Source organism: Kitasatospora sp. NPDC049258, from assembly GCF_040678895.1.
Classification (GTDB): domain Bacteria; phylum Actinomycetota; class Actinomycetes; order Streptomycetales; family Streptomycetaceae; genus Kitasatospora.
Map to the genome: position 1 here is coordinate 170,082 of NZ_JBFAQT010000006.1, position 56,406 is coordinate 226,487.

At 73.8% G+C, this 56,406-nt stretch carries 49 protein-coding genes and 2 pseudogenes (1 of these 51 cut by a window edge); 28 read left to right on the plus strand and 23 right to left on the minus strand.

Annotated elements, in window-relative coordinates:
• Window positions 1–4: 4 nt before the first annotated feature.
• Window positions 5–100, plus strand: a pseudogene (locus AB0K43_RS08070) (IS5/IS1182 family transposase); the annotation flags it as partial.
• Between the two features lie 99 nt (window positions 101–199).
• Entirely contained in the window at window positions 200–385 is a 186-nt protein-coding gene (locus tag AB0K43_RS08075; RefSeq protein WP_363637015.1) for a hypothetical protein, read from the plus strand.
• A 27-nt stretch (window positions 386–412) separates the two neighbouring features.
• Here AB0K43_RS08075 and AB0K43_RS08080 read toward each other — a convergent pair whose 3' ends face one another.
• Together AB0K43_RS08080 and AB0K43_RS08085 are read right to left on the minus strand one after the other, a co-directional pair.
• Complete coding sequence (locus AB0K43_RS08080; protein WP_363637017.1) at window positions 413–865, minus strand: hypothetical protein; 453 nt, start codon at window positions 863–865, stop codon at window positions 413–415.
• Window positions 866–1,013: 148 nt separating this feature from the next.
• Window positions 1,014–1,490, minus strand: coding sequence for a MarR family transcriptional regulator (locus AB0K43_RS08085; RefSeq protein ID WP_363637019.1), 477 nt, complete (start codon window positions 1,488–1,490; stop codon window positions 1,014–1,016).
• Between the two features lie 43 nt (window positions 1,491–1,533).
• Here AB0K43_RS08085 and AB0K43_RS08090 point away from each other — a divergent pair, with 43 nt between their 5' ends.
• The 3 genes from AB0K43_RS08090 to AB0K43_RS08100 all read left to right on the plus strand — a co-directional run bounded on the left by AB0K43_RS08090 (window position 1,534) and on the right by AB0K43_RS08100 (window position 3,383).
• The gene (locus AB0K43_RS08090) at window positions 1,534–2,439 is read left to right on the plus strand and encodes an alpha/beta hydrolase (protein WP_363637021.1); all 906 of its coding nucleotides are present in this window, start codon (window positions 1,534–1,536) and stop codon (window positions 2,437–2,439) included.
• Between the two features lie 172 nt (window positions 2,440–2,611).
• Window positions 2,612–2,791, plus strand: a complete 180-nt coding sequence (locus tag AB0K43_RS08095) for a TetR/AcrR family transcriptional regulator C-terminal domain-containing protein (RefSeq protein ID WP_363637023.1) — start codon at window positions 2,612–2,614, stop codon at window positions 2,789–2,791.
• Window positions 2,792–2,960: 169 nt separating this feature from the next.
• Window positions 2,961–3,383, plus strand: coding sequence for a PPOX class F420-dependent oxidoreductase (locus AB0K43_RS08100; RefSeq protein WP_363637025.1), 423 nt, complete (start codon window positions 2,961–2,963; stop codon window positions 3,381–3,383).
• Here the strand turns inward: AB0K43_RS08100 and AB0K43_RS08105 are convergent.
• Together AB0K43_RS08105 and AB0K43_RS08110 are read right to left on the minus strand one after the other, a co-directional pair.
• Entirely contained in the window at window positions 3,370–5,298 is a 1,929-nt protein-coding gene (locus AB0K43_RS08105; protein WP_363637027.1) for an RICIN domain-containing protein, read from the minus strand. The genes AB0K43_RS08100 and AB0K43_RS08105 overlap by 14 nt on opposite strands.
• A gap of 125 nt (window positions 5,299–5,423) precedes the next feature.
• Window positions 5,424–6,425 (minus strand): Lrp/AsnC family transcriptional regulator, encoded by a 1,002-nt coding sequence (locus AB0K43_RS08110; RefSeq protein WP_363637029.1) that lies wholly within the window; start codon window positions 6,423–6,425, stop codon window positions 5,424–5,426.
• 142 nt (window positions 6,426–6,567) lie between these two features.
• Between AB0K43_RS08110 and AB0K43_RS08115 the strand changes: the two genes are divergently transcribed.
• Both AB0K43_RS08115 and AB0K43_RS08120 read left to right on the plus strand, forming a co-directional pair.
• A complete protein-coding gene (locus AB0K43_RS08115) occupies window positions 6,568–8,130 on the plus strand; it encodes an MFS transporter (protein ID WP_363637031.1) in 1,563 nt (520 codons plus the stop codon).
• Between the two features lie 24 nt (window positions 8,131–8,154).
• Window positions 8,155–9,243 (plus strand): PP2C family protein-serine/threonine phosphatase, encoded by a 1,089-nt coding sequence (locus AB0K43_RS08120; RefSeq protein ID WP_363637033.1) that lies wholly within the window; start codon window positions 8,155–8,157, stop codon window positions 9,241–9,243.
• Between the two features lie 18 nt (window positions 9,244–9,261).
• Here AB0K43_RS08120 and AB0K43_RS08125 read toward each other — a convergent pair whose 3' ends face one another.
• Together AB0K43_RS08125 and AB0K43_RS08130 are read right to left on the minus strand one after the other, a co-directional pair.
• Window positions 9,262–10,278, minus strand: a complete 1,017-nt coding sequence (locus tag AB0K43_RS08125; protein ID WP_363637035.1) for a phosphatase PAP2 family protein — start codon at window positions 10,276–10,278, stop codon at window positions 9,262–9,264.
• A gap of 278 nt (window positions 10,279–10,556) precedes the next feature.
• On the minus strand, window positions 10,557–11,492 hold the full coding sequence (locus AB0K43_RS08130) for a Gfo/Idh/MocA family oxidoreductase (RefSeq protein WP_363637037.1): 936 nt from the start codon (window positions 11,490–11,492) through the stop codon (window positions 10,557–10,559).
• Between the two features lie 153 nt (window positions 11,493–11,645).
• Between AB0K43_RS08130 and AB0K43_RS08135 the strand changes: the two genes are divergently transcribed.
• A complete protein-coding gene (locus AB0K43_RS08135) occupies window positions 11,646–11,930 on the plus strand; it encodes a DUF427 domain-containing protein (protein WP_363637039.1) in 285 nt (94 codons plus the stop codon).
• A gap of 10 nt (window positions 11,931–11,940) precedes the next feature.
• On the opposite strand, the gene AB0K43_RS08140 is transcribed toward AB0K43_RS08135, so the two are convergent.
• The 3 genes from AB0K43_RS08140 to AB0K43_RS08150 form a co-directional block, all read right to left on the minus strand.
• Window positions 11,941–12,858, minus strand: coding sequence for a LysR family transcriptional regulator (locus tag AB0K43_RS08140; RefSeq protein ID WP_363637041.1), 918 nt, complete (start codon window positions 12,856–12,858; stop codon window positions 11,941–11,943).
• A gap of 76 nt (window positions 12,859–12,934) precedes the next feature.
• Window positions 12,935–14,533, minus strand: a complete 1,599-nt coding sequence (locus AB0K43_RS08145; protein ID WP_363637043.1) for an alpha/beta hydrolase — start codon at window positions 14,531–14,533, stop codon at window positions 12,935–12,937.
• Window positions 14,530–14,835, minus strand: coding sequence for a hypothetical protein (locus tag AB0K43_RS08150; RefSeq protein WP_363637045.1), 306 nt, complete (start codon window positions 14,833–14,835; stop codon window positions 14,530–14,532). The genes AB0K43_RS08145 and AB0K43_RS08150 overlap by 4 nt, the downstream gene beginning before the upstream one ends.
• 141 nt (window positions 14,836–14,976) lie before the next feature.
• On the opposite strand from AB0K43_RS08150, the gene AB0K43_RS08155 reads away from it, so the two are divergent.
• Complete coding sequence (locus AB0K43_RS08155) at window positions 14,977–16,389, plus strand: serine/threonine-protein kinase (RefSeq protein ID WP_363637047.1); 1,413 nt, start codon at window positions 14,977–14,979, stop codon at window positions 16,387–16,389.
• Window positions 16,390–16,455: 66 nt separating this feature from the next.
• Here AB0K43_RS08155 and AB0K43_RS08160 read toward each other — a convergent pair whose 3' ends face one another.
• Window positions 16,456–17,643, minus strand: a complete 1,188-nt coding sequence (locus AB0K43_RS08160; protein WP_363637049.1) for a glycine C-acetyltransferase — start codon at window positions 17,641–17,643, stop codon at window positions 16,456–16,458.
• Between the two features lie 42 nt (window positions 17,644–17,685).
• The gene (gene tdh / locus AB0K43_RS08165; protein WP_363637051.1) at window positions 17,686–18,714 is read right to left on the minus strand and encodes an L-threonine 3-dehydrogenase; all 1,029 of its coding nucleotides are present in this window, start codon (window positions 18,712–18,714) and stop codon (window positions 17,686–17,688) included.
• A 355-nt stretch (window positions 18,715–19,069) separates the two neighbouring features.
• Here tdh and AB0K43_RS08170 point away from each other — a divergent pair, with 355 nt between their 5' ends.
• Entirely contained in the window at window positions 19,070–19,828 is a 759-nt protein-coding gene (locus tag AB0K43_RS08170; RefSeq protein ID WP_363637053.1) for a metallophosphoesterase, read from the plus strand.
• 21 nt (window positions 19,829–19,849) lie between these two features.
• On the opposite strand, the gene AB0K43_RS08175 is transcribed toward AB0K43_RS08170, so the two are convergent.
• The 3 genes from AB0K43_RS08175 to AB0K43_RS08185 all read right to left on the minus strand — a co-directional run bounded on the left by AB0K43_RS08175 (window position 19,850) and on the right by AB0K43_RS08185 (window position 22,945).
• Entirely contained in the window at window positions 19,850–20,707 is an 858-nt protein-coding gene (locus AB0K43_RS08175) for a carbohydrate ABC transporter permease (RefSeq protein ID WP_363637055.1), read from the minus strand.
• On the minus strand, window positions 20,707–21,603 hold the full coding sequence (locus AB0K43_RS08180) for a sugar ABC transporter permease (protein ID WP_363637057.1): 897 nt from the start codon (window positions 21,601–21,603) through the stop codon (window positions 20,707–20,709). Before AB0K43_RS08180 ends, AB0K43_RS08175 begins: the two co-directional genes overlap by 1 nt.
• Window positions 21,604–21,664: 61 nt before the next feature.
• Entirely contained in the window at window positions 21,665–22,945 is a 1,281-nt protein-coding gene (locus AB0K43_RS08185) for an extracellular solute-binding protein (RefSeq protein WP_363637059.1), read from the minus strand.
• Window positions 22,946–23,361: 416 nt separating this feature from the next.
• Here AB0K43_RS08185 and AB0K43_RS08190 point away from each other — a divergent pair, with 416 nt between their 5' ends.
• The 9 genes from AB0K43_RS08190 to AB0K43_RS08230 all read left to right on the plus strand — a co-directional run bounded on the left by AB0K43_RS08190 (window position 23,362) and on the right by AB0K43_RS08230 (window position 36,487).
• On the plus strand, window positions 23,362–24,402 hold the full coding sequence (locus tag AB0K43_RS08190) for a LacI family DNA-binding transcriptional regulator (RefSeq protein WP_363637061.1): 1,041 nt from the start codon (window positions 23,362–23,364) through the stop codon (window positions 24,400–24,402).
• A gap of 102 nt (window positions 24,403–24,504) precedes the next feature.
• Entirely contained in the window at window positions 24,505–25,755 is a 1,251-nt protein-coding gene (locus AB0K43_RS08195; RefSeq protein WP_363637063.1) for a glycosyl hydrolase, read from the plus strand.
• Between the two features lie 133 nt (window positions 25,756–25,888).
• Window positions 25,889–28,330: a discoidin domain-containing protein gene (locus AB0K43_RS08200; protein WP_363637065.1), complete on the plus strand. Its 2,442-nt coding sequence runs from the start codon at window positions 25,889–25,891 to the stop codon at window positions 28,328–28,330.
• A 32-nt stretch (window positions 28,331–28,362) separates the two neighbouring features.
• Window positions 28,363–32,556: a glycoside hydrolase family 38 C-terminal domain-containing protein gene (locus AB0K43_RS08205; RefSeq protein ID WP_363637067.1), complete on the plus strand. Its 4,194-nt coding sequence runs from the start codon at window positions 28,363–28,365 to the stop codon at window positions 32,554–32,556.
• Window positions 32,553–33,311, plus strand: a complete 759-nt coding sequence (locus AB0K43_RS08210; protein WP_363637069.1) for a hypothetical protein — start codon at window positions 32,553–32,555, stop codon at window positions 33,309–33,311. The genes AB0K43_RS08205 and AB0K43_RS08210 overlap by 4 nt, the downstream gene beginning before the upstream one ends.
• 203 nt (window positions 33,312–33,514) lie before the next feature.
• On the plus strand, window positions 33,515–33,874 hold the full coding sequence (locus AB0K43_RS08215; RefSeq protein ID WP_363637071.1) for a DUF805 domain-containing protein: 360 nt from the start codon (window positions 33,515–33,517) through the stop codon (window positions 33,872–33,874).
• 218 nt (window positions 33,875–34,092) lie between these two features.
• The gene (locus AB0K43_RS08220) at window positions 34,093–34,380 is read left to right on the plus strand and encodes a hypothetical protein (protein ID WP_363637073.1); all 288 of its coding nucleotides are present in this window, start codon (window positions 34,093–34,095) and stop codon (window positions 34,378–34,380) included.
• 563 nt (window positions 34,381–34,943) lie between these two features.
• Complete coding sequence (locus tag AB0K43_RS08225; RefSeq protein WP_363637075.1) at window positions 34,944–36,317, plus strand: NUDIX domain-containing protein; 1,374 nt, start codon at window positions 34,944–34,946, stop codon at window positions 36,315–36,317.
• Window positions 36,314–36,487 carry a hypothetical protein gene (locus tag AB0K43_RS08230; protein WP_363637077.1) on the plus strand — a complete coding sequence of 58 codons (174 nt, stop codon included), beginning with the start codon at window positions 36,314–36,316 and terminating at the stop codon, window positions 36,485–36,487. The genes AB0K43_RS08225 and AB0K43_RS08230 overlap by 4 nt, the downstream gene beginning before the upstream one ends.
• A gap of 790 nt (window positions 36,488–37,277) precedes the next feature.
• Here AB0K43_RS08230 and AB0K43_RS08235 read toward each other — a convergent pair.
• On the minus strand, window positions 37,278–38,660 hold the full coding sequence (locus AB0K43_RS08235; RefSeq protein WP_363637079.1) for an FAD-dependent oxidoreductase: 1,383 nt from the start codon (window positions 38,658–38,660) through the stop codon (window positions 37,278–37,280).
• 121 nt (window positions 38,661–38,781) lie between these two features.
• Between AB0K43_RS08235 and AB0K43_RS08240 the strand changes: the two genes are divergently transcribed.
• On the plus strand, window positions 38,782–39,138 hold the full coding sequence (locus tag AB0K43_RS08240) for a metalloregulator ArsR/SmtB family transcription factor (protein WP_363637081.1): 357 nt from the start codon (window positions 38,782–38,784) through the stop codon (window positions 39,136–39,138).
• Window positions 39,139–39,188: 50 nt separating this feature from the next.
• A complete protein-coding gene (locus tag AB0K43_RS08245) occupies window positions 39,189–39,662 on the plus strand; it encodes an N-acetyltransferase family protein (RefSeq protein ID WP_363637156.1) in 474 nt (157 codons plus the stop codon).
• A gap of 64 nt (window positions 39,663–39,726) precedes the next feature.
• Here AB0K43_RS08245 and AB0K43_RS08250 read toward each other — a convergent pair whose 3' ends face one another.
• Together AB0K43_RS08250 and AB0K43_RS08255 are read right to left on the minus strand one after the other, a co-directional pair.
• Complete coding sequence (locus tag AB0K43_RS08250; protein WP_363637083.1) at window positions 39,727–40,488, minus strand: MIP/aquaporin family protein; 762 nt, start codon at window positions 40,486–40,488, stop codon at window positions 39,727–39,729.
• Window positions 40,489–40,543: 55 nt separating this feature from the next.
• Window positions 40,544–40,855: a metalloregulator ArsR/SmtB family transcription factor gene (locus AB0K43_RS08255; RefSeq protein WP_363637085.1), complete on the minus strand. Its 312-nt coding sequence runs from the start codon at window positions 40,853–40,855 to the stop codon at window positions 40,544–40,546.
• Window positions 40,856–40,951: 96 nt separating this feature from the next.
• On the opposite strand from AB0K43_RS08255, the gene AB0K43_RS08260 reads away from it, so the two are divergent.
• The 3 genes and pseudogenes from AB0K43_RS08260 (at window position 40,952) to AB0K43_RS08270 (ending at window position 43,744) form a co-directional block, all read left to right on the plus strand.
• Window positions 40,952–41,374, plus strand: a complete 423-nt coding sequence (locus AB0K43_RS08260) for an arsenate reductase ArsC (RefSeq protein WP_363637087.1) — start codon at window positions 40,952–40,954, stop codon at window positions 41,372–41,374.
• A 7-nt stretch (window positions 41,375–41,381) separates the two neighbouring features.
• Window positions 41,382–42,061 (plus strand): annotated as a pseudogene (locus tag AB0K43_RS08265) (FAD-dependent oxidoreductase); the annotation flags it as partial.
• 438 nt (window positions 42,062–42,499) lie between these two features.
• Window positions 42,500–43,744 (plus strand): XRE family transcriptional regulator, encoded by a 1,245-nt coding sequence (locus AB0K43_RS08270; RefSeq protein WP_363637089.1) that lies wholly within the window; start codon window positions 42,500–42,502, stop codon window positions 43,742–43,744.
• Between the two features lie 422 nt (window positions 43,745–44,166).
• Here AB0K43_RS08270 and AB0K43_RS08275 read toward each other — a convergent pair whose 3' ends face one another.
• The gene (locus AB0K43_RS08275; protein WP_363637091.1) at window positions 44,167–44,541 is read right to left on the minus strand and encodes a hypothetical protein; all 375 of its coding nucleotides are present in this window, start codon (window positions 44,539–44,541) and stop codon (window positions 44,167–44,169) included.
• 134 nt (window positions 44,542–44,675) lie between these two features.
• Here AB0K43_RS08275 and AB0K43_RS08280 point away from each other — a divergent pair, with 134 nt between their 5' ends.
• On the plus strand, window positions 44,676–45,188 hold the full coding sequence (locus AB0K43_RS08280) for a response regulator transcription factor (protein WP_363637158.1): 513 nt from the start codon (window positions 44,676–44,678) through the stop codon (window positions 45,186–45,188).
• On the opposite strand, the gene AB0K43_RS08285 is transcribed toward AB0K43_RS08280, so the two are convergent.
• Window positions 45,164–46,372, minus strand: a complete 1,209-nt coding sequence (locus tag AB0K43_RS08285; protein ID WP_363637093.1) for an FAD-dependent monooxygenase — start codon at window positions 46,370–46,372, stop codon at window positions 45,164–45,166. The genes AB0K43_RS08280 and AB0K43_RS08285 overlap by 25 nt on opposite strands.
• A 189-nt stretch (window positions 46,373–46,561) precedes the next feature.
• On the opposite strand from AB0K43_RS08285, the gene AB0K43_RS08290 reads away from it, so the two are divergent.
• Together AB0K43_RS08290 and AB0K43_RS08295 are read left to right on the plus strand one after the other, a co-directional pair.
• Window positions 46,562–47,530 carry a TetR/AcrR family transcriptional regulator C-terminal domain-containing protein gene (locus AB0K43_RS08290; RefSeq protein WP_363637095.1) on the plus strand — a complete coding sequence of 323 codons (969 nt, stop codon included), beginning with the start codon at window positions 46,562–46,564 and terminating at the stop codon, window positions 47,528–47,530.
• Window positions 47,531–47,634: 104 nt separating this feature from the next.
• Window positions 47,635–47,856 carry a hypothetical protein gene (locus AB0K43_RS08295; protein ID WP_363637097.1) on the plus strand — a complete coding sequence of 74 codons (222 nt, stop codon included), beginning with the start codon at window positions 47,635–47,637 and terminating at the stop codon, window positions 47,854–47,856.
• A gap of 65 nt (window positions 47,857–47,921) precedes the next feature.
• Here the strand turns inward: AB0K43_RS08295 and AB0K43_RS08300 are convergent, their stop codons facing one another.
• Window positions 47,922–48,983: an ATP-dependent DNA ligase gene (locus AB0K43_RS08300; protein ID WP_363637099.1), complete on the minus strand. Its 1,062-nt coding sequence runs from the start codon at window positions 48,981–48,983 to the stop codon at window positions 47,922–47,924.
• Between the two features lie 289 nt (window positions 48,984–49,272).
• Here AB0K43_RS08300 and AB0K43_RS08305 point away from each other — a divergent pair, with 289 nt between their 5' ends.
• Window positions 49,273–50,046: a maleylpyruvate isomerase family mycothiol-dependent enzyme gene (locus tag AB0K43_RS08305; protein WP_363637101.1), complete on the plus strand. Its 774-nt coding sequence runs from the start codon at window positions 49,273–49,275 to the stop codon at window positions 50,044–50,046.
• Window positions 50,047–50,166: 120 nt separating this feature from the next.
• On the opposite strand, the gene AB0K43_RS08310 is transcribed toward AB0K43_RS08305, so the two are convergent.
• The 3 genes in view from AB0K43_RS08310 to AB0K43_RS08320 are tightly spaced (each overlapping or abutting the next) and all read right to left on the minus strand, a layout consistent with a single transcriptional unit that may run on beyond the window.
• On the minus strand, window positions 50,167–51,159 hold the full coding sequence (locus AB0K43_RS08310) for a hypothetical protein (RefSeq protein WP_363637103.1): 993 nt from the start codon (window positions 51,157–51,159) through the stop codon (window positions 50,167–50,169).
• Entirely contained in the window at window positions 51,159–54,425 is a 3,267-nt protein-coding gene (locus AB0K43_RS08315) for a hypothetical protein (protein WP_363637105.1), read from the minus strand. Before AB0K43_RS08315 ends, AB0K43_RS08310 begins: the two co-directional genes overlap by 1 nt.
• A protein-coding gene (locus AB0K43_RS08320; RefSeq protein ID WP_363637107.1) for a GTPase domain-containing protein crosses the window boundary here: on the minus strand, window positions 54,422–56,406 show its 3' portion. Its footprint extends 643 nt past the window's final position; the window shows 1,985 of its 2,628 coding nt (coding positions 644–2,628); its start codon lies beyond the right edge, outside the window — the gene reads right to left on this strand; the stop codon is at window positions 54,422–54,424. Before AB0K43_RS08320 ends, AB0K43_RS08315 begins: the two co-directional genes overlap by 4 nt.

The following is a 56,406-nucleotide window of genomic DNA, read 5'->3' on the forward strand; positions in this document are numbered from 1 at the left end:
ACTCCGATCCAGGGGCGGGCGGACCAGCAGGATTCACGTCGCCGGTGACCTGAAGTCTCGCCCGCTGCCGTTCCTCCTACCGGCCGGGCAGGCCACCGACAGCCCGCAGTTCAGCCCCGTGAACTGAGTAGGAGTACTCATGCCCGGTGGCCCGGGCGGCGATCAGACTGGCGGCCGAAGAAGGAACAAGGGGGAAGTCATGAGCAGCCTGTGGTCACCGCCCGAACCGCGCCGTCGCCGGCCGCCCGCGTCTTCGGCGCGGCCGACCTCGTGCGGGGATGTGGTGGGCTTTGTCGTCGGGGGTGGTCTCGTGCTGATCGCGCTGGCGGGTCTCGCCGTGTGGGTCCTGCTGGCCACCAGCGACGTGCCGATCGTCCAGTTCTGAGCGCCACGGTGGCGCTCGCGGCCGGCCTCAGCTCACGGCCTGCTTCACGAGCGCCACGATCCGCGCCTCCACCTCGGGTGTCACCGCGGTGAGTGCGAACGCGGCCGCCCACATCTCGCCCTCGTCCAGCTGCGCCTGGTCGCTGAAGCCGAGCGTGGCATAGCGGGACTTGAACTTCTCCGCGCTCTGGAAGAAGCAGACGACCTTGCCGTCCAAGGCGTACGCGGGCATCCCGTACCAGAGCTTCGGGGCGAGGGTCGGGGCGTTGGCCGTGACGACGGCGTGGATGCGCTCGGCCATGACGCGGTCCGAGTGCTCCATCTCGGCGATCTTCGCGAGCACGTCCCGCTCCGCCTCCGCCGCCTTCTCGGCGTGCGAGGCGCGGCGGGCGGCCGCCTTCTGCTCCTTGGCGTGCTCCTTCATCGCGGCCCGCTCCTCGGCCGTGAACCCCTCGTACGCGTTGCGGTCGTCGGCACTCATGGCAGGTCCCCTCGAAGGTCTCGTTGTGCGCTCGTGCCAGGGGAACATATCTCGCTCGACCGACATCGGGTCATGAGCGACACCGCACGGGTGAGATGAGCGGCAGGGGGACGGAAACCGGGGATGCGCGGCCCCGTGTGATCGCGGCTCAGCCGGTGGGCATGCCGATGCGGTCGCGTTCCAGTGCGGAGCGCAGCCGCGAGAGCGCCTGCGCCACCACCGGGACGGCGGCCGGGTCGAGGGTGTCCGCGAGCAGTTCGGCCAGCCCGGCGGCGAAGGTCGTCTCCGCCGCCGTGACCAGCCGCGAGCCGTCGTCGGTCAGGGCCAGCAGCGAGGACCGGCGGTCCGTCGGGTTGGGTCGGCGGACCACCCAGCCCTGCTTCTCCAGGCGGTCGACGCCCTTGCTGGTGGCCCCGATGCCGATGGCGAACTCGGTGGCCAGGTCGGCGACCCGGGCTCCGGGGTGGTCGCGCAGGTGCCGGAGGAACTCGAACTGCGAGGTGACGATGGAGTGTTGCTCGCGCAGGCGGTCGTTGAGCGCGTTGTACAGGCGCGTCTCGCATCGCACCAGGTCGGCGAAGAAGCCCGGGAGGTCGACCGTGTCACCGTTCAATCTAGATGCCATGGCATATAGTGTAACGGCATCCACTGATGACGGGAGCTGGGACATGAGCAGGGAACAGCGCGCGAAGATCGACGCCATACTGCGGCAGCCGCGCCCCGAGGGCCCTCGGTCGGTCGAGGAGCTGCGGGCCGGGTTCAAGGCGTTGATGGCCCAGATGATCGTCCCCGACGGCATCCGCACCACCGGGACGGCGCTCGGCGACCGACCCGCGCTGCTGGTCGAGCCGGTCGGTGCCCCGCGTACCGGCACGATCCTGTACTTCCACGGCGGCTCCTTCGTCATCGGCTCGCCCGAGACCGCGCTGTCGCTGACCGGCAACCTGGTGGCCAGGACCGGGTTCCGCGCCGTCTCCCTGGACTACCGGCTCGCGCCCGAGCACCCGTTCCCGGCCGCGATCCACGACTGCCTCGACGCCTACCGCGCGCTCCTCGAGGGCGGCGAGGACCCCTCGGCCATCGCCTTCGCCGGAGACTCCGCCGGCGGCGGCCTCGCGGTCACCACCTGCCTCGCCGCCCGCGACGCGGGGCTGCCGCTGCCCGCGGCGATCGTGGCCTTCTCCCCCAGCCTGGACGCCACCCGGACCGGCGGGAGCATGGACACCAAGGCGGGCATCGACCCCATCTTCACCCGCGAGAGCCTGCGGCCCACCGGAGAGATGTACCTCGCGGGGCAGGACCCGCACCAGCCCCTGCTCAGCCCCGCCGTCCTCGCCGACCTGACCGGATTCCCGCCGATGCTCCTCCAGGCCGGCACCAACGAGGTCCTGCTGGACGACTCCACCCGCCTGGCTGCCCGCGCCCGGGCCGCCGGCGTGGACGTGATCCTCGACATCACCGCCGACGTCCCGCACGTGTTCCAGTCCTTCGCCGGGCTCCTCGACGAGGCCGACCAGGCACTGGACCGCGCGGCCCTCTTCCTCACCCAGCACCTCGGACGCCCGACACCCTGACCGATGGCCGCGACCACTGCGGGCAACGAGGTGGTCCTGGGGAGACCGTGGTGGCCGCACTGGGCGACCTCGACGTGGACGCCATCATGCCGGTGGTCGCCGCAGTCAACGCGGACGTGATCGGCGCGGTGCGTCGGGAGGTCGCCGACCGCCGTACCGAGCAGGCCACCGGGTGGACGAGAAGCGTTGGCAGGCCTCACTCGGGCCCTATTTGGAGCGGGACTTCGCCACCGGCCGATTCCCCGCGCCGGCCACGGTGGTGCGCGATGCCGCTCATCTGGACGCCGACCGTACCTTCCGGATCGGCCTCGACCTCCTGCTCGACGGCATCGAAGCCCGCATCTCAGGGTGACGCACAACCGACGAGCTCAGCGATCTGGACGAACCGGTGGGACGCGCTGACGCAGGGCTCGATGATCATCGGTTCGTACGGCGGATGCGGATCAGCAATTGACCTCAACCGCGGTTCAGCTCCTACCGTTGACGACGGCAGCCCGCCATCGGAACGGAGTGCAGCAGCGATGGTTTTCACCCCCGAGGAACTCTCCTACCTGGCCACCCAGCAGCTCGGCCGGCTGGCCACCAGCGGCCCCGGCGGCGCGCCGCAGGTGCGGCCGGTGGGGTTCCGGCTGAACGAGGACGGCACCGTCGACATCGGTGGGCCCCGGATGGCGGCCAGCCGGAAGTACCGCAATGCGGCCCGCGATCCGCGGGTGTCGTTCCTGGTCGACGATCTGACGCCGCCCGACGACCCCGCGGCGGTGGCGCCCGGCTGGGGGCGCGGGGTGGAGATCCGCGGCCGGGCCGAGCTGCTGACCGTCGAAGTGCCGCCGGTGGCGCCGCAGTTCTTCTCGCACGAGATCATCCGGGTGCACCCCGAGCGGATCATCAGCTGGAATCTGGCCGCCAAGGGCAGCACCGCCCGCGACGTCAGCCGGGGATGAAGGTCCAGGCCTCCCCCGCCGCCTGCTGGCCGAGCGGTGCGCCGTCGGCGGGTCCGGCCGGGGCCAGGGCGAGACCGCTGTGCCGGGCGGTGAGGGTGTAGCCGCCGGCCGGGGCCGGGTCGGGGAGCCAGCGCTGGTTGTCGGCGCCGGTGCAGGTCCACTGGATGACGGCGGCGCCGGGGGCGGTCGAGCCGCCGCTGACGTCCAGGCACAGACCGGACCTGAGGTTGCGCACGGTGTAGCCGCCGCCGGGGTCGGCGGTGAAGGTCCAGCGCTGGTTGTCGGTCGCGTGCCAGGCCCACTGGATCAGCTGGGTGCCGGTGCTGGTGGAGGAGCCGGGCACGTCGGCCACCTGGCCGGTGGCGGCCCGGGCGATCCGGTACACCCCGCCGGAGGTGACGGGCGCGGCGCAGGCGACCCCGGCCCCGCCGTACGCGCCCTGGTCGGGGGCGCCGGAGGGCAGCGGGTCGCCGAAGTAGTCCAGGGTGCCGGTGGCGGGTGCTCCGGCGCCGAGGGCGGGTGAGCCGGCGCAGAGCTGGTAGCCGGTGGCGTGGGCCTGGTCGGTCGCGGTGCCGGGGGCGCGCAGCCGGGGGTCGGCGGTGCCGCCCGCACCGGTCGGCGCGCCGGCGACGTTCACCAGGGAGTTGTGGTCCAGCTGGTAGCCGCCGCCGCGCAGGGCCATCGAGGCGGTGCCGGCGCCGGTCTTCACCACGATGTTGTTGCGGAAGGCGACGTTGCGCCGGGTGGTGTTGTTCTCCTGGATCACCGACTGGCTGACGCCAGGGCCGATGTACAGGGTGTTGTTGTGCACCTCGGCGGACTCGATCGCGCCGGAGCAGTTCTCGAACCCGCGGTAGGCGTCGTTCTGGCTGATGTTGTACCGGATCACGGCGGTGCGCAGGATGCCGGTCGCGTTGCAGAGCAGGAAGAAGCCGCCGGCGTTGTCGTGGCTGTAGTTGTACTGGAAGACGGTGCCGACGGTGCCCTGGTCGACGTCGAAGGCCATCCCGTCGCGGGTGTTGCCGCCCCCGCTCGCCTCGTTGTACTGGAACAGGGCGTCGTCGGAGTCGTACGTCCACAGGCCAGCGTTGTAGCCGGCGGAGCGCCGCTGGAAGCCGCTGACGGTGTTGCGCTCGATCACGGCGCCGCTGGTGTTGCCGGCCACGATCCCGTCGCCGCCGAGGTCGGACAGCCGGTTGCCGCTGATCCGCACGCCGGTCCAGGGGACGAAGGCACCGGCGCTGTGCGCCTCGAAGCCGGAGCGGTTCCAGGTGGAGACCAGGAAGATGCCCTCGCGGTCCACCGAGCGGACGGTGTTGTCCCGGATGGTGACACCGTCGAAGCCGGTCGGGGTGGCGGTGCCGCCGACCGCGAGGTAGATGCCGCCGCTGCCGGCGAGGTCCTTGGTGTCGGTGCCGTTGACGTCGTGGATGTCCAACTGCTCCAGCACCAGGTGGCTCGCGCTGCCGTAGTCGGCCAGCTCCACCGAGACGCCGCGCCGGCTGCCGGCGCCGGTGCCGTGGTTGGTGATCTCCAGGTTGCGGATCTCCCAGCCCTGCTGGTTGCGCAGCAGTACGGCGGTGGCGGCGCCGCCCCCGGCCACCAGGGGCTTGGCGCCGGTGCCGTAGGCGTCGACGGTGATCGGCAGGGCGGGGGTGCCGGAGCCCTTGGGCGCCAGCGTGCCCGGGCAGCTGGTGCCGCGCTTGAGCAGCAGCCGGTCACCGGGCCCGAAGGTGGCCGCGCCGGCCCGGGCGAGGGTGCGCCAGGCCGCCTGGGGGGCGGTGCCGCCGGCCGCGTCGTCACCGGCCGCGCAGTCCAGGTAGTAGGTGCTGCCGTCGGCCGCGGCGGGCCCGGCACCGAGCCCGGCGGTGCCCAGCAGGCACCCGATGACGGCGAGCAGCGAGCGGATCCGCATGGCGTGGTACCTCCGGAGCACCAGCCGGACGGGGGCGGCACCAGTGCAGCACGGGGCTGACCGGGTGTCAATATCTGCACCTGGCAGGGCCGATCCGCGCAGGAACGCGCGGCCGCGCGCAGCCGTCACGCACCGGGCGGGTCGACCAGGCGTACGCCGTCCATCAGCATCCCGGCCCGCTTGACGGTCCGCAGCACCGGCACCACCTCCACCTGCTGGACGGCCGGCAGCGCGCCGATCCGCTCGGTGAGGTAGCCGTAGAGCGCGTCGGTGTCCCGGCAGACCACCACCGCGAGCAGGTTGGCCGCGCCCGTGATGGCCGCCGCGAACGGCACCTCCGGGTGGCTCGCGAACGCGGCTCCGGTGGCGGCCAGTTCGGCCGGCGGCACCGAGACCAGCAGCGCCGCCTCGGCGTGGTAGCCGAGCAGCAGCGGAGCGATCTCCACGTCGAAGTAGATCGCGCCGGCGTCCCTCAGCTGCTCCAGCCGGCGCCGCACCGACGACTCCGACAGCCCGGTGGCGCGGGCCAGTTCGGGGTGGCCGGCCCGCCCGTCGCGGCCCAGCACGGCGAGCATCGCGAGCGCCGCGTCGTCCAGCTCGACCCGGGCGCCCCGGTCGAACGCCCCGGGCCGCTCGAGCGCCAGCAGCTGCGGCTCGGTCAGCACGTCCAGCCCGGCCCAGCGGCCCGGCCCGCCGACGAAGGTGCGCAGGATGCTGTGCGCGGAGATCCCGGTCACCCGCCGGGTGCCGGGCAGCTTCTGGAGCAGCAGGGCGTCCCGGTCGGCCCGGTTGCGGGCCTTGGAGACGCAGTGGATCTCGGTGCCGCCGGAGTTCAGGGTGACCCAGGCGATGTCCGGGCGCCGGGCGAGCCCGTCGGCCACCTGGACGGCGGCGTCCGGGGCGCACTGCACCCGCAGCCAGGACTCGAACAGCCCCACCCGGTGGCCCACCGGCAGCCCGACCACCCGCAGCAGTCCGGCGGTGCGCAGCCGCCGGTAGCGCCGGATCACCGTCTGGTCGGACACCTCCAGCACCTCGGCCAGCCGGCTGAACGGGGTGCGGCCGTCCGTCATCAGCGCCTGGACCAGCGCCTTGTCCAGCCGGTCGAGCTCCTCCGTCTCATGCATGGTTTCCATCATGCCAGGCCTCATCTCCGTCGGATTCCGGCTCCCACGGCCTTCTGGTTCGTCCGATCCGCGACCGGGGTGCGAAGTTCACCTGGTGGGACCGGGCAACGGGTGTCCGGCCGCGAACCCGAGGAGTACTCCGATGCGCAAATGGCTGCCGCTCACCGCGGTCTGCCTGGGGGCGTTCATGCTGCTGGTGGACGTCACCATCGTGACGGTCGCGCTCCCCGACATGGCGACCGGTCTGCACACCGGCTTCGCCGACCTGCAGTGGGTGATGGACGGGTACGCGCTGGCGCTGGCCGCGCTGCTGCTGGGCGCCGGCGCGCTCGCCGACCTGGTCGGGCGCCGGCGGGTCTACCTCGCCGGGCTGGTCCTGTTCGCGGTCGCCTCGCTGGCCTGCGGCCTGGCCGCCGGGCCGGAGCAGCTGATCACCTTCCGGGTGCTCCAGGGCGTCGGCGGCGCCGCGATGTTCGCCACCACCATGGCCCTGCTCAGCCACGCCTACCAGGGCCGCGACCGGGGCATCGCGTTCGGCGTCTGGGGCGCGGTGAACGGCGCCGCGGCGGCGGCCGGCCCGATCGTCGGCGGGCTGCTCACCGAGCACCTGGGCTGGCGCTGGATCTTCCTGGTCAACCTGCCGGTGAGCGTGCTGGCGGTGGCCGTCACCCTGCGGGTGGTCAAGGAGTCGCGCAACCCGCAGGCGAGCGGGGTCGACCTGCCGGGCATGGCCGCCTTCACGGTGGCCGCCGGCTCGGTCACCTACGCGCTGATCACGGTCGGCGAGCACGGCTGGGGCTCCGCCCGCACGCTCGGCCTGTTCGCGCTCGGCGCTCTGGCGCTGCTCGCCTTCGTCCTGATCGAGCTGCGCAGCAGCCGCCCGATGCTGGACCTGCGGCTGCTGCGCAACCCGTCCTTCGTCGGGATCATGATCGGTGGTCTGCTGCTCTCCGCCGCCGCCTTCTCCTACCTGGGGTACGCCTCGCTGTGGCTCCAGTCGGTGCGCGGCATGGGCCCGGTGGCGGCGGGGCTCGCGCTGCTGCCGATGAGTGTGGTGGCGTTCCTGACCGCCGGGGTGGCCGGGCGGCGGCTGCACGGCGTGCCGCCGCGGCTGACCGTCGGTGGCGGCCTGCTGCTGATCGGTCTCGGTGCGCTGCTCCAGGCGGTGATCGGCGCCGACTCCGGCTGGGCCGTGCTGGCGCCCGGGCTCGCGGTCAGCGGGGCGGGCGTGGGCCTGGCCACCCCGGCGATGGCGGCGGCCGCGATGGCGGCCGTCCCGCACGCCCGGGCCGGGATGGCCGGCGGCGCGCTGAACACCGCCCGCCAGCTCGGGAACGCCCTCGGGATCGCGCTGCTCGGCGCCGTCTTCCAGGCCGGGATGGTGCGCTCGCTCGATCGTGCCCCCGCGAGCGGCGACCCGCAGGGCATGGCGGACGCGCTGACCGGCGGGCAGGCGGGCGCGGTGGTCGCCCGGGCGGCGGCCGGCACCCGGCCGGCGGTCGAGCAGCTGGTGCACGCCGCCTTCGCCGACGGCCTGCGGGACACCTTCCTGGTGTCGGGGGCGTTCGGACTGGCGGGTGGGGTGGTCGTGCTGCTGATGCTGCGCCGGCCGGCCGCCCCGGCGCCGGCCATCCCGGCCCGAGCCGCCGCGGGCGGGCCGGTGCGGGCAGGCGGGGAGCGCCCGGCGGTGGCGAGAATGGAGTGATGTCCCGCCTCGACTGGAGGCTCCATGGCGAGCGAGTTCGAGCCCGAGCGGCGGCTGCCGTCCTCCGCCGCCCCCCGCTGGGGGAGGCTGATCGCGCTCGCCTACCTGCTGATCCTGCTGGCCCTGGTCACCGACCTGGTGACCGGGCCGTCGTTCACCTTCTCCCCGCTGCTGGCCGCCGTGCCGGTGCTGGCGGCCGCCGGCACCCGCAAGCCCTGGGTGCCGCTGGCGGCGGGTGCGGTCGCGCTGGCCGGCGTCTGGCTGCTGGCCGCGCTCAACGACGAGGTGGGCACGGTGGTGCACGCCACCTCGGCGGCCGCCGTCGCGGCGGTGGCGGCCGCCAGCGCCGCCTCGGTCGCCCTGGTGGCCGACCGCGAGCGGCGGCTGGTCGAGCTGCGCTCGGTGGCCGAGGCCGCGCAGGAGGCCCTGCTGCGCCCGGTGCCACCTCGGATCGGCCGGCTGCGGACCGCGGTGCGGTACGCCCCCGCCGCCGCCGAGGCCCGGATCGGCGGCGACCTGTACGCGGTGGTGGAGTCGCCGTACGGGGTGCGGGTGCTGCTCGGCGACGTCCGCGGCAAGGGGCTCGGCGCCGTCGAGACGGCGGCCGACGTGCTGGGGGTCTTCCGCGAGGCGGCCGTGCTGGAGACCGACCTGGCCGAGGTCGCCGGGCGGCTGGACGCGGTGGTGGCCCGGCGGCCCGGCGAGGAGGAGTTCGTCACGGCCGTGCTGCTGTCGGTGCCGCCGACCGGCCCGGCCGCCCTGGTCAACTGCGGGCACCCGCCGCCGATGCTGCGCACCGGGCGGCAGGTCGCCGAGGTCGAGCCCGCCGCCTGGTCACCCCCGCTGGCCCTGCTCGGGATGACCGGCGGGCGCTACCCCGTCCAGCCGCTGCCGCTGGAGCCCGGCCAGACGCTGCTGCTCTACACCGACGGCATCTCCGAGGCCCGCGACGCCGCCGGCCGGTTCTACCCGCTGGCCGAGCGGCTCTCCTCGATGCCGACCGACCCCGGCCCCGGCGCGCTGCTGGACCAGCTGCTCGCCGACGTCCGCCGCTACACGGTGGACGGGCTGACCGACGACGCGGCGGTGCTGGCGCTCACCCGGGCCGGCTGACCGGCCCGGGCCGCCGGCTCAGCCCACCCGCTGCGGCTCGCGCTCGCGTTCGCGGGCACGGGCGGCCCGCCGCAGCGCGCGGCGGTCCAGCGCCCGGGTCAGCACGTACCAGAGCACCACCGCGTAGGCCCAGCCGGCCAGGATGTCCACGATGAAGTGCTCGGCGCCGTAGACCAGGGTGAAGCCCATCGCCAGCGGATAGGCCGCCAGCAGCACCTTGGTCCAGCGGCCGGACCCGGACCAGAAGAACAGCGCCAGCAGCATCGGGTACGCGGCGTGCAGCGAGGGCATCGCGGCCACGTCGTTGGCGAACTCGCTGCCGTTCTCGAACACCGAGCCGGCCCGTGGCAGGCCGCTCTGGTTGAGCACGTCGGAGACGATCCGGGTGACCGCGGGCAGGTGGCCCTCCTGGGCGGTCAGCCACGGCGGGTCGGCCGGGTAGAGCACGTAGGTGGCGAACCCGGCGAAGGTGACGGCCAGATAGAGCGCCAGCAGCCGCCGGAAGCGCGGATACTGCCGCTTCCAGAGCACCGCGAGCACCAGGAAGACCGTGAAGAAGTGCGACATGTAGACCGCGACGGCCGCGTAGTCGTACCAGTGCGGAGCGCCCGGCGTGTAGAGCCAGTGCTGGAGCCGGACCGTCCAGGTCTCGCCGCCGCCGAGGAAGGCGTCGATGCTCAACTGGGGCTCGTAGCGCACCGGCCACGGGGTGTGCGCCCCGTAGCCGCGCAGCAGCGAGTAGATCCAGACCACCGCCATCACCGGCACCCAGTCCCGCAGCACCAGCAGCCAGCCGGTGCGGCCGCCGCTGTGCACCGAGGCGGCCACCAGGGCCGCGATCAGCCAGCAGAACACCACGTCGTTGGCGTACGGCAGGCCGTAGGTCCACAGGTACCAGGCGAAGGCGAGGGCGAACAGCGGCCAGGCGAGGTGGCGCGGGCCGAGCCGGCGCGACGCCGGGCCCGTTCTGCTCGGCCCGCCCTCCCGCAGGTCGTTCCGGGTCGCCGAATGCGCAGGTCGGAGCAGGTCGGTCATGGCGCCCGAAGCTAGCACCGGATTCTTGGAGGATCCTTTGGAAGCCTCCCGCCACGCCCAGGAAACCATCAGGAGGCGAACCTTCCGCGGCCGGGCGCCCGAGGCCGTCGCCCCCACCGGGGCCGAGACCACCGCCGGGTGCCCGTTCTCCAGCTGCTGCCTGGGTGCAAGCATGGCCCACCGCCGTCCGGCAGGGGCCCGGTGAGTGTCCCGGTGCCCGCTCGGACGGCCCGCGCTCGGGGACGGATTCCTTGCTCCGAGGCTACGCCCGAAAGAGGTCAGGCCGCCTGCGCGTTGACGCGCTCCACGATCGACTCGCAGAGCTCGTGGGTGCGCAGCGCGTCCCGGGCCGAGAGGGTCTTGCCGGCCCGTACGGCGTCCAGGAAGGTGGTCACGATCTGCTCGATGCCGCGCTGGCGCGCGACCGACACCCAGTCGCCGCGGCGGCGGATGCTGGGCTGGCCCTTGTGGTCGATCACCTCGGACAGGTTGACCACCACCCGCTTGGCGTCGCCCCCGGAGACCTCCAGCACCTCCTCGGTGGAGCCGCTGACCCGGTTCATGACGCCGAGCGCGGTGAAGCCGTCGCCGGCCAGCGTGAGCACCAGGTGCTCCAGCAGGCCGTTCCTGGTCCGGGAGCGGACGTCGACGTGCTCGATCTCACCGGGCACCAGGAAGCGCAGGGTGTCCACGACGTGGATGAAGTCGTCCAGCACCACGCTGCGGACGGCCTCCGGGAGGCCCTCGCGGTGCTTCTGCAGGACGATCAGGTCGCGCGGGCGCTCGGCCGCCAGCAGGTAGCCCGGGGCGTGCCGGCGGTTGAAACCGACCATCAGCGAGCGGCCGGTCAGCTCGGCCAGCTCGACCAGCCGGCGGGCCCCCGCCAGGTGGTAGTCCAGCGGCTTGTCCACGTAGACGTCGACGCCGGCGGTGAGCAGCTGCTCGACGATCGCCACGTGCTGGTCGGTGGCGGCGTGCACGAAGGCCGCCTTGATGCCGCTGTCGATCAGCTCACCGAGGTCGGTGTAGCGCTCCGGCAGGCGGTAGGCGTCGCCGATCCGGTCCAGCTTGGCCCGGTCGCGGGTCATCAGCCGCAGGTCCAGCCCGGGCTGGGTGGCGAGCACCGGGAGGTAGGCCTTCTGCGCGATGTCGCCGAGCCCGATCACCCCCACCGGAAGGGCGGCGCTGTCGAGGTCAAGGTGGCGGTCGCTCATCGGGCGCTCCTGGGGAGGGTGGGCGGGCAGCCGGCCCGGTCACCGGACTCGACCATCCGGCAGCATATGCCAGAACCGTCGCTGAGCAGTCAGGATGCACCTTTCCGGCCGGACTTGGCCGGTGCGCCCCGGCGGACCGGGCACAATGTCCGCATGACCACTGCTCGTTGGAACGGCCGGACCATCGCGGAGAGCGACCGCACCGTACTGGTGGAGGGCAACCACTACTTCCCGGCCGACTCGGTGCAGGTGGAGTTCCTCGGCCCGTCCGCCACCACCACCCACTGCCCCTGGAAGGGCGCCGCCTCGTACTACACGCTGCGGGTGGCCGGCGCGGAGAACCCGGACGCAGCCTGGTACTACCCCGACCCGAAGCCGGAGGCCGCGCACCTGGCGGGCATGGTGGCCTTCTGGCGCGGGGTGGAGATCACGCACTGAGCGCGGGAGGTCAGTGCTCCGCGAGCTCGCCCGCCGCCTCGGTGAGCGCGGCGAGCACCGGGCGGATCAGCGGGTGCCGCTCGGCGCCGCTGCGGACGGCGGCGAAGACCTTGCGGGTGGCGAGGGCGCTGTCCACCGGACGGACCGCGACCCGGGACAGATCGGTGTCGCGCAGCGCCGAGCGCGGCACCAGCGCGACCCCGGCACCGGCCGAGGCGAGCGCCAGCACGGCCCGGAAGTCGTCCGAGGAGTGCACCAGCCGGGGCTGGAAGCCCGCGTACTCGCAGGCCAGCAGCACCACGTCGTGGCAGGGGTTGCCCGGGTAGGGGCCGATCCACGGCTCGGCCGCCAGGTCGGCGACGGCGACCGGGCCCGGCCCGGCGGCCAGCGGGTGCCCGAGCGGGAGCACCGCCTCGAAGGGCTCGGCGTACAGCGGCACCCGGGTCAGCCGCTGGTCGTCGGCGCGCGGGGCGCCCCGGTACTCGACGGCGACCGCGATGTCGGCCCCGCCGTCCAGCAGCATCGGCAGGCTGGCGTCGCCCTCCGCGTCCAGCACCTTGAGCCGCACGCCGGGTGCGGAGCGGGCCAGGCCGGCGATCGCGGGGGCCAGCACCAGCGCGATGCCGGTCGCGAAGGCGGCCACGGTGACCTCGCCGGCCGCCCCGTCCCGGTACGCCGCGAGATCCGCCTCGGCCCGCTCCAGCTGGGCCAGCACCGCGTCGGCGTGGGTCAGCAGGATCTCGCCGGCCGCCGTCAGCCGCACCCCTCGGCCGTCCCGGGCGAGCAGGTGGTGGCCGGTCTCCTGCTCCAGCGCCGCCAGCTGTTGCGAGACGGCGGAGGGGGTCAGGTAGAGGGCGGCCGCGGCGGCCGTCACGGTCCGGTGGTCGGCCACGGCCCGCAGGGTCCGCAGCCGTCGTGCGTCGATCACCCGGCCATTGTGCCAGCGTGCGGGGTGGCCGCGGCGCGGGAGCTCCGGTACGTCCGCGGTCGGCGGGCGACGGTGCTCAGCGTGGGAGCTCGGGAACGGTCGAGGGTGGCCGGCCGGCGATGATCCGTCCCTGGTTGCGCAGGCTCTCGCTGCCCGGCTCCCAGTAGCCGCTGTGACCGCTGGTGTCGACCTCGATGCGCCGGGCGCCGAACGGGCGCGACTGCGGCTCGGCGCCGAACACCGTGCCGGCGACGGCCTGGATGCCGTCGTCGCGGGCGGTGCCGACCCAGACGTGGGCCGGGTCCAGCTGGAGCGCGGAGGCCCGGTCGACACCCATCCCCGGCCCGGCCAGGGCGATGATCTCGTCGGCGCCCAGCCCACTGCCGCCACGGGCCGCGGCACCGACGGCGTAGCAGCCGTAACTGTGGCCGATCACCGTGGTGTGGCCGGGCGGGCCGCCGCCCCGGGCGGCGCCGAGACCGGCGGTGAAGCGGCGCAGCGGCTCGGCCGCGGCGTCCCCGCGCCCGGTCCGGGCGACGCTGCCGTTGCCCCACTCGGGGGCGTCGTAGCCGAGCCAGGAGACCACCGCCACGGGCTCGCCGGGCCCAGCCGAGGCCTCGGCGGCGCCCTGGAGCCGCCGGATGTGGTCGATCTGGCCCGGTACCCCGGCGAGGACGGTGCCGGTGCCCGGGACGAACACGGCGGTGTGCCGGGCACGGTCCGGGTCGCCGGTCGCGACCACCGCGCGGCCGTCGCCCTCGGGGTCGAGGCCGAGCAGGAACAGCCGGTGCGGCTCCGGGGCGCCGTCGCCCTGGTCGAGCTTGAGCTTGATCGCCTTCAGCGCGGCCACCCGCTCGTTGTACCCGGCGTCGGTCAGGCCGAACGTGCTCGGGCCGCCCTGCTGGAGCTCGTCCAGCCGCTGGTCCAGCACCAGCCGGTTGGCCTGGTCGCGGACGGCCGAGGGCAGCCCGTCCAGCCGGCCGAGCTCGGCCGGGTGCAGCGCGAGGTGGCTGCGCCGCTGGTCGGGGGTGAGGGCGGCCCACCAGGCGGCGCAGGCCGCCGGGTCGGTGCCGTCGGGGAGGGACGGGTCGACCAGGCCGAGCTCCCGGAAGACCGCGGCGGTGTCGGTGGCGGTCTCGGCGGCGGCGCCGAACGGCCGGGGGGCGGTGAGGATGTCCGCGTCCAGCCGCGCGAGGGCCCGCTCGCCCTGGTCGCTGGCCGCCAGCGCGGCCCGGTGCGCGGCGTCGATCCTGGCCTGGAGTTCGGCCGCCCGGGCCGCGAGCTCGGCGCGCTCCGGGTGGCCCGCCGGCTCCTCTGCGGGCGGGCCGACCGTCCCGTCGGCCGACACCGGCAGGCCGCGCTCCTCGGCCCGGCGCACCGCGTTGAGCAGGTTGGTCTGCGCCTGGTGCATCCGCTCGGCGACCGTGTCCAGGCTGAGCGCGGCCGCCTCGGCCTCCACCCGCACCACGTCCAGCAGCTGTTCGGTCTGCTCCATGGTGCGGAACGCGGCGTCCGCGTCGGCGCCCTGCCAGCCGTAGCGCAGCGGGCCGTTGACACCCGTACGGTGCCGGGCGCCGGTCTCCTCCACCGCCCGCGCGAGGGCGCGCCAGCCGTTCGCCGCCTCGTGCAGGTCGGCCGGGTCGAGGCCCAGCAGCAGCGTGTGGACCTCGCTCACCGGGCCACCGGGGCCTTCCAGAGGTCGGCGACCGCTTGGTCGGTGCGGACGTGGCTGTCGGCGTTGGACTCCAGGTTGGCCGCGGTGTCGGCGAGGCGGCCGCGCAGCGCCGCGAGCGGGGCGGCCCAGCCGTCCGCCAGCCGACCGAGGCCCCGGGCGACCGCCCAGCCGGCGAGCCGGCCGGCCCCCGCCGTACTGGCGCCGAGCGCCACCCCGACCGGCCCGTCCAGCTCCACGCCGAGCGCCCGGGCCACCCCGGCGGAGGCCCTCAGCTCACCCGGATCGACCTTGATCCCGTCCAACTCACCACTCCCGCAGCTCGGTTCGGGGCCATACCTTACACGTGGACATCACGCTGAGTGCCCGTGCGATTACCCGACCAAAGAGGGGTCGACCCTGCTCTACGCTGGGTCGCTTTCGAGTGATCAAGGAGCGGTGACGCGGTGCGGAGCGGCACGGTGGTGGCGGAGCGGTACCTGATGGACCGCCGGTTGGGCGCGGGCGGGATGGGCGAGGTGTGGGAGGCCGAGGACCGGCTGCTGCACCGCCGGGTGGCGGTGAAGCTGCTGCACGAGCCGGACGCCGGCGCGCGGGCCCGGTTCCTGCGCGAGGCGCGGGCCGCCGCCGGGCTCCAGCATCCGGGCGTCGTGGTGGTGCACGACTTCGGCGAGTTCGATGAACAGCCCTTCCTGGTGATGGAGTTGCTGCGCGGTCGCTCGCTGGAGAGCGGGCCGGGGGCGCTCGCCCCGACGGTGGGCCAGGTGGCCGAGATCGGCGCCCGGGTGGCCGAGGCACTGGCGGTCGCGCACGCGGCCGGTCTGGTGCACCGCGACGTCAAGCCGAGCAACCTCTTCCGCACCGAGGACGGCACGGTCAAGCTGCTGGACTTCGGCATCGCCCACCACCGGCCGCTCGACGGGGACGGCGCGGCGGAGCGCACCGCGGCCGTGGGCACCCCCGCCTACCTGGCCCCCGAGCAGCTCGGCGGCGGGCCGCTCGACGCCCGTGCCGACCTGTACGCGCTGGGCGGCACGCTGTACGCGCTGCTGGCCGGCCACCCGCCGTTCCGGGGCCGCTCCACGGCCGAGCTGGTGCACCAGCAGCTGTACGCCGTGCCGCCCTCGCTGCGGGCACTGCGGCCGGACGTGCCGGCGGAGTTGGAGGCACTGCTGCTGGGTCTGCTGGCGAAGGACCCGGCCCGGCGGCCGGCCGGCGCGGCCCAGGTCGCCGAGCAACTGGCGGCGCTGGCCGAGCGGTTGACCGGGACGGTGCGACCGCGGGCCGTCCAGCCGATGCCGAAGGGCCATCGGCGGCTCAACCGGGTCACCCGGGTGGTGCTGTCGGTCGCCCTGCTGTCGGTGGTGGCCGGCTGGACGGCCGTCCGGCTCGGGCTGCCGGTCGGCTTCGACTCCGAAGGCTCGGCGGTGGACCCGCTGTTCCGGCCGAACACGCCGACGGCCGCGGCCCGGCCGCCGTGGCTGCGGCTCGGCGACTGCCTGGACTACACCTCCCCCGTAGCCGGGAACCAGGTGGGCCCGGACACCCCGGTCGGCTGGCGGGCGGCCGACTGCGCCGGGCCGCACCAGGCCCAGGTGGCCAAGGTGGAGACACTCCGGACGCCGGTCAACCGGGCGGTGTGGAAGAGCCAGCCGGGCGTACTGCTGGTCGGCTGCGACCAGGCCCGCTCGGCGGCCGAACAGGCCCACCCGGGCGGCCCGCGGCTCGCGGTGGTGGTGCTCGGGCCGAGCGAGGCGGACTGGCTGTCCGGGGCGGAGCGGTACGGCTACTGCACGGTGCACCGGGCCGACGGCGCCCCGCTGGACCTGGAGGTACGGCCGACGGCCGGCCCCGGGTAGCCGGTACGTCCGAGGGCCGGCGCCGGATGGTCCGGGCCGGCCGTCGAACGGGGGGTCAACTCGCGGTCACTCGCCGAGGGCGGCCCGGGCGTCCACGAAGGCCGCCACGGCGCGCTCGACGTCCTCGGTGGAGTGTGCGGCCGACAGCTGGACCCGGATCCGGGCCGCGCCGTGCGGCACCACCGGGTAGGAGAAGCCGATCACGTACACGCCGCGCTCCAGCAGCAGTTCGGCGAGCCGGCCGGCCTTGGCGGCGTCGCCGATCATCACCGGGGCGATGGCGTGCTCGCCGGGCAGGATCTCGAAGCCGGCCTCGGTCATCTTCGTGCGGAACAGCGCGGTGTTGGCCGCGAGCCGCTCGCGCAGGTCGCCCGACTTCTCCAGCAGGTCGAGCACGGTGAGCGAGGCGGCCGCGATCACCGGGGCGAGCGAGTTGGAGAACAGGTACGGGCGGGAGCGCTGGCGCAGCAGGGCGACGATCTCCCGGCGGGCGGCCACGTAGCCGCCGGAGGCACCGCCGAGCGCCTTGCCCAGGGTGCCGGTGATGATGTCCACGCGGTCCATCACGCCGTGCAGTTCGGGGGTGCCGCGGCCGGTGGGGCCGACGAAGCCGACGGCGTGCGAGTCGTCGACCATCACCATCGCGTCGTAGCGGTCGGCCAGGTCGCAGATCTCGCGCAGCGGGGCGATGTAGCCGTCCATCGAGAACACGCCGTCGGTGACGATCAGCCGGCGGCGGGCGTCCTGGGTGTCCTTGAGCTGCTGCTCCAGGTCGGCCAGGTCGCGGTTGGCGTAGCGGTGGCGGCGGGCCTTGCTGAGCCGGATGCCGTCGATGATGCTGGCGTGGTTGAGCGCGTCGGAGATGACGGCGTCGCGCTCGTCCAGCAGGGTCTCGAAGACTCCGCCGTTGGCGTCGAAGCAGGAGGAGTAGAGGATGGTGTCCTCCTGGCCGAGGAAGCCGGAGAGCCGCTCCTCCAGCTCCTTGTGCACGTCCTGGGTACCGCAGATGAAGCGGACCGAGGCCATGCCGTAGCCCCAGCGGTCCAGGGCGTCCTTGGCGGCGGCGACCACGCCGGGGTGGTCGGCCAGGCCCAGGTAGTTGTTGGCGCAGAAGTTCAGCACCTGCCCGGAGCGGCCGGTCACGGCGACCGCGGCGTTCTGCGGGGTGCCGATCACGCGCTCGGGCTTGAACAGGCCGGCCTCGCGGATCTCCTCGATGGTGGCGGCGAGGTCGTCGCGGACGTTGTCGAACACAGTGGCTCCTAGCGGGGGGTCAGAGGGTCGGACGGTCCGGTCTCAGGCGGTCCAGTCGAGGATGACCTTGCCGCAGTTGCCGCCGGCGGCCTCGTCGAAGGCGGCCTCGAACTCGGTGGCGGGGTAGCGGCCGGTGATCACCGGGGTGAGGTCCAGGCCACCCTCCAGCAGGACGGACATCGCGTACCAGGTCTCGAACATCTCCCGGCCGTAGATGCCCTTGATGGTGATCATCGAGGTGACGATCCGGGCCCAGTCGACCGGGAAGTCGTCGGCGGGCAGGCCGAGCATGGCGATCTTGCCGCCGTGGGTCATGTTGGCGATCATCGACTGCATCGCCTCGGGGCGGCCGGACATCTCCAGGCCGACGTCGAAGCCCTCGCGCAGGCCGAGCTTCTGCTGGCCCTCCTCGATGGTGTGCTCGGCGACGTTCAGCGCCAGCGTCACACCGACCTCGCGGGCCAGGTCCAGCCGGTACGGGGAGACGTCGGTGATCATCACGTTCCGGGCGCCGGCGTGCTTGGCGACGGCGGCGGCCATGATGCCGATCGGGCCGGCGCCGGTGACCAGCACGTCCTCGCCGACCATCGGGAAGGAGAGCGCGGTGTGCACGGCGTTGCCGAACGGGTCGAAGATCGCGGCGACGTCCAGGTCGACCGGGACCCGGTGCACCCAGACGTTGGAGGCGGGCAGCGCCACATACTCGGCGAAGGCACCGTTGCGGTTGACGCCCAGGCCCACCGTGTTGCGGCACAGGTGCCGGCGGCCGGCCAGGCAGTTGCGACACTTGCCGCAGACCAGGTGGCCCTCGCCCGAGACCAGGTCGCCCACGGTGATGTCGGCGACGGCGGAGCCGATCGCGGCCACCTCGCCGACGAACTCGTGGCCGAGCACCAGCGGGGTCTTGATGGTGTTCTGCGCCCAGCCGTCCCACCTGCGGATGTGCAGGTCGGTGCCGCAGATGCCGGTGCGCAGCACCTTGATCAGCACATCGCCGGGGCCGATCTCGGGCTCGGGGACGTCCATCAGCCAGAGCCCGGGCTCGGCCTGCTGCTTGACGAGTGCCTTCACGGGGTGAGCTCCTGACGCACGCTGGGGACGCGACCTGGTGTGGGCAGGCCGAAACCGCCCGGCCTCGCCGCACGCGGCTCGGGGAGCCGCGCGCCCGACCGGGCACGAGCAATCTGCCTGGTCGCAGGGGGTGCGGTCCATCGAGGAATTCTTAACGGCGGCCACAGCAGGGCTTCACGATCGTCCCCGAGCTGCACCCCGGCCCCGCAGCCGGCAGCCCGATCTCCACCCGTTCGGCCCACCTCCGCCGTTGCCGGGTCGGATCTTCCCTCCGGCCCGGTCGGCCTCGTAGGTTCGTACCGACCGCGGGCCGCCCGCCCCGCGGCGGCCCCACCCGAACGAGGAGCGCCCACCGGTGATCGTGATCGCCCAGCTCAGCGACATCCACCTCGACGGCACCCGGCGCAGCGCCGAGCGCACCCGGGCCGTGCTGGCCCACCTGGAGGATCTGCCGTACGACCTGGCGGCCGTCCTGGTCACCGGCGACATCGCCGACCACGGGCTGCCGGCCGAGTACGAGCAGGCCCGCGAGCTGCTGCGCTCCCGCCACCCCGTGCTGATCTGCCCCGGCAACCACGACGACCGGGCCGCCTTCCGCCGGCACCTGCTGGGTGAGCCGGGCGGGTCGGCGGCGCCGGTCAACCAGGTGCACCGGGGCGAGGGGTTCGTGATCGCGCTGTGCGACTCCTCGGTGCCCGGCGAGCACCGCGGCCTGCTCGACGAGGAGACCCTCGGCTGGCTGGGCGGCGTGCTCGCCGACACTCCGGACGGGACACCGGTGCTGGTCGGCTTCCACCACCCGCCGGCCGCGCTGCACGTGCCGTACGTGGACGGCATCCGGCAGTTCGGCGAGGAGCGGCTGGCGGCCCTGGTGGAGCGGCACCCCGGGATCGCCGGCTTCCTGGCCGGCCACGCCCACACCGCGGCGGCCACCACCTTCGCCGGGCGGCCGCTGCTGGTGGCACCCGGGGTGACCTCCACCATCCGGCTGCCGTGGGAGCCCCGGGAGCACCCGGCGGACCACGTCCACCTGGACCTCCCGCCGGCGCTCGCCTACCACGTGCTGGCCGAGGACGGGCGGCTCACCACGCACTTCCGCCCGGTTCTCGGCTGACGGCGGGGCGGGGCGGGCCGGTCAGCCCTTGACCGCGCCCTCCTCGACGCCCTGGAAGAAGAAGCGCTGGAGCGCCGCGAAGACCAGCACGATCGGCAGGAAGGCGATCATCGTGCCGGCCGCGATCAGTCGGGGGTTGGCGCTGAAGGTGCCGTTCAGGTACTGGAGTCCGACGGTGAGGGTGTAGTGGTCGGGGTCGTTGAGGACGATCAGCGGCCAGAGGAAGTCGTCCCAGGCTCCGATGAAGGCGAAGATCACCACCACGCTGAGCATCCCGCGCACGTTGGGCAGCCCGACGTGGACCAGCCGCTGCCAGACGTTGGCGCCGTCCACCAGGGCGGCGGAGTCGAGTTCGGGCGGGACGGCCTGGAAGGCGGTGCGCATCAGCAGCACGTTGAGCATCCCGATCGCCCCGGGCAGCGCCACCCCGAGCAGGGTGTCGGCCAGGCCCAGGCTGCGCACCGTCACGTACTGGGAGACGATGGTGACCTCGCCGGGGAGCACCAGGGTGGCCAGCAGCAGCCCGAGCACGGCCCGCCCGCCGCGGAACCGCAGCCGGGCCAGCGCGAAGCCGGCGAAGGTGGCGCCGACCGCGTTGCCGGCCACCGTGACCGCGGCCACCAGCAGGGAGTTGACCGCGTAGGTCCACACCGGCACGGTGCGGGCCACCTCAGCGTAGTTGGCCAGGGTCGGGTCGTGCGGGAGGAAGCCGGGGCTGCGGGTGTAGACGTCCTCGCCGGCGCCCTTGAGCGAGGTGGACAGCTCCCACAGGAACGGGCCGACGGTCAGCAGCAGGACGAGCCCCAACAGTAGGTAGCGCACCGCCCGCTCGGCCGGCGACGTGGTGTTGAAGCCCCGGGCGGGGCGGCCGGGCCGCATCAGGCCTCCTTCCGGTTGAGCCGCAGCAGCAGGAGCATCGGCCCGATGGTGACGGCGAACAGCAGCAGGCTCAGCGCGGAGGCGTAGCCGAGGTGGCCGGTGAAGCCCCGGGAGTACATCTGGATCAGCATCACCACCGACATGTCCCGCCCGCCCGGGCCGCCGGTGCCGTCGGACAGTACGTACAGCTCGGAGAAGACCCGCAGCGCGGAGACCGAGATCAGCACCGAGACCAGCAGCATGGTGGTGCGCACGCCCGGCAGGGTGACGTGCCAGAACCGGCGCAGCGCCGAGGCGCCGTCGACCGCGGCGGCCTCGTGCAGCTCGCGGCCGATGTTCCCGAGGGCGGACAGGTAGATGACCATGTAGTAGCCCAGGCCCTTCCAGACCGTCAGGCCGATCGCGCTGAGCAGCAGCAGCCAGCGGTCGGTGAGGAAGGGCACCGGCCGCTGCACCGCGCCGAGTTGCTGCGCCAGGCCGTTGACCAGGCCGCGGTCGTCGAGCACCCAGCCCCAGATCAGCGCGACCACCACGGCCGAGGCGATCACCGGGGTGTAGAAGGCGGTCCGGAAGACCGTGATACCGGGCAGCCGCTTCTCCACCAGGACGGCCAGCAGCAGCGGCAGCAGGGTCAGCAGTGGCAGGCAGACCAGCAGGTAGACCACGCTGTTGAGCAGGGCGTCGGCCAACTGCTCGTCCCCGAGGGCCCGGTGGAAGTTGTCCAGGCCGACGAAGTGTCCGCCGCCGAGCGGTCTGGCGTTGGTGAAGGAGAGGATCACGGTGTTGAGCGAGGGCCACAGGTTGAAGACCGCGAGCCAGAGCACCGCCGGGCCGACCAGCAGCCAGGGGGTGAACCAGCGCCGGTGGGTGAGCCGGGCGGCCGACGGGTGGGTCATGGGGACGCCTTTCCGCCGGAGCGGGGGCCGCCGGTGGGGCGGCCCCCGGCTCCGACCGGGCCTACTGCTTGAGGAGTTGGTTGCAGCGGGCCACCGCGGTGTCCAGGGCCTGCTGCGAGGTGGCCCCGCCGCTGACGGCGAGGGCGATCTGCTGGTTGACGATGTCGCTCATCGCGCCGTCCACCTGGACCGGTTGCAGCATCGCCGCCTTGGCCAGCGAGGCGAAGGCGATCACCTTGGCGTCGCCCGCGTTGGTGCCGTCGCTCCTGGCGAAGAACGGGTCCTGCGCGGAGGCCTTGGTGGACGGGAAGATGCTGGTGAGGTGGGCGAAGGCGGCCTGGTTCTCGGCGTCGGTCACCCAGCGGGCCAGCGCCACCGCGGTCGGACGGTTCTTCCCCGCGGCGGAGACCGAGAGCCCCTGCACGTACAGCGGCGGGGTGCCCATGGCCGGGGAGGGCACGACCTTCGGGGCCAGGGAGGGGTTGTCGGTGGCGAGCGAGCCGATGTAGTTGCCGCCGCCGGTGGTCCAGGCGACGGTGCCGGCGGTGAACAGCTTGGCGTTGCCAGCGTACTTGTCGGTCAGCACGTCCTGCGGCAGCAGTCCGCGCCCGAAGGCGTCCCGGTACTTGTCGAGCAGCGCGGCGGCCTCGGGCGTGTTGAAGGTGAAGCTCTTCCCGTCGGCCGCCATGATCTTGACGCCGGCGTTGGCGAAGTCCCCGAGGCCGGGCTTGCGGCTCATCAGGTAGACCTGGCCGCCGGACTTCTCCTTGACCACCTCGGCCTGGGTGATCAGCTCGTCCAGGGTGGTCGGCGGCTTCCTCGGGTCGAGGCCGTACCGGGTGAGCAGCTCGCCGTTCCAGTAGTCGACGTCGGTGTTGAGGTACCACGGGTAGCCGTACGCGCCGCTGTGCCCGGGGAAGCGGTAGGCGTCGATGCCGCCGGCCACGTAGTCGTCGGCGAGCCCGGGGTCGGCCCGCGCGACGTCCAGCAGGAGGTTCTGGCCGACCAGCGGGAGGGCGAAGTCGGGCGGCAGGTTGACCACGTCCGGCAGGGTGCCGCCGGCGGCCTGGCTGAGGACCTTGTCGGCGTAGCCGTCGCCGGGCTGGTCGAGCCAGTCGACCTCGGTGCCCGGGTACTTCTTCTCGAAGGCGTCGATGACGCTCTGCATGTAGTCGGTGAACTTGGGTTTCAGGGCCCAGGTCTGGAGCGAGACCTTGCCCTTCACCGCGCCGGTGACCGCTCCGCCGGCGTCCTCGGACGCCTTCCCGCCGCCGAGCCCGCAGCCCGTCAGCGTGGCGGCCGCGACCAGCGCCACGGTCAGCCGTGTCCAGTACCTTCGCATGAGTTCTCCCGGTCTGCCCTGACAGGACGCGCGTGCGCCGTCTGTTGCGGAGGAGCTTCGAAAGGAGCGAGGAGGGCCGCCGGTGGATGCCGCGGATACTGCGTCAGGGGCCCGTCCCGGCGATTCACTAAACCGGTCTAGCGACTGGGGACTATCCTCCGGGCTAGACTGCGGTGTCAAGACGCCGGCACCGGCGCCGTACCGGGCGGCCGGCGGACCGGGCCCGGCCGCGCCCCGCCGCCGGCACCACCCGCCGGAGCCTGCCGCGGCCTCGCCGAACCCTCCGTCGTACTCTCGCCGTACCCTCCGTCGTACCCCGCCGGTCCGGCCGTCCGCGGACCGGCCGCCCGCGGTGACCCGCCGCAGTGACCAGCAGTGACCAGCGCCCGTGCGTACGGGAAGAGGAGCCGCCGTCCGTGTCCAGACCGACCATCGCCGACATCGCCCAGCGGGCCGGGGTGTCCAAGGGGGCCGTCTCGTTCGCCCTGAACGGCCGGCCGGGCGTCAGCGACAGCACCAGGCAGCGGATCCTGCGGGTCGCCGAGGAGATGAACTGGCGCCCGCACAGCGCCGCCCGGGCGCTCGGCGGGGCCCGGGCCGGGGCGGTCGGGCTGGTGCTCGCCCGGCCGGCCAGGACCATCGGGGTCGAGCCGTTCTTCGCCCAGCTGCTGTCGGGGCTCCAGGCCGGGCTCTCCGCGCACGCGGTCGCCCTCCAGCTGATGGTGGTCGAGGACACCGCCGCCGAGGTGGAGGTCTACCGGCGCTGGGCCTCGGAGCACCGGGTGGACGGCTTCATCCTGGTCGACCTGCAGCTGCGCGACCCGCGGATCGAGGTGCTGGAGGAGCTCGGCCTGCCGACCGTGGTGCTGGGCGGACCGGGCCGGCACGGGCGGCTGCCGGCGGTCTGGGCGGACGACCGGGCGGCGATGCTGTCGATCGTCGACTACCTGGCCGCGCTGGGCCACCGCCGGATCGCCCACCTCGCCGGGCTGCCCGCCTTCCAGCACACCCAGCGCCGGATCCGCGCGCTGCGCGACGCCTCCCGCCGGCTCGGGCTGGCGGAGGCGGTCTCGGTGCCGACCGACTTCAGCGACGCCGAGGGCGCCGCGGCCACCCGCGCGCTGCTGGCCCGCTCGCCCCGCCCGACCGCGATCGTCTACGACAGCGACGTGATGGCGGTGGCCGGCCTCGGGGTGGCCGCCGAGATGGGCGTGTCGGTGCCCGGCGAGCTGTCCGTGGTGTCCTTCGACGACTCGGTGCTGGCCCGGATCGTGCACCCCGCGCTCACCGCGCTCTCCCGGGACACCTTCGCCCTCGGCGAGCAGGTCGCCGGCGCGCTGCTCGGCGCGATCGCCGATCCATCGTCCGCGCAGGACCTCAAGACCGCCACGCCGCGGCTGACCGTGCGGGAGAGCACCGCGCCACCCGGTCTTGGCAGGCTCACTAAATCGGTTTAGGCTCCCACCGAAGCGCACGGCGAAGGAGCCGGCCCGGCCGGCCGCCGTGCCGTGCGCACCGCCGGGGCCCGCCGGGCCCCGACCGGCAGCAGGAGGTCGCGTGTGACCCCGCAGCACCCTGGCCCCGGCCGTCTCCGGTTCGGTGCCAACTACGTCCCCTCCTCGGGCTGGCTGTACAGCTGGCTGGACTTCGACGCGGACACCGCCAGACGCGACTTCGAGGACCTCGCCGGGCTCGGCCTGGACCACGTCCGGGTCTTCCCGATCTGGCCCTGGATCCAGCCGAACCGCTCGCTGATCCGCCGCCAGGGCATCGAAGACCTCCTCCAACTGATCGATGTGGCAGCCGAGTTCGAGCTCGATGTGGCGGTCGACCTGCTGCAGGGCCACCTCTCCAGCTTCGACTTCCTGCCTTCCTGGGTGCTCACCTGGCACCAGCGCAGCGTCTTCACCGACGAGCTGGTCCGCACCGGTCTCGGCACGTACGTGGACCAGGTCTGCCGGGCCGTCGCCACCCGCGCCAACGTCTTCGCGGTGACCCTGGGCAACGAGGTCAACAACCTCTGGCCGGCCAACCCGACCAGCGCCCGCGCCTCCGCCGCCTGGGCCGCCGAACTGCTCGACGCCGCCCGGGCGGCCGCACCGCGCCTGCTCAGCCTCTACTCGCTGTACGACGCCGCCTGGTACGAGCCCGACCACCCGTTCCACCCGGCCGACGCCGTCGAGTTGGGCGATCTCACCACCGTGCACTCCTGGGTGTTCAACGGCGTCTCCGCGCTGGACCGGCCGCTCGGCCGCGCGCTCGGCCCGGCGACCACCTCGCACGCCGACTACCTGGTCGAGCTCGCCGCGGCCGGGTCGGCCGACCCGGGCCGACCGGTCTGGCTCCAGGAGGTCGGCGCCCCGCAGCCGGACATCCCGGCGGCCGAGGCCGCCGAGTTCGCCCGCCTGATGATCGACCAGGTCGCGCCCAACCCGGCACTCTGGGGCGTCACCTGGTGGTGCTCCCACGACATCGACCGCCGGCTGGTGGACTTCCCGGACCGGGAGTACGACCTCGGCCTGTTCACCGTGGACCACCGGCGCAAGCCGCTCGCCGCTCAACTGGCCGCCTCGATCGCCGAGTTGCGCGCCGGGCGGACGGTCGCCCGAGGCCGCCCGGCGATCCTCTGCGAGGTCGACCTGCGCACCCAGCCGGAGCGCCGGGCCGAGGTCGCCCCCGGCAGTGCGTTCCACGCCGAGTGGGTACGGCTGCGCCAGGCCGGCCCGCTCGCCATCGTGCCCGCCCACCGCGCGGGTGACCAGGCCTACCTGGCCGCCCGCGGCATCGCCACCGTGCTCACCCGCACCTGAGCACCCGCCCGGCACACCCTGCACCGCCCGCGCCACCAGCACCACCCGCACCACCCGCACCGCACCGCACCGCCCCGCACCATCCGCAAGACCGGCCGACACACCCCCACGTAACGCTGGACTGGAGAGACGGATGCGACGACCACTCACCCTGCTGCTCTGCGCCGCCTTAGGTGCCGCCGCCCTCGGCGCCACCCCCGCCGCGGCCGACGCGCCCGGCCCGGCCGGGGCCGCCCGCCCCGGGGCGGCGACCGCCGCCGGCAGCCAGCCCTACGCGTCCTACTGGTATCCCCGGACGATCCTGAACTGGGATCCGGCCACCGACCCGGACGCCCGGTTCAACCGCTCGCGGGTGCCGCTGCAGCCCCGCACCTCGGACCCGGCCCTCAAGGCCAACGCCAACGCCCGGGCCGGCGAGGGCAAGGTCGCCTCGCTGGTCTCCTTCGGGCCGACCTCCGGCAACCCCTCGCAGGGCTCGGCCGATCCCCACTACTACGCCTTCGGCTACTGGCAGTACGTGGACAAGCTGGTCTTCTGGGGCGGCTCGGCCGGCGAGGGCCTGATCCTCGCCCCCAACTCCACCGTGATCGACGCCGCGCACCGCAACGGCGTCAAGGTCTACGGCACCGTCTTCTTCCCACCCACCGCCTACGGCGGCCAGCTCCAGTGGGTGCGCGACTTCGCCCAGAAGTCCGGCTCGCGCTACCCGGTCGCCGACAAGCTGGTGCAGGCCGCGCAGTACTACGGGTTCGACGGCTGGTTCATCAACCAGGAGACCGACGGCGGCGACGCCGCGCTGGCCACCGAGCTGCGCAACGAGATCAGGTACGCCAAGGCCCAGGGCCCGACCGACTTCATGTGGTACGACGCGATGACCGAGTCCGGCTCGGTCACCTGGCAGAACCAGCTGGACTCCGCCAACGACGCCTTCCTGCAGGACCCGGCCCGGGTCTCCGACTCCATGTTCGTCAACTTCGGCTGGACCTCCGGCAGCCTGAACTCCTCGCGCTCGCTGGCCCGTTCGCTCGGGCGCAGCGAGTACGAGCTGTACTCCGGGATCGACACCGAGGCCAACGGATACAACACCTCGGTGAACTGGGGCGCGCTCTTCCCGGCCGGCCAGCCGCACACCACCTCGCTCGGCCTCTACCGCCCGGAGTGGACCTGGAAGTCCGCCACCGACCGGGCCGACTTCTACGCCAAGGACTCCCGCTACTGGGTCGGCGCCAACGCCGACCCCTCCGACACCACCACCTCGGCGGCCTGGAAGGGCCTGGCCTCCTACCTGGCGGAGTCCTCCCCGATCACCGCCAAGCCGTTCGTCACCTCCTTCGACACCGGCCAGGGCGACTTCTGGAACTCCGCCGGTGCCCGGGTCGCCACCGGCGGCTGGAACAACCTCTCGCTCCAGGACGTCCCGCCGACCTACCGCTGGCTGGTCTCCTCCACCGGGACGAAGCTCACCCCCTCGATCGACTTCACCGACGCGTACGAGGGCGGCTCCACGCTGCGCCTGAGCGGACGGCTGGACGCCACCAACACCGTGCGGCTGTACCAGACCCGGCTTCCGGTGGCCGCGGACACCAAGCTCTCCGTGGTGCTGAAGACCCCGGCCGCCGGGCCGACCGGTCTCAAGGCCGCGGTCTCCTTCACGGACTCCCCCGCCACCTTCACCACGCTGGACCTCGGCGCCACCGGCGGCACCGGCTGGGAGCGCAAGTCCCTGGACCTGTCCGCCTTCGCCGGCCGCACCATCGCCCAGCTGGGCCTCCAGGTCACCGGCTCCTCCCCCGCGTACGACCTCAAGGTCGGCCAGCTCGCGGTGTACGACGGCGCGGTGGACGCCACCGCGGCGCCCGCCGGGGTCACCGTGCTGGGCAACACCGACGTCTCAGCCACCCGCAGGTCGCTGCGGCTGGCGTGGACACCGCCCACCGGCGCCGTGCACCACTACGAGGTCTACCGCCGCAACCCGGACGGCACCCGCTCCTTCCTCGGGGCCACGCCCAACGACTCGTACTTCGTCCCGCAGTTGGACCGGGTCGGCAGCGAGAGCACGACCACGATCGAGGTCGAGGCCGTCTCCGCCGAGTACGGCCGCTCCGCCGCGGCGAGCACCCTCGTCGGCTGGAGCACCACCCCGCCGGCCGAGAGCAACCTGGCGCTCGGGCGCCCCGCCACCGCCTCCGGTCAGTGCAACAGCTCGGAGGGCCCGGCCAAGGCCGTCAACGGCAGCGTCGGCGGCGGCAACGCCGACAAGTGGTGCGCGCTGACCGGCAGCAAGTGGCTGGAGGTGGACCTCGGTGCGGCCCGGACGCTGTCGCGGTTCGTGGTGAAGCACGCGGCGGCCGGCGGCGAGAGCGCCTCCTGGAACACCCGCGACTATTCCGTCCAGGTCCGCAACTCCACCGCCGACCCGTGGACCACCGCCGCCACCGTCAGCGGCAACACCGCGGCCAGCACCACCAGCCCGGTCGCGGTGACCGCCCGCTACGTCCGGCTGGTGATCACCAAGCCGACCCAGACCACCGATCCCGCCGCCCGCATCTACGAGTTCGAGGCCTGGGGCTCATAGGCCCGTCCATCCGAGCGAGAGGAAGTCAGCCCGTGCCGGTCTCCATCACCGCTGTCGAGAGCACCGACCTGTTCACCGGGCCCGAGGAGGCGCCGCGCCAGGTGCTCCGCGTGACCCTCGACGGCCCGCCCACCCGGATCACCGTCAGCGGGCCGGGCGTCGAGGGCGAGGCGACCGGCACGGGGGTGGTCGAGGTGCCGCTGACCGTGGCCGACCCGGTGCCCGGCACCGGGCGCCCGATCACCGTCACCGCCGGCCCGGCCCGGGTCGAGGCGCTGCTCGAACCCGCCGAGCCCGGCTGGACGATGTACCTGGTCTCGCACTTCCACTACGACCCGGTCTGGTGGAACACCCAGGCCGCCTACACCTCCCCCTGGGAGCTGCTCTCCGGCGACGCCACCACCCGCCCGCTCTGGGAGCGCAACGGCTTCGCCCTGGTCGACACCCATCTGGACCTGGCCCTGCGCGACCCGGTCTACAAGTTCGTGCTGGCCGAGATCGACTACCTGAAACCGTACTTCGACCAGCACCCCGAGCGCCGGGCCGATCTGCGGCGGCTGCTGGCGAGCGGTCAGGTGGAGCTGGTCGGCGGCACCTACAACGAGCCCAACACCAACCTCACCGGCGCGGAGAGCACCATCCGCAACCTGGTGTACGGCATCGGCTACCAGCGCGACATCCTCGGCGGCGATCCGCAGACCGCCTGGCAGCTCGACGTGTTCGGCCACGACCCGCAGTTCCCCGGCTACCTCGCGGACGCCGGCCTGACCGGCAGCGCCTGGGCCCGCGGCCCGTTCCACCAGTGGGGCCCGATCCAGAAGAACTTCCGCGAGGCCAAGGACGACGCGACGGTGATGCAGTTCCCGAGCGAGTTCGAGTGGCTCTCGCCCTCGGGCCGCGGGGTGCTGACCCACTTCATGCCGCACCACTACTCGGCCGGCTGGTGGATGGACTCCTCGCCCGACCTGGCCGCCGCCGAGCAGGCGGTGTACGAGCTCTACCGCAAGCTCAAGCCGGTCGGCGCGACCAGGAACCTGCTGCTGCCGGTCGGCACCGACTACACCCCGCCCAACAAGTGGGTCACCGCGGTGCACCGCTCCTGGGCCGCCAAGTACCTGTGGCCCCGGTTCGTCTGCGGCACCCCGCGCGAGTTCCTCACCGCCGTCCGCGCCGAACTGGCCGCCACCGGGCGCCGGCCGAGCCCGCAGACCCGGGACATGAACCCGGTCTACACCGGCAAGGACGTCTCCTACATCGACACCAAGCAGGCCCAACGGGCCGCCGAGGTGGCCGCGGTGGACGCCGAGAAGCTCGCCACCCTGGCCGCCGTCCAGGGGCTGGGCCGCTACCCGGACGCCGCGCTCGACAAGGTCTGGCGCCAACTCGCCTACGGCGCCCACCACGACGCGATCACCGGCTCGGAGTCCGACCAGGTCTACATCGACCTGCTGAGCGGCTGGCGGGAGGCGCACGACCTGGCCGCCGAGGTCCGCGACACCGCCCTGGACGCCTTGGTGGCCCGGATCGACACCACCGGCGAGGGCCGCGCGATCGTGGTCGCCAACACCCTCTCCTTCGACCGCAGCGCCCTCACCGCCGTCCGCCTGCCGGCCGGCACCGAGGACGCCCGGGTGCTGGACGACACCGGCGCCGAGGTGCCCAGCGCCGTCGAGCGGGGCACCCTGTGGTTCCTGGCGGCGGACGTCCCCGCCCTCGGCTGGCGCAGCTGGCGGCTGACCGCCGGCGCCGGCGCCCCGCTGTGGTCCCCGGCCGAGGGGCTGGTGGCCGAGAACGCGCGCTACCGGGTCACCGCCGACCCGGTCCGCGGCGGCGGCCTGGCCTCCGTCCGGGACAAGGAGAGCGGCCGGGAGCTGATCCGCGGCGGCCAGGTCGGCAACGAGCTGCGGGTGTACGAGGAGTACCCGCAGCACCCCGACTTCGGCGAGGGGCCCTGGCACCTCGTCCCCAAGGGCCCGGTCACCGGTGCCTCGGCCGCGCCCGCCGCGGTGCGCCGGGAGACCGGACCCCTGGGCGAGCGGCTGGTGGTCGCCGGCACCGTCGAGGGCATCCGCTTCGAGCAGACGGTGACCCTCTGGCACGGCGTCGACCGGGTGGACTGCCGGACCAGGGTGGTGGACTTCGCGGGCGCCGACCGGCTGCTGCGGCTGCGCTTCCCGGTCGACCTGCCCGGCGCGCTGCCGGTCAGCGAGGTGGCCGACGCGGTGGTCGGACGGGGCTTCGCGCTGCCCGACGTGGACTGCGCGGTGTCGCCGTGGACCCTCGACAACCCCGCCAACACCTGGTTCGGCCTCGGCGCCACCGCCCGGGTCCAGCTCACCGACCCGGCGGGCGAGGCGCTCGGCGCCCGGGCGCTGGGGGTCGCCGAGGTGGTCGTCCCCGACCTGGCCTCGGCCGCCGACGCCCGCGAGCTGGTGGTGGCACTGGCCCGGGTCGGGGTGACCGCCACCACCGGCAGCGCCGAGCGGGCCCGGTACGGCTGGCTGGACGTGGACTCCAACCTGCCGGACTTCCGGATCGTCCTGGGCGGGCCGGAGCACAACGAGGCCGCCCGGGAGCTGCTGGAACGGGCCGGCGCCGAGTACGCGGCGGCGCTGGCCGCGCACGGCCGGGTCTGGGTGCCGGCCGAGAAGCCGCTGCACGAGGTCTGGCAGCCGGACGCCGACCTGCGCGACCTGCGGGCGCTGCCCGCGCTGGTGGCCCTCGACCCGGCGGCGCTCGCCGAGGACCTCGCCGACGCCGTGCTGCACGCGGTCTGCCCGGGCCGGCTGCCCGCCACCGAGCAGCTCACCGACCACACCGTCGCGCTGCTCACCTACGGGCTGCCCGGCTTCGCGGTGGACCCGACCGGCGCCCTGCACCTGTCGCTGATGCGCTCGTGCACCGGCTGGCCCTCGGGGGTCTGGATCGACCCGCCGCAGCGCACCCTGCCGGACTGGGCCTCCTTCCAACTCCAGCACTGGACGCACGAGTTCTGCTACTCGTTGGTCTCCGGGGACGGCGACTGGCGGGCCCTGACGCTGCCCGCCCAGGGCCAGGAGTTCAACCACCCGCTGCTCCCCCGGCTGGCACCCGCCCGCAGCGGCGACCTGCCCGGCACCCGCGCCTGGCTGCGGGTGGAGCCGGCCCGCGAGGTGCTGCTCGGCGCCCTCAAGCCCACCGGGAACCCGATCGCGCACGGCTCGGCGGCGGTCACCGACCCGGCCGCCGGCGGGGTCACCCTGCGACTGGTCGAGTCGACCGGGCTGGGCCGCACCGCGAGCCTGGGCGGCGCCCTGCGGCTGACCGGGGTGCACCGGGCCGACCTGCTGGAGCGGCCGGGCGCCGAGGCCGGCGCGGGCATCGAGCTGGCCGGCTCGGAGGTGTCCACCGTGACGGCCCGGGTGGCCGGCGCCCGCTCGGCAGGCGCGCTCCTGGGCCCGGCCGCCGAACTCGCCCAACCCGTGCACGCCCGCTACTGGTTGCACAACCGCGGACCGGCCCCGATGGGCTACCTGCCGGTCTCGGTGGGCCTGTCCCCCGGCCTGCTGCGGACCACCGGCGAGCCGGTGCGGCTCTCCGCCGTGCTCGCCTCGCACCTGCTGGACGCCGAGGTCGAGGGCGCCGCCGAGGTGCTCGCCCCGGCAGGCTGGCGGCCGAGCGTGAGCCGCAGGCCGTACCGGCTGGAGGCGTCCGGACAGCTGCGGTTCCCGGTGACCCTCACCCCGCCGGCCGGGGTCGGGCCCGGGCTGTACTTCGCGGCCGTCCGGATCGAGCACGCGGGGCAACAGATCGAGGACGTGGCCACCATCGCGGTCGGCGAACTGCCCGCGCTGCTGCCGGTGCCCGGCGAAACCCCCGAGGACTGGACCGCCGCCCAGGGCACCAAGGCCGCCACCGGGCGGGAGACCGGGCTGACGGTGGCCGTGGCGGCCGAGTCGGTCCGGCTACGGCCGGGCGGCCGGGCGAACCTGGAGCTGGTGCTCGGCAACCGGACCCGCGGCGAGATCCGTGGCGAGCTGCAGGTGGTGGCGCCCTGGGGCGTGTGGGACACGGTCGGCGCCCCGGTGCGCGGGTTCGCGGTCGCGGCCGGGGCCGAGCTGACCGTCGCCTTCGACCTGGCGGCGCCGCCGGACGCCGAGCCGGGCGCCTACTGGGCGCTGGCCAAGGTGATGTGGTTCGGCCGCTGCCAGTACGCGCCGACTGTCGAGCTGGTGATCGCGCCGTGAGCCACCGGCACGCGCACGAACACGAGCACCCCCACGGGCATCCGCACGCCCCCGCTGCGGCGGCGGTCCTCGGACTGCTCGACGGCCGCCCGCTGGCCCGGACCGAGCTGGACCGCCGGCTGGCCGCGCTGCGGCGTGGGCCGCGCTCGGCCGCGCTGCCCGTGCCGGGCAGCGCCGAGGACCGCCAGCTGACCCGGTGGGTCGCCCAGGTGGTGCTCACCGAGGAGCTGTGCGCGGCCGAGGCCGCCGAACGCGGGCTGGACCGCGCCGAGGCCGAACCGGTCCGGCTGGACCAGCGGGCCGCCGTCGAGCTGGGCTCCATCACCGCCGCCGCCTTCGAGGGCAGCGCCGCCGTCCGGGCCGTCTACCGCGCCGTCACCGCCGGCACCGCCGCCGACCCGGAGCTCCGGGCTCCGACGCCGCCGGGCCCACCCGTCGAGGTCTGGCGGCTGGCCACCCCGGACGGGGAGTTCGAGGCGACGCCCGGCTCGCTGCCGACCGCCCTGGCCGCCGCCCTCGGCGCCGCGGAGCCGGGCCGCCCGGTCTCGGCGGGCGGCTGGACCGCCACCCTGCTGGAACGTCGCACCCCCGCGCACGAGCACCCCGCCGAGGCCGCCGAGCAGCTGCTGGACTCCGCCCGGCGGACCGCCTTCGCCCACTGGCTCGACCGCACCAGGGCCACCCGGCTCACCCTCGTCCCCGGCCTCGAACACCCCGGCGACCCCGCCCAGCCCGACAACCACCACCGGCACTGAAACCCCTCCGGAATTCACCTGGCACACCGTCAGAATTCGTTGGGGTACCTGTGGAAATAACCTCCACAGGTACCCCAAACCGGACAGGCCGCCCGATGGCCAATCACAGTTGAGCATCGGCCCCGCATAAACGGGTTGACCCCCCGTCGGGCAGGCCATAGGTTCGCTCCGCTCAGCAGCCATGAGAAATAGGAGCGCCACCGGTGGACTGGTACCTGGCAGTTGTCAAGAACTATGTGGGATTCAACGGCCGCGCGCGCCGCCAGGAATTCTGGATGTTCGCCCTCTTCAACATCATCGCCTCGATCGTCCTGGCGATCGTCGACGGCATCGCCGGCACCTCCGGTCTCCTCGGCGGCCTCTACTCGCTGGCCGTGCTGCTCCCGTCGCTGGCCGTCGGCTTCCGCCGCCTGCACGACACCGGCCGTTCGGCCTGGTGGCTGCTCATCGCCCTGGTCCCGCTGATCGGCAGCATCATCCTGATCGTCTTCTGGGCGACCGAGGGCCAGCCGAACGACAACCAGTACGGCCCCAACCCGAAGCTCGCCGCCGCCCAGGCCTGAGCCTCCGGTGGAAAATGCCGGGCCCCGCCGAAAGGCCGGGTCCGGCCATTTCCTTTCCCCGGCGGGCACTCCGCCGGGGGGCCGGTGGTGAAATCGATGCAGCCGGGCGGTGAATTTCCACTCCGGTATTTCCCCCACCCGGTCGACTGACGCTGCATCACCCGGAAGACCAGCACCGCGATCTCGGTCGAGATCCTGCCGCACCCGAGGGAGACCCCGTGCTCGACAATTTCCGGAGCTATGCCCCCGAGCGGGCCTCCCGGCTGACCCTCCTGGTGGAGCAGAGCCTGCCGCTGCTCGACCAGGAGAACGGCATGGAAGCCGTCCAGCACCTGCTCCGCAGCCAGGGCGCCTCGGTGATCGACTCCGTCATCGTCACCCGCGAGCTGCTGGGCGGCAGCCCGAGCTCGCTCAACGAAGCCAAGTCGATCGTGCTGCTGAGCGCCGCCCGCACCCGCGAACTCCGGATCCACCACCAACTCGCCGAGAAGTTCGAGCAGGCCTGACCCAGGCCGCTGCCCCGCCGGTTTCACCCGGCGCTGCCCTCCGCACCATCGGGCGACGGAGTCCTGACGGCCCCTGACGACGGGGCAGGTGGGCGCCGCCGGCGGTGCGGCCGTGGGTGACGTGACCGGCCCGAGTTGGCCCTGCCGCCCAATACCTCATTCGGGAGCTGACCGGCCGAACGGGTGATTCCCCCGACGGCTACGCCCCGCGCGACCTCCTCACCCACGAGAGCGCCCGCAGCCGCCTCGACCCCAGCCGGGGCCAGGCGCTCGAACGGGCGCTCTCCGCCTGTGCGCCGGACTGCGCCGCTCCGCCCGCCACACTCCGCGGCCGACTGGCGGAGTGCCCCGGCCGGGCCGGGGCGGTGCTCGAAATGTCCCCGTTCGCCCCGGGCTCGCCCGGAGGGAATCCGCTTGAACGAGGCATTCGAACAGCACCATCATCAGTCACCACTCCGCACTCAGAACCGTCCAACTCGACCATCCGGCATCGCACTTGCCGTGGATACCGCTGCCGAAGGACGGCTCGGCGTACCCGCCCGCGACACCGAGGAGCCCCTCCAGTGATCGACTTCGAGGTACTGACCGGCCTGGCCGTCCGCGAGGGCATCGAGCGGATCGGCCTCGGCGTCGTGGTCCGCGACGCCTCGGGCCGGATCCTGATGATCCGCCGGGCCGCGAACGACGTCCTGCCGGGCCGGTGGGAGTACCCGGGCGGTGCCCGCGAGGACGGCGAACCGGTGCCGGCGGGCGCGGCGCGGGAGTTGGCCGAGGCGACCGGGCTCACCGGCCTGGTGCTGGACTACCTACGGAGCCTGGACTTCGTCGATCGGCGCGGCCGGCGCGTACGCCGGTTCATCTTCACCACCGTCGTGCCGGACGGTACGCCGGTCGTCCTCTCGCCGGAGCACGACAGCCATCAGTGGGCGAGCGCGGACGCCCTGCCGCCGACCGCCGACGGGCAGCGGGCGGTCGTCGAGTGGCTCACCCGCCGTCTGGCGATCCCGGGCTGGCGGCCGGTGGGCGGCTACCTCAGCACCGTCGCCCGGCCCACCAGCTACGGGTGCTTCCTCGTCAGCGACCCGCAGGGCCGATTCCTCGGCATGCGCTCCACCATCAACCCGGAGGTCTGGAGCTTCCCCGGCGGCAACGTCGAGCACGGCGAGGCCCCCTTCGGCACCGCCCTACGAGAGGCACGGGAGGAGCTGGGCCTGGACCTCGCCGCGGAGAACCCCGCGGTGATCGCCCGACGGCGCCTGGTCGCCGTCATCCACGAGGCCGCCGGCACCGAGTACCCCGTCCCCGTCTGCGGGTACGTCTTCGACGGCGGGGTCCTCACCGAGGAGCAGCAGGGCCGGATCCGCCTCGATCCGGCCGAGCACACCGAGTGGCGCTTCGAGACCGCCCACGACTGGCGCGCCCGGATGCGCCCGGACCGCTACCGGAGGCTCCTCCAGGTCCTGCGCGCCCACCGCTGCGGCACCGCGCTCTACCTGGAACAACCTGCGCCGGCCGACGAGTTCGAGGGTGTCCTGGTCCTGGTCACCGACCCGGCCGGGCGGCTGCTGATGCACCATCGCGACGACAAGGAAGGGATCGCCTGGCCCGGCTACTGGACACCGATCGGCGGCTGGCGCGAGGGCGACGAGACCCCCGAGGAGACCGCGGCCCGGGAGGTCCTCGAGGAGGCCGGGCTCACGATCACCCGGATGCACCGGGTGCCTGGTCCGCAGCACGACCTCGTGCACCCGCTCACCCGCGTCCTGCACGCCGTCTGGGACGGCCCCGCGAGCGACCTGCGGCTCGGTGACGAGGGTCTGGAGGTGCGGATGGTCGCCCTCGACGAGGTGCCGACGCTCAAGGTCCCGCCCTACCTGCAGCACTACCTGCCGCTGCTCGCCGCCGCGGCCGACCGGCCCGCCGGGAGGACGGCGTGAAGCCCCGCGACGACATCCGCCGCACCGCGCCCCCGGAGTCCCGGGCCGATCCACTGACCCTGATCGTCGGCGTCCACCTCGTCCTGGCCGAGGACGGCGAGGTACTCCTCGGTCGGCGCCGCAACACGAGCTACGCCGCCGGCCTGTGGCACCTCCCGGCCGTTCACTAGGCAAGCCATGTGTCGGAATTGAAGTTGTCGGCTTTGCGCTCCCCAGCCCATCCGGCTCTACCTTCGAGAAGGGTTGACATCAGTCTTGGACGTGGATGCCTCGAGCGACACTCCCGTACTGGGCGAAGTTCTGCTCGGCCTCTGCTCAACTCGGGACCGCTTCCTGGAAGCGGGCTTGGCGACCAACCGCACTGACCCATCGGCGGCCTCGCGGAGTCTCTTGCCGCTGCGGCGCTTTGGCCGAGTGCCTCGGTGCGGTCGGCCTACGAGAGGGCACGAGGTGTCCGTACTGGGATCGACCGCTCGGGCGAGTTCGGGCCGGCGCTTGGCTCCATGCCGGTGGCGGGGAACGGTCGTAGGAACGAGGAGTACCGAGACCTGAGAGCGCATAGCTTCGTCTGGACGGCGGTGATCGTCACGAACGAGTGCCTACGCGCTCTGGACCACGGTGTCTCCTCGGCCGAGCTCGGCTGGAAGGAGATCCACTCCTGGTGGGGTGAGGGGAGATCATTGCCGGCTGGCGTCCACGACGTGACCGGCCTGCTGAGGTCGGTCACGATTCCAGGCTGGTAGTTGTCGGGCCGGTCAGCCGCGTCCGCGGGTTCATAACCGTGCTCCCTGAGTAGGACCACTCGGCAGGACGCCTGGGCCCCTTACGCCGCGATCCGCCAGCCCGCAGGACCCGGTGATGACGGCCGCGCGCCTCTGGCCGGCTGGCGTCTCGCCAACGCGCAAGGGCGGCCCCGGCCAAGTGGCAGGGACTGCCTTCGGGCGTTGGTTTGCCAGTGGTTCAGCAGCACCCACCGCTGGCCGAGGCCTGCTCCAGTGAGGCGCCGATGCTGATGGCCACCGGAACGGGTGCGGCAGCCGGGGCCGCACAGCAGCCACCGCCGCCGCCCTGTTCGGCGGCCGGCTCGTCGAACAGGCCGGCGCCGCCGCAGACTCCGGTCTCGGGGAGGGTGAGTTCGACGCGCTGGGCGGCCTCGGTGTCGCCGGCGAGGTGGGCGGCGATCGAGCGGACCTGCTCGTAGCCGGTCATGGCGAGGAAGGTCGGGGCGCGGCCGTAGGACTTCATGCCGACCAGGTGGACGCCCTGCTCGGGGTGGGAGAGCTCGTTCACGCCGTGCGGGTAGACGGTGCCGCAGGAGTGCTGGTTGGGGTCGATCAGCGGGGCCAGCTCGGTCGGTGCCTGCAGGCGCTCGTCCAGGCCGAGCCGCAGCTCGGACAGGAATCCCAGGTCGGGGCGCAGGCCGGTCAGGACGATGATCTCGTCCAGGTCCTCGGCGTGGTGGCCGTCCTCGGAGACGAGGGCGAGCTTGTCGCCGGCCTGCTCGACGGCGGCGGTGCGGAAGCCGGTGAGGGCGGTGGCGTGGCCGCTCTCGACGGCGGCCTTGGCGGCCTGGCCGAGGGCGCCGCGGGCGGGCAGTTGGTCGGCGCTGCCACCGCCGAAGGTGGAGCCGGTGATGCCGCGCCGCAGCACCCACACGGCGTGGGTGCCGCGCTCCTGCGTGGCGAGGTCGGCCAGGGTGGCCAGCGCGGTGAAGGCGGAGGCGCCGGAGCCGACGACGGCGGTGCGCTTGCCGGCGTACCGGGCACGGACGGCGGGGTCCTTCAGGTCGGGGACTCGGTAGGAGATGCGGGCGGCGTGGGTCTTCTCGCCGATCGCGGGCAGGCCGTCGGCGCCCAGCGGGCTGGGGGTGGACCAGGTGCCGGAGGCGTCGATGACGGCGGCGGCGGTGATCCGCTCCTCGCGACCGTCGGCGCCGGTCAGGTGGACGGTGAAGGGCTGGTCCTCGCGGCCGGAGTCCACGACGCGGTCGCGGCCGGCGCGGGCGACGCCGGTCACCGTCGTGTTGTAGCGGACGGTGTCGCCGAGCACGTCGGCGAGCGGCTGCAGGTACTTTTCGGCCCAGTCGGCGCCGGTCGGGTAGGTCGCGCCATCCGGGCGCGTCCAGCCGGTGAGGGCGAGGAGCTTCTCGGCGGTCGGGTCGATGAGCTCGACCCAGGTGGAGAACAGCCGCACGTGGCCCCACTCGCGCACCGCGGTCGCGGCGGCCGGGCCCGCTTCGAGCACCAGCGGGGTCAGGCCGCGCTCGGTGAGGTGGGCGGCGGCGGCGAGCCCGATGGGGCCGGCGCCGATGACGAGGACGGGCAGGTCGGTGCCTTCGGGCATGGCGGTGGTCCCCTTCGCGGTGAGCTGGCACGGGCGGCGACCGCCCGGCTGATTCGACAACTGTCGATATGTTGGCCATCTCGACCTTGCACCCAGGATCGACGGATGTCAACATAGACGCATGTCGAATCTGGAGTTGCTGTCGGTCCTGGAGCAGGACGCGGCGCCGTGCTGCCCGCCGATCACCTCGGCCGAGCTGTCGGCGGAGGACTCAGTGCGGATGGCCGCGATGTTCAAGGCACTGTCCGACCCGGTGCGGCTGCGGCTGTTCTCCAAGATCGCCTCGCACGAGGGCGGGGAGGCGTGCGTGTGCGACATCCAGGACGTCGGCGTGTCCCAGCCGACCGTCTCCCACCACTTGAAGAAGCTGCGCGAGGCCGGACTGCTGACCAGCGAGCGGCGCGGCACCTGGGTGTACTACAAGGTCGCCCCGTCGGTGGTGGCCGGCATGGCCGCCCTGCTCGACCTGCCCCGCTGAGCGGAACGAAGGAGCACCCGGTGCCGCACGCCGCCCTCACCCTCGCGCCGATGGGCCCCGAGCATGCCGATCAGGTCCTGGGGATCTACCGGGCAGGCATCGAGGAGGGCAACGCCACCTTCGAGACCGCCGTCCCCGCCTGGGACGCCTTCGACGCCGCCCGGCTGCCCGCCCACCGCCACGTCGGGCTGGGCGCGGACGGCGAGGTGCTGGGCTGGGCCGCCGTCAGCGCGGTCTCCACCCGGCCCGCGTATGCCGGGGTCGTCGAGCACTCCGTCTACGTCCACCCCGCCGCACGCGGCCGGGGCGTGGCCGCAGCCCTGCTGCGGGCGCTGATCACCTCCACCGAGGCGGCCGGGATCTGGACCATCCAGTCCGGCGTCTTCCCGGAGAACACCGCCAGCCTCGCCCTGCACGCCCGCGCCGGGTTCCGGGTCATCGGCACCCGCGAGCGCGTCGCCCGCCAGCACGGCCGGTGGCGAGACGTCCTGCTGATCGAGCGCCGCAGCCCCGCCATCGGCTGACGCCACGGACGCGAGCGGCCCCGCCCCGAGGGGCGGGGCCGTCGTGCTGCGGCAGGGCTGCGGGCTACTTCGCCGCGGCGGCCCGGCGGCGCTGGTCGAAGATCAGCGCAACCAGCGCCAGGCCGACCACACCGCCGATGAGCTGCATGCCGATGAAGCCGGGCAGCGAGGACGGCGCGATCCCGGCGAAGGTGTCGGTGAACGCCCGGCCGATCGACACCGCCGGGTTCGCGAAGGAGGTGGAGGAGGTGAACCAGTACGCCGCGCCGATGTACGAGGCGACCGCGACCGGGGCAAAGCGCAGGTGGTCGGTCTTGGCCAGGCCGAAGATCAGCAGGACCAGGCCGGCGGTGGCAACGACCTCGCCGATCAGCAGGTGCCCGGCCGAGCGGTCGTGCGCGGACCACTTCACCAACGCCTGCCCGAACATCGCGTCCGCCAGCACCGCACCGCCGATCGCGCCGACGATCTGCGCCGGGATGTACGCGGCGACCTCGCGGGCACCGAGGCCCTTGGGGTCCTTGCGGCCGGTCCACCACTCGGCCAGGGTGACGACCGGGTTGAAGTGTGCCCCGGAGATCGGGCCGAGCAGCAGGATGAGTACGCCGAGGCCGAACACGGTGGCCAGGGAGTTTGCCAGCAGCTGCAGGCCGACGTCGTGGCTCAGCTCGGTGGCCTGGATGCCGGAGCCGACGACGACGGCGACCAGGGCGGCGGTGCCGACAAGCTCGGCCGCCAGCCGGTTCAGCAGCGGGACCGCCGGCGGTTCGGCGGCCAGCGGCTCCGCCTCGGTGATCTCGGGTCTAGCCTCGTCCATGGCGCTCATCAGGGCACTCCTGTGCAAAGGGCGGGTCAGGCCGCCGGGTTGGGGCTGGGGTGGCTCAGCAGGACCGCTTGCGGCCTTCCACGGCGGCTTCGCGGGCGGTGGCGGCCAGCGAGGCGAAGTCCGAGGCCAGGGCCTCGATGGCCTCCGGGCGGAGCGAGTAGTAGGTGAAGCGCCCGCAGGGCTCGGTGTCGACCAGCCCGGCGTCCCGAAGGGCCTTGAGGTGGTTGGACAGGTTTGTCTGCTTGGCGCCGGTCTCCTCCACCAGGTGCGTCGTGCACAGCGCCTCACCGGCGAGGAGCCGCACGATCTGCATCCGCAGCGGGTCGGCCAGAACCTTCAACACATCACTATCGACTGACGTCACCATGGGCTGATACGTTACCGGTCGTCGGGCCCGCTTGGCGAGCCCCTCTCCGGCCGCCTCCGCACCGCCGGTCCCGTGCAACCGAAGGAACCGCTACCGATGTCCGCTCCCATCGCCTCCGTGCTGTTCGTCTGCATCCACAACGCCGGCCGCTCGCAGATGGCCGCCGGTTTCCTGCGCCACCTCGCCGGTGACCGCGTCGAGGTCCGCTCGGCCGGCTCGATCCCCGGCGACCAGGTCAACCCGGCCGCCGTCGCCGCGATGGCTGAGCTGGGCATCGACATCTCCGACCAGACCCCGAAGATCCTCACCACCGAGGCCGTCCAGGCGTCCGACTACGTGATCACCATGGGCTGCGGCGACGCCTGCCCGTACTTCCCCGGCAAGAAGTACCTCGACTGGAAGCTGGATGACCCGGCCGGCCAGGGCGTCGAGGCCGTGCGCCCGATCCGAGACGAAATCAAGAACCTGATCGAGGGCCTGATCGCCGAGATCGACGCCAAGGCCGAGCAGGAGAGCTGACATCTTCATGACCGACACCGCTCAGACCGGCCCCGACGTGCGCGAGGTCATCATCATCGGCTCCGGCCCCGCCGGGTACACCGCTACACCGCGCGTGCCTCCCTCCAGCCGCTGGTTTTCGAAGGCGCGGTGACCTCGGGCGGCGCGCTGATGAACACCACCGAGGTGGAGAACTTCCCCGGCTTCCGGGACGGCATCATGGGCCCGGAGCTGATGGACAACATGCGCGCCCAGGCCGAGCGCTTTGGCGCCGAGCTGGTGCCGGACGACATCGTCGCGGTCGACCTCACCGGTGACATCAAGACCGTCACCGACTCCGAGGGCACCGTGCACAAGGCCCGCGCGGTGATCGTCGCCACCGGCTCGCAGCACCGCAAGCTCGGTCTGCCGCACGAGGACAAGCTCTCCGGCCGCGGCGTCTCCTGGTGCGCGACCTGTGACGGCTTCTTCTTCCGCGACCAGGACATCGCGGTGGTCGGCGGCGGCGACATTGCTCTCGAGGAGGCGACCTTCCTCTCCCGCTTCGCCCGCAGCGTCACCGTGGTGCACCGCCGCAGCGAGCTGCGGGCCTCCAAGGCGATGCAGGAGCGGGCCTTGGCCGATCCGAAGATCACCTTCGCCTGGGACAGCGCGGTCGAGGAGATCCACGGCGACCCGAAGCTGACCGGCGTCACCCTGCGCGACACCACCGCCGGCGAGAAAATCCGGCGCCACGCTGTCCAGCAGGTCGGCGGCCCGGGTGAAGCCCGGGACGGTGTACGTGTCCTGCTGGGCCCGCAGGGTGTCCGGGTCGTTGTCGCAGACCGCGACCAACTCGGCCCGGTTGGAGGCGAGCAGGCCGGGAAGGTGGTCTTCGAGTGCCTGGTGTCCGAGGCCGATGACCCCCGCGTCGCTTCATGGGCTGACTCCTTCCGCTTCGTGAGGGAACTTGTCGATGCGTGTCGAGTACAGCGCCAACTCCGTTTTCCCGGAAAGGCATTGCCTGTAGTCCCGGGGTTGTCCCGCGCTCGCGCGCAGTAGGCTGCCTGTCACTGTCGATGATGGAATTGGCCCCGTGGACGACCCGATCGGCACCCCCTCGCCTACGCCCGTGAACTGCGCGGGTGGTCACAGAGCGACCTCGTCGTGTTCCTCGACCGGGCCGCCCGCAAGCACGGGCTCCGCTCCGGCGCGGACAAGACGGCCGTCAGCCGGTGGGAGAACTGGCGCAAGCAGCCGAACCTGGACTCCCAGATCCTGATTGCGGAAGCCTTCGACGTTCCGATCGCCGACATGGAGCTGTTCGGGTGGCCCGATTGGCTGCCCGGCCGCGAGGTTCCCCTGCCACTCGGATCGGCGTACACCGTCCAAGCACTTCGAGATGCACAGAGAGCCGCCATGGACCGCCGCAGCTTCATGACCTTCAGCGCCGTCTCGCTGGCCGGCCTCGCCGCCCAGTGGGCCACGATCGAGCCCGATCGCCTGACTTCCGCCCTCGACGGCAGGACGGCCGTGGACCCCGGGCTCGTGGACTGGCTGGAGGAAACCAGCGCGAAGCTGACGACGCTGCCCACCGAACAGCGCCAGCACACGATCAAGCTGATGGACGCTCATCTCGCCACCGTCACCGACCTGATCGAGGGCGGCAGCCACGCCGAGCCCGTCGCCAAGCGGCTGCACCTCCTGGCCGCGTCACTGGCCACCACCTGCGGCTGGTACCGCTTCGACCAGGGCAAGCACTTTGCCGCGGGGAAGCTCTGGGCAGGGGCCTTGCAAGCCGCCAACGCCGCAGGTGACCGCGACTTCGGCGCCGGTGTGCTCTCCGACTTCGCCTACCAGTCGAACTGGATCGGCCAGCCGAACATCTCCGTGGACCAGCTCGGCCACGCACTGTCCGGTACCAAGCACCCCACCGCCCGGTCGCTGCTGTTCCTCCGGCGGGCCAGGGCCTACGCCGCGCTCGGCGAACGCTCCGCGTGCTACCGCGACCTGTCCGACGCCGAGACCGCACTGTCGACGCGGGCCAGCGACCCCGCGCCGGGCTGGTGCGCGTGGATGAGCCCCGCGGACCTCGCGGTCGACTTCGGCCAGTGCCTGCTCGATCTCGGCCGGGCCGACGAGGCGCACGTCAGGATGGCCGAGGGCCTGGCCCTCCTACCCAAGGCCCGGGACAAGACGCGTGGCATCTACCTGACCTACCAGGCCAAGGGCTTCCTGCAGTCCAACGACGTCGAGCAGGCTCTCGCCGTCACCACCGAATCCCTCGATCTGGCCACCCGCATCGGCGCCGAGCGGTGCGTCACCCTGGTCCGCGGACTCGCGCCGGCGTTCAAGCCGTACCGCCAGGTTGACGGTGTCGCCGATCTCATCGAGCGCGTCCGGGCTGCGTGACAGAGCGCTCGGATCAGAGTCGCGGTGATCAGCGGCCCGGAGAGGATGATCCGAGCCGCCGTCGTCAGGACATTGCCAAGCACCAGGCTGCGAGGGCCCGGCCCCATACGGGTCGCGGGGCCGGGCTTCGCGCCGCTGTCAGCGAGAAGTGCTGGATGTGCTCGCAGGGGCGCACGTCTTGGGGATGGCGTCGTGGTGGTGTCCGGCGAGCCAGAGCCCGGCGAGGAGTCCTGCGACCGCCAGGACCTTGTGCCGGTTCTGCTTCCACCATGACGGTGATCCGGCTGCCATGAAGCGCAGTTGCGTGAACCCAGGATGCTCGCGGGGCGGCGTGTCCTTGAACAATCCCATCTCTGGTGAACCTCCTCTCCCCCTTGGGAGGTTCATGACCATACGGCGCTCTCTGCCTTGATCGCAGACATTTAATCTCGCCTCACCGTCCCCGACGGACCGGTCCTCACGGGTAGCCGGGCCACGCCGGCGGCGGCGCCGAGTTCCGCCTTGGCCTGCTCCAGTTCGAGCGATGGTTCGGCGATGATCCGGCGCATCACCTTGGACCTCGACCGCTCCTCGGCCAGGTCGGTCCTCAGCTCCGCTGCCTCTGCCTTGAGCGTGCGGTTGGCGTCTGCGAGTTCCTGCATCGCGGTCGGTGTGGATTCCTGGGCCTTGGCTCGGGCCTGGAAGTCCTCAGCTCGCTCGTGGACGTCGCCGAACCACGCGGACTCCTCCTCGGCGGCAAACGGAACGGCCCCCACCATCTCGTAGAAGTCAACGGACCAGCGCCCCAGACCATCCATACTTCCCCATGCTCAGAGAGTCATTTCAACGAGGAGGAACTCGGCATCACCGTCGCCGAGGACGCCCTCGTGCTCGTCCACACGCTGCACCACCTCGACGCCGACGACGGCCGCAGCCGCTTCCAGCTCTTCACATCGCGATCGTGGACATCAGGCTGCCGCCCACCCACACCGACGACGGGCTCCGCGCGGCGCTGTCCGCCCGGGAGCGGATCCCCGGGCTGCCGGTGCTGCTGCTCTCCCAGTACGTCGAGCACATCTACGCCCGGGAGTTGCTCGCCGACCGGGCGGGCGGGGTCGGCTACCTGCTCAAGGACCGGGTGTTCAGCGACGACCAGTTCGTCGACACGATCCGCACGGTCGCCGGCGGCGGCACGGTGATGGACCCGGAGGTGGTCACCAAGCTGCTCGGCCGCCGCGGCTCCGGCGAACCGCTCGCCAGGCTCTCGGAGCGGGAGCGCCAGGTGCTCGCGCTGATGGCCGAGGGGCGTTCCAACAGCGCCATCGCGCACCGCCTCTTCATCAGCGAGAAGGCCGTCTCCAAGCACAGCACCAGCATCTTCACCAAGCTGGAGCTCGCCCCCTCCGACGACGACAATCGCCGGGTGCTGGCGGTGCACGCCTACCTGCTGCCCGGCAGCGGGTAGTCCGGCAGGGCGATGTCCCCCGCCTTGGCGAACTGGGCGGCCAGGATGTTCCGCATCGGCCAGCGGTTCATCGACCGCATCGAGGCCGCCCGCAGCCGGATGGCGAGCGCGCCGGACGGGGCGAACCCGGCCGCGCCGCCCGGCGGCAACTGCTGCGCCTGCCGGACGTACGGCCGCATCACCTCGTCGTACCGGCCGAACGCCACCCGGTGGTCACCGGCCGCCGCGGCGAGTTCCCCGGCGAGGACGTAGGCGCCGACCAGCGCGAGGCTGGTGCCGAGGCCGGCGAGCGGGGTGGGGCAGTAGCCCGCGTCGCCGAGCAGGGCGACCCGGCCGCGGGTCCAGCCGTCCAGCCGGACCTGGCCCATCGACTCGAAGAAGAAGTCGGGGGCGGTGCGCATCGCCGCCACCAGGCGCGGCACCTGCCAGCCGGCGCCGGCGAAGCGGGCGGCGACCAGCTCCCGCTGGGCCGCGGTGCCCCGGCGGTCGTACGGCTCCGGTGCGCTCCGGTAGCTGAGGCCGGCCTTGACCTCGCCGGGCAACCGGCCCGGCCGGGCCGAGGCGACCAGGCCGCCGGGCGCGTTGTACATCTGGAACCAGCCGTCGAGCTCCATCGGGTCCGTGGTGGTGAACCAGGCCGTCTGCACGCCGAGTGGACGCACGCACTGCCGCTCCGGGCCGAAGGCCAGCGCCCGCACCACGGAGTGCAGGCCGTCGGCGCCGACCACCAGTGCGAAGCGGCGCGGGCCCGCCTTCTCGAAGGTGACCCGCACCCCGTCCGCGTCCTGGTCGAGGCCGGTGACGGTGTCGTCGAAGAGGTACTCGACCTCCGGCGCGACGGCCTCGTGCAGCAGAGCGCCCAGGTCGCCGCGGAGGATCTCGATCTCGGAGACGATCCCCTCGCCGCCGAAACTGTCGGCCCCCATCCGCGCGGTGATCCGGCCGGCCGAGTCGACCAGGGCAAGGCCGTGCTGCCGGACGGTCAGCTCCCTGGCCCGCTCCATCAGCCCCATCCGCTCGACCACCACGCGGCCCGCGCCGCGCAGGTCCACGGTCTGACCACCCGGCCGGGGTGCCGGGGCACGTTCCACGACGGTGACGGCGAATCCTGCTCTGCGTAGCCAGTACGCAAGCGCGGGACCGGCGATGCCACCGCCGGAGACGAGGATCTCGGTGCTCTCCATACCGCCGAATGTACGGCGTACGCATCAGGGGCGCAAGGCGCTGAAGTCGCTTACCATCGGGAGAGTTGGCCGTCGGTGCACTAGTACTGCGGGCGCTCGCGAGCCCCTCGGACGGGACCGGACCGCCCCCGACGGCTAGGCTGGCGGCCACCCGGTGCGACCGAGGTGCACTAGTGCGGAGGAGAACGGGTGGGCGAGTACGGGGAGTCCCGCTCCGGCCGGATCGCGGCCGAGCTGCGGCAGCGGATCGAGACCGGCCGGCTGGCGCCCGGCGCCAGGGTGCCGTCGACCCGGGAGATCACCCGGGAGTGGGGCGTGGCGATGGCCACCGCCACCAAGGTGCTCACCGAGCTGCGGCAGCAGGGGCTGGTCAGGGCGGTGCCGGGAGTCGGCACGGTGGTCGCCGCTGCGGGCACGCCGGCGGAGCCGCCCGCGGCGACGGCGCCGCGGCCCGCGGCGCGGACCGGGCCCGGCCTCCGGAAGCCGGCGGCGGAGCAGGCCCTCACTCCGGACCGGATCGTGGCCACCGCGATCGAGGTCGCGGACTCGGAAGGGCTGGCCTCGGTCTCGATGCGCCGGGTCGGCACCGAGCTGGGGGTGGCGACCATGTCGCTCTACCGGCACGTCGCCGACAAGGACGACCTGCTGATCCGGATGATGGACACCGCCTGGGCGGAGCTGGCGCTGCCCGCCGACGCGCCGCCGCTCTGGCGGCCCCGGCTGGAGCTGGCCTCCCGCGAGCTGTGGGCCGGATTCCGCCGGCACCCGTGGCTGGCACCGGCCCTGTCGATCACCCGGCCGCAACCGCTGCCCGGCGCGGTGCCGTACAGCGAGTGGGTGCTGGCCACGCTGGAGCGCCACGGACTCGACCCGTCGACCGCCTTCACCGCCCACCTGATGCTGCTCAACTACATCCGCGGCACGGCGATCAACCTGGAGTCGGAGGCCGAGGCGGAGGCGCTCAGCGGCCTCGACAGCGAGGAGTGGCTGGAGCGTCAGGAGCCGGCCTTCCTGGCACTCTTCGGCACCGGCCGGTTCCCGGCCCTGGAGCGGCTGACCGCGGCCGGGTACGAGTTCGACCTCGACCACCTCTTCGAGTTCGGACTGCGGCGCATCCTCGACGGCATCGCGGTCCTGGTCGACGCCGGGCCGCGGTGAGCGACGGCCCGCACGCCGTAGGCCCGTCGGGACCGAAACTCCGTTGCGCCGGGCGCGCGGTCTTGCCAGGGTACGGGCGGCCCCACCGTCCACGAGAGGAACCCATGCCCGCACCTTCCGGCTTCAGCTACCAGCAGCACCCCGACGGCAGCGTCGTGGTGTGGCACCACGGGAAGGTGGCGGCCCGGCTGCGCGGGCCGCGTGCGGCGGAGTTCGTCGAGGAGGCCGAGTCCGGGGACGCCCAGCTGGTGATGGCCCGCTGGACCGGCCACTACAAGCACGGCAACGAGCGGACGGCCCGCCAGCACCCGCGCAACCGTCGCTGAGCACCGAGCGGGCACCCCTACCGCCGCCCGCTCGGGCCCCGGCCGGAGCCCGGACCGCCGCCCGCTCAGGCCCCGAGCAGGTCCGCCAGGTCGTACGAGACCGGCTCGGCCAGCTGCTCGTAGGAGCAGCCGGCCGGGTCGCGGTCCGGCCGCCAGCGGCGGAACTGGGTGGTGTGCCGGAAGCGGCTGCCCTCCATGTGGTCGTACGCCACCTCGCAGACCCGCTCGGGCCGCAGCGGGATCCAGGAGAGGTCCTTCTTCCCGGTCCACCGGCTCGGCCCACCGGGCAGCCGGGAGGATGCCTGGGCGCCCTCGTCGGCCCACTGGGCCCAGGGGTGCCCGGCGAAGCCGTCCATCCGCAACTCCTTGAGCTCCTCGGCGAGTTCGCGGCGCCGCGCCATCGGGAACGAGGCGCAGACGCCGACATGCTGGAGCCGCCCGTCGGGGTCGTACAGCCCGAGCAGCAGCGAGCCGACCACCGGGCCGCTCTTGTGCTCGCGGTAGCCGGCCAGCACGCAGTCGGCGGTGCGCTGGTGCTTGACCTTGAACATGGTGCGCTCGCCCGGTCGGTAGGGCTGGTCGAGCGGCTTGGCGACCACGCCGTCGAGCCCGGCGCCCTCGAACCGGGTGAACCAGGTGCGGGCGAGGTCGAGATCGGTGGTCGCGGGAGCCAGGTGGACCGGCGCGCGGACGCCCGCGAGCGCCTCGGTCAGGGCGGCCCGGCGTTCGGCGAGCGGTCGCTGGTCCAGCGCCCGGTCGCCGAGCGCCAGCAGGTCGAAGGCGAGGAAGGAGGCCGGGGTGCGCTCGGCCAGGGTGCGCACCCGGGAGGCGGCGGGGTGGATCCGCTCCAGCAGCTCCTCGAAGCGCAGCCGCCCGTCCCGGGCGATCACGATCTCGCCGTCGACCACGCAGCGCTCCGGCAGCTCGCGCCGGCAGGCCTCGACCACCTCGGGGAAGTACCTGGTCAGCGGCTTGCCGGTGCGGCTGCCGAGCTCGACCTCATCGCCGTCGCGGAACACGATCGCCCGGAACCCGTCCCACTTGGCCTCGTACTGCATGCCGGGCGGGATCTCGGCCACCGACTTGGCGAGCATCGGCGACACGGGCGGCATCAGGGGTAGCTGCATGCTCCGATGGTGGCCGCCCGCGCGCCCGGCCGCCCGCCGATGCGGACCGGTCGGCCTAGCCGCCGGCGCGGACACCACTCGGGCCGCTGACATCGGCCAGGGGTGCGGATTGCCGGGAGTGGCTTCGTCGGTCGAGCAGCGAGTCGGTAGCGGGCCTGGTGGTCGCGCCGGTGCGAGCGGTGCGCGGAGTGTCAGGACGGCTTCGGCGCCGGCGCTGCGCCCGGCCGTCGACGCGTTCGTCCGACAAAATCGCTACCGGACGGCCGGAGCGCCGTGATACATAACCGCCGTGCAATACATCTTGGAGTTCCCCGAGGTCCTGCGGCTGATCGAAGACCGCTCGGCCGCTTTCCGCGCCGCGATCGCGTCCGCCCCCGACCTTGACGTCCAGGTCCCGACCTGCCCGGACTGGACGCTGCGCGAACTGGCGCAGCACCTCGGCGACGGCCGCCGCCGCCAGGCGGCCATCGTCGCGGCGGGCCCGGGCGCTGAGCCCCCGGCGAAGACGGACCCGAAGGGCGCCCCGACCGCGCCCCGCGACCGCGAAGCCCTGGACGCCTGGCTCGCCGAGTCGACCGAGCTCATGCTCGACGCGATGCGCGAGGCCGGCCCGGACCGCGGCTGCTGGACCTGGTGGGGCCGCTCGCAGGCCCCGGAGACCAGCGGAGCCGTGGCCCGGCACCAGATCCAGGAGATCGCCGTCCACACCTACGACGCCCAGCTCACCCAGGGCGCCGCACAGCCGCTGCCGACGGACGTCGCGGTCGAGGGCGTCGACGAGTTCCTGACGACCGTCTCGGCGACGACCGTCCCCTGGCCGTTCAAGCCGGCGACCATCGACCTGCACACGACCGAGGGCCGCTCCTGGCGCCTGACCCTCGACGCCGACGGTGTCCGCTGCGACGGTCTCGCCGCCGACGCGGAGCCGGGCGACATGGCGATGCGAGGCGCAGCGAGCGAACTGGTCCTCTACTTCTACGAGCGCGTCCCGCTCGACGGCCTGGAGATCACCGGCCACTCCGAGCCGATGGAGCAGCTCGCAGACTGGGACCCGAACGCGTAGAACGCGCACTTGTGACGCCCGTCCTGACGCCCGGCCACCGGCCGGCCTCGCACGACACCCGACACCGTCACCGCCGCAGCACTCGTCAGCTGGCTCCGCTCATGATCGCCAGGACAGCTCCTAGCGGAGCGGGCGCTCGGTGAAGACCACCCTGGCCCGGCAGAGCGGGACCGGCCGGCCGCTGGTCTCGTCGACCAGCCAGCCCTGGTACGCCCAGACCACCCGGTACTCCTCGGCCCCGGCCGGCCGGGGTGGCTGGGCGAGGCAGTTCTCCTCCGCCAGCAGCTGGGCGTCCCGCACCCGGCGGAAGTCGCCGCCGGGTTCGGGCACTCCCACCTTCAGCAGGCAGCCGGGCGTCCCGGCGAGCGCGGTCTGGGTGGCCAGGCTCCCGGCGAGCAGCTCGGCCCAGCGGCCGTCCGCCGGCGGTGCGAGCACCAGCAGGCGGCCGGGGCCGTCCTCGGCGACCGGCACCAGCTCGCGCAGGTGACGGTCGAGCAGGTTGAGGGCCACCAGGCGGTCGGCCGTCGAGGACGCGCCGACCACCTGGTCGAGCGCGAGGAGCAGGTCGCTGCGGTAGGCGGCGAGGTCCGCCGCGCTCTCGAACCGGGACAGCGCGCCGTCCCCACCGCCCCGGCCGATGTCGATCCTGCCCAGCCTCTCCCCCGCCGCGGCGAGCGCCAGCAGCCCGCTGACCGCCGCGAGCAGCTGCGGGTACGCCCCGGCCAGCAGCTCGGCCGCCGCCGGATCCGGGACGGCCTCGCGGGCGATCCGCTCGTACCGCTCGGCGGGGCTCGGCGGCGGGGCGGGTACGGGATCCACTGCCTCCCCCGTCCCGCCGCCCGTCCCGCCGCCGGTCGCCTCGCCGACTGCCTCGCCGGTCGCCCCGCCCGTAGCGAGGGCGGCCCGCGCCTCCCGGGCGCCGGCGTCCACGGCGCCGACCAGGGCGAGTGCGGCCGCCAGGTCGGCGAGCCGTTCCTCCCCCAGGAGGCCGGACGGCCCGGAGCCGAGGTCGAACAGGGTGCTGCGCAGGACGTTCCAGGCGGCGGCCGGGGCGGGCCCGGCGGCCGGGTCCGCGAGCAACCGGGCCAGGGCCTGCTGCTGGTGCTCTGTCATCAGTGGTCTCCTGTGAACGGGTCACAGTCGTCGTTCCAGTCGGAGATGCCCGGGTCCATCGCGGTGCGGAAGACATGACCGGGCATCGCCTCCATCTCGGCGAGCGAGCGGGCCTCCAGGTGGGCGGGGTGGCCGCGGTGCAGCCGGAGCCGCCCCCGGCCGTCCAGCAGCGCCCAGACCGGGACCGGCCCGAGCGGGGTCTGCGGGGTGGGCCCGAGCGTCGGCGACCGCAGCCGGCCGAGTCCGACCGGACCGTCGGGGGCGTCGGCCCAGAGCTCGTACACCTCGGGCACCACGTGGTCGGGCCCGGCGGTGGGCAGCGGGACGGGCGAGACCGCGCCGGGGGTCTCCACCTCCCCGGGGGTCGGGAAGGCGGGGCGCGCCGCCAGGGCCGGGCCGTCGGTGACGAAGTCGTACTCCAGCACGGCCCGTGCCTCACCGGACGGGAAGACCTCGGCCGGCGTACCCGCCTCCTCGGCCGGGCGCGCGGACAGCCTGGGGATCCGCACCAGCCTGCCGTCCTCGAAGCAGCCGGCCAGTTCCGGGACGGCGGAGAGCTCGATCGGGCGGCTCTCCAGGTCGCCGCCGGCGTACGGGGCGTGCACCGGGTCGCCCGCGTGGAACGGCTGGAGCCTGGGCCGCACCCCCTGCCGGTCGCCCCGGCAGAGCAGCAGGGTCGGGATCAGCTCCTGGTCGAGCTCGATCCGGAACCAGACGTCCTCGGGCAGCACCGCGCCGGCCTCGGGCCGGCTGTGCGCCAGGTAGCGGTAGCGGCCCCACTCCATCGAGCGGTCGCGGCCCATGATGCGGTGCAGGTCGATCGAGGGGATCAGACGGCGCCAGGCGGTCCGGACGAACCAGCGGCCGGTGGGGTCGCAGAGGTCGATCGGCCGGCCCGCCCGCAGCCAGGGCATCGGCAGGCCGCGGTTGGTGGCCAGGCCGAAGCCGCTGGGGAGGGTGAGCAGCAGGTTCTCGATCCGCATGTCGAGGCGGTCCACCCCGAGGTGGCGCTGGCGGTCGTTCTCCGTCCGGTAGTCGAGGGTGCCGCGGGCCCAGCAGGCGCCCAGCACGGCGGCCTGCTTGGCGTACCGGCCGGCCCCGATCAGCCGGGCCGGGTCCCAGGCCAGCGGGCGCCGGCCGTCGGCGCGCCCGGAGAACTCCCGGACCAGCCGCCGGCCGACGATCCGGCGCACCTGGGGCATCTCGGTGGTGCGTCCGGAGAGCGCGACGATGTCCACCCGGTCCTCGTAGGCACCGCCGAGGCACTGGCGGGCCAGGTCGGCGGCCATCCGGACGGCCTCCTCGACCACCGGGCGGACGATCGCCTCGAAGCCGGCCACCGGCAGCCGGACCGGCTCCGGCAGCGCCTCGACGTCCTTACGGAAGGGGCAGTCGGCGGGCAGGTCGGCGGCGAGCGGCTTGGTGACCGAGCCGTCCTGCTCGGCCGCGAAATAGTCCTTCTTGGTGTACTCGGCGTGGTTCCACAGCGCGTCGAACGCACGGGAGCGGGGCAGTACGGGCCTCGGCCCGGGCGCGGCCGGGTCGTGCGCCGGGTCGCGGGCCGGGTCGCGGGCCGGGCGGGTGCTGTGGGTGGGCAGCAGGGTCCGCAGCAGGGCCCGGACGTGCGGCGGCACGGGCTCCGGCCGGTGCGAGGCGAGCACCTGGGGTGCCAGGTCGGTCCAGTCGGAGGCGGCGGCCTCGGCGATCGCGGTGCTGAAGCCCTTGGTGCTGCCGCCGCCGGCCTGCCGCTTGCGGGCGGCCGCCACCAGCGCGTCGGCGAGGGCGGCCTTCATCCAGTAGAAGACCCGCAGGGTGACCAGGTCGCCGCCGAGCTGCGGGTGGCCGGTGCTGCCGAGCACCCGGGGGCGCAGCAGGTAGCGGCGCCCGGCCAGCCGGATGCCGTCCTGCTCCTCCGGTCCGTCCGTCGGGTCGGCGCCCGCTCCCGCCGAGGTCGGGCGGTCGGTGTGGTCCTCCAGGTCGACCGCGAGCAGCGCGATGTCGGTGGTGCCGCCGCCGATGTCGGTCACCGCGATGATCTGCCGCCAGGTCGGCGGTTCGGCGCCGGGCAGCGGCTCGGCGCGGGAGCGGAACTCGGCGAGGCCCGCCTCCAGGTCGCCGCCGAAGCCCTTCAGCAGGAAGTACAGGGCCGCCGCGGTGGCCTCGTCGAACTTGATGTCCACGTCGCCCGGGGCGCGCAGCCCCAGCGCGTCCTGGACCAGCCGCTGCAGCCTGGTGCGGGCGGCCGGCGGGGTGCTGACCGGGTAGGTGACCACCACCTGCTCGACCGGCAGGCCGACCAGCACGGCCTCCTCGGGGGTGGCCGTGCCGCGCCGGACGGCCTCCGCCAGCGCCCGCTCCGCGCGGCGCGAGAGGTCGTGGTAGGCCTGCGCGAGAAGCAGGTCGGTGTCCGGCCGCCAGCCGTCGGGCCGGCCCGGCACCTCCAGCGCGGGGAACGGCTGGGGCCGCAGCAGCCAGCGCTTGAGCCCGGGGACGATCAGGTGGTGGTCGCCCGGGGCGGCGCCGACGCGGTCGGTCAGCACCGAGGCGCGGATGTCCCGCAGGTCGGCGGCGAGCACGCTGCGGATCTCCGGCCGGTCCCAGCTCTGGCTGATCCGCAGCAGGATCATCCGCAGGCTGCGCAGGGCGTCCTGCTGGAAGGCGGTGTCGTGGACGCGGTGCACCGCCGGCGCGAGGTCGCGGTAGACCTCCGGCGCGAGGTCGTGGCGGCGCTCGGTCAGCTCCTCGACGGCGAGGGTGACGGCGTGCCGCAGCGCCGCCTCCTGGTACGGCTCCGCCGGGGCGGCGGCCGCCAGGCCCGGGACGGCCGGGTCGCCGCCGGTCCGCCGGGGGTCGAGCAGGTCGGCCAGGGCGGCGGGGCCGGCGGGGCGGTCGGGCAGCCGGTCCTCGGGGAGCATCGCGGTGAGCAGTTCCCAGGTCCGCGCGACGATCCCGGGGGCCAGGGTCTCGAACGCGGGATCGGTCAGCAGGGCGGCGAACTCGGCCAGCAGGGTGGTCTCCTGGGCCGGGTCGATCGGGTGGCCGGTCAGCTGCTCGTTGCTGAACAGGGCGAGGGTGGAGGAGTGCGAGCCGAGGTCGATGGTGAGCGGGTGGAGTACGGCGGCCCCGGAGGTCCGGGCGGCGCGCAGCGGCTCGCGGGCCGCCCGGCCGGCGGGGCCGGGCCTACCGGCGGGGCCGGGTGTACCGGCGGGGCTGGGCGTACCGGCGGGGCTGGGCGTACCGGCGGTGGTGGTGGTCTGGTCGGTCAACGCAGTTCCTCGTCTTCCGTGCCGGGGGCGGGCCATGACGGGTCGTCGAGCAGGGTGTGCAGGTCGGCGGCCGGGTCCGGGTCGGCGGTGGGGTCGGCCGGGCCGGCTGCGTGGAGCATCCGCTCCAGCTCGACCCCGGTCGGCAGGCCCGTCTCGATGGCCTTGAGGCCGCGCAGCAGGTCGGCGGTGAGCGCGGCGAGCAGGGCGTGCAGCCGCCGGCAGGCGTCGTGGTGCAGTCCGCGCACCAGGTCGCGGCGCAGCCGGAGCAGCCGCTCCAGGTCGGTGCGGACCAGGTCCTCGGCGGCCTGCTCGGCCAGTCGGGGGGCGAGTGCGGGGTGCCAGGGCAGTGCCTGCGCCTCGGCCAGCGGGTAGTGGGTCGGCTCGGCGGAGGCGGGCCGCCGGGCGGCGACCTTGTCGAGCCGGGCGGCGGCCAGGCCGGGGTCGACCAGCTGGGCGAGCATCCGTACCCGGTGGGTGACCAGTGCGGGCGGGTCGAGCACCGCCAGGCGGGCGGCCAGCAGCGGCCGCCAGGCGGTGAACAGTTCGGCGGCGCGGGCCAGTGGTGCGCCGGGGGCGTGCGAGGCGAGCCCCCACTCCTTCAGGGCCGCGGTGAGCAGGGTACGGGTGATCCCGTCCAGCTCCGTGACCGCGGCGAGGTACTGGTCGTGGAAGTCCTGGGTGGTCAGTGCGGGCCGGCGGGCCGGGCCGGCGGCCGGGGTGGGGCTCCGCCAGTCGCCCCAGTCGTCGTCCGGGTCGGGGTCGCGGAGCCGCGGGTCGTACGGGTCGGCGGCGTACGGGTCGGGAGCGTACGGGTCGGGGGCGTCCCGGTCCGGTCCGGGGCGGCGGTCCGCGGGGCCCGTCGGGTCCTCGATCCTGATCCGGCCGGTGGAGGCGTGCCGGAGGGTGTCGAGCCAGATCTCCCAGCCGTGCACCGCGCGGGCGGCGGCGTCCAGCAGGGTCTGCGCCAGGGTGGGGCCGCCGGCCGCCGGCACCTGGGCGAGCAGCGGCAGGGTCTCCAGCCGGTGGCCGAGGTCGGTGGTGGCCGCCCGGAGCGCGGCGCGCAGGTCGGCGAGCGCCGCCCGCTCCGCGGAGGAGGCCGTGGGTGCCTTGGCGCGCGGTGCGGTGCCGAGTGCCACCTCGCCGAGCGCGGCGTGCAGGGCCCGGGCGGCGGCCCGGAGTTCGGCCCGCCAGATCTTCAGGCCGGCGCCGCGCATGTGGCGGGCGATCAGGACGCGCAGACCGGCGATGCCGCCGTCGGCGCCGTAGGCGTCGAGCGCGGCGGTCACCGGGTGCCGCGGGTCGGCGACCGCCAGGTGCTGCCGGACCCGGTGCCAGCCGGCCCGGCTCTCGGCGGCGCGGCGCTGGTCGACGGCGCTGGTCTCACCCCACGGGGCCTGCCCGCGGACGGCGGTGGCGGCCAGCGCCGAGGTCAGCGCGACCCGGTCGTGGCGCCCGCGGGTGAGCAGCCCGGCGGTGCGGTGCAGGGCCGCGAAGGTCTCGTGGACCGGCGAGGCGGCGTAGTCGGCGACCGTGTCGGGGACGGGGTCGGGCACCGGCACCAGGTCGAAGCGGTTGGCGGCGACCAGCACCGAGTCGGCCAGGCCGCTGCGCAGGAAGCGGCCCTGCTCCAGCATGCTGTGGAAGGCCGAGACATGGTCGTTGACGGCCCGCTCGGCCTGGAGCACGATCAGTACGGCGCTGGCGCGCGGCAGTTCGCGCTCGACCAGGAAGCGGTCGCGCAGCGAGCCGGAGTCCAGGCCGGGGAAGTCGAGCAGCTCGACGGTGAGCCCGCCGAAGTCCCAGACGTCGACGGGGAGCCGGACGTCGATCGCGATCTGCCGGATCAGCGGGAAGGTGGCCCGCAGGGCGGCCGCGTCGAGTCCGGTGTCCGGGGTGACCGGGAGCACCGGGCGGGCCGGCGGCACCTGGGCGGGCAGCGCGCGGCTGTCGCCGATCTCGATGGCGGCCTGGAGCAGCTCGG

What these genes read in the sequence shown, in the direction of transcription:
- AB0K43_RS08130 (WP_363637037.1), bottom strand. Translation starts at nt 11,492, where the DNA reads ATGAGCGACCGCCACCTTGACCTCGACAGCGCCGCCCTTCCGGTGGGG.
- AB0K43_RS08080 (WP_363637017.1), bottom strand. Translation starts at nt 865, where the DNA reads ATGAGTGCCGACGACCGCAACGCGTACGAGGGGTTCACGGCCGAGGAG.
- AB0K43_RS08125 (WP_363637035.1), bottom strand. Translation starts at nt 10,278, where the DNA reads ATGACCGACCTGCTCCGACCTGCGCATTCGGCGACCCGGAACGACCTG.
- AB0K43_RS08105 (WP_363637027.1), bottom strand. Translation starts at nt 5,298, where the DNA reads ATGCGGATCCGCTCGCTGCTCGCCGTCATCGGGTGCCTGCTGGGCACC.
- AB0K43_RS08100 (WP_363637025.1), top strand. Translation starts at nt 2,961, where the DNA reads ATGGTTTTCACCCCCGAGGAACTCTCCTACCTGGCCACCCAGCAGCTC.
- AB0K43_RS08300 (WP_363637099.1), bottom strand. Translation starts at nt 48,983, where the DNA reads ATGCAGCTACCCCTGATGCCGCCCGTGTCGCCGATGCTCGCCAAGTCG.
- AB0K43_RS08245 (WP_363637156.1), top strand. Translation starts at nt 39,189, where the DNA reads ATGGGCCCCGAGCATGCCGATCAGGTCCTGGGGATCTACCGGGCAGGC.
- AB0K43_RS08310 (WP_363637103.1), bottom strand. Translation starts at nt 51,159, where the DNA reads ATGACAGAGCACCAGCAGCAGGCCCTGGCCCGGTTGCTCGCGGACCCG.
- AB0K43_RS08175 (WP_363637055.1), bottom strand. Translation starts at nt 20,707, where the DNA reads ATGCGGCCCGGCCGCCCCGCCCGGGGCTTCAACACCACGTCGCCGGCC.
- AB0K43_RS08075 (WP_363637015.1), top strand. Translation starts at nt 200, where the DNA reads ATGAGCAGCCTGTGGTCACCGCCCGAACCGCGCCGTCGCCGGCCGCCC.
- AB0K43_RS08090 (WP_363637021.1), top strand. Translation starts at nt 1,534, where the DNA reads ATGAGCAGGGAACAGCGCGCGAAGATCGACGCCATACTGCGGCAGCCG.
- AB0K43_RS08110 (WP_363637029.1), bottom strand. Translation starts at nt 6,425, where the DNA reads ATGCATGAGACGGAGGAGCTCGACCGGCTGGACAAGGCGCTGGTCCAG.
- AB0K43_RS08135 (WP_363637039.1), top strand. Translation starts at nt 11,646, where the DNA reads ATGACCACTGCTCGTTGGAACGGCCGGACCATCGCGGAGAGCGACCGC.
- AB0K43_RS08115 (WP_363637031.1), top strand. Translation starts at nt 6,568, where the DNA reads ATGCGCAAATGGCTGCCGCTCACCGCGGTCTGCCTGGGGGCGTTCATG.
- AB0K43_RS08275 (WP_363637091.1), bottom strand. Translation starts at nt 44,541, where the DNA reads ATGGATGGTCTGGGGCGCTGGTCCGTTGACTTCTACGAGATGGTGGGG.
- AB0K43_RS08085 (WP_363637019.1), bottom strand. Translation starts at nt 1,490, where the DNA reads ATGGCATCTAGATTGAACGGTGACACGGTCGACCTCCCGGGCTTCTTC.
- AB0K43_RS08295 (WP_363637097.1), top strand. Translation starts at nt 47,635, where the DNA reads ATGCCCGCACCTTCCGGCTTCAGCTACCAGCAGCACCCCGACGGCAGC.
- AB0K43_RS08240 (WP_363637081.1), top strand. Translation starts at nt 38,782, where the DNA reads ATGTCGAATCTGGAGTTGCTGTCGGTCCTGGAGCAGGACGCGGCGCCG.
- AB0K43_RS08285 (WP_363637093.1), bottom strand. Translation starts at nt 46,372, where the DNA reads ATGGAGAGCACCGAGATCCTCGTCTCCGGCGGTGGCATCGCCGGTCCC.
- AB0K43_RS08200 (WP_363637065.1), top strand. Translation starts at nt 25,889, where the DNA reads ATGCGACGACCACTCACCCTGCTGCTCTGCGCCGCCTTAGGTGCCGCC.
- AB0K43_RS08235 (WP_363637079.1), bottom strand. Translation starts at nt 38,660, where the DNA reads ATGCCCGAAGGCACCGACCTGCCCGTCCTCGTCATCGGCGCCGGCCCC.
- AB0K43_RS08185 (WP_363637059.1), bottom strand. Translation starts at nt 22,945, where the DNA reads ATGCGAAGGTACTGGACACGGCTGACCGTGGCGCTGGTCGCGGCCGCC.
- AB0K43_RS08180 (WP_363637057.1), bottom strand. Translation starts at nt 21,603, where the DNA reads ATGACCCACCCGTCGGCCGCCCGGCTCACCCACCGGCGCTGGTTCACC.
- AB0K43_RS08255 (WP_363637085.1), bottom strand. Translation starts at nt 40,855, where the DNA reads ATGGTGACGTCAGTCGATAGTGATGTGTTGAAGGTTCTGGCCGACCCG.
- AB0K43_RS08250 (WP_363637083.1), bottom strand. Translation starts at nt 40,488, where the DNA reads ATGAGCGCCATGGACGAGGCTAGACCCGAGATCACCGAGGCGGAGCCG.
- AB0K43_RS08120 (WP_363637033.1), top strand. Translation starts at nt 8,155, where the DNA reads ATGGCGAGCGAGTTCGAGCCCGAGCGGCGGCTGCCGTCCTCCGCCGCC.
- AB0K43_RS08260 (WP_363637087.1), top strand. Translation starts at nt 40,952, where the DNA reads ATGTCCGCTCCCATCGCCTCCGTGCTGTTCGTCTGCATCCACAACGCC.